The organism is Pseudomonas sp. UBA5706 (assembly GCF_002419965.1).
GTDB lineage: Bacteria > Pseudomonadota > Gammaproteobacteria > Pseudomonadales > Pseudomonadaceae > Aquipseudomonas.
In genome coordinates this window covers 112,113-163,844 of record NZ_DIHC01000031.1, presented here as the reverse complement: position 1 = coordinate 163,844, position 51,732 = coordinate 112,113, and the positions used below count along the sequence as shown (strand labels likewise).

Below are 51,732 nucleotides of genomic sequence, written 5' to 3'. Positions count from 1 at the left end.
GGCAAGCCAGGCTCCTACGCCCTCCGGGCAGAGGCGGGGCTGCGGGGTGTGAGGTTTTGCTTCTGGCCGAAGGCCATAGTCAAAACGGGATACAGGATGTGCGCCACTGCACAATTCGAGGTCCTTGCTGCGACGAGTGCTACCTTGAGCGGTTATGGTGGGTTCCGCGCCGCTTCTAGCTGCATCTTTTGCGTCGGGTGCTATCGGTTGCTACGTACTAACGGATTCGAACGTCCTGCAATCAGCAGTTTCGGATAAAGCTATTAGCAGGCCCAGTGCCATTATCGTTTTTGACGGGCGTTTTCGAACGGCGTCTGTTTCAATGCGGGTTGTTCGCTTCATGAACAGAGGATCACGGTCATGCAAATCTCGCTGAACAACACACTGTACCCAGGCTTGAGTGCTATTCAGGTCGGGCAGGATCGTGTCGACCAGGCTGCCACTCAACTGGCCAGCCCAGCCACCGAGGTCTCGGGTCGCAGCCAGTCTTCGGACTTTCAGCTTGAGCGCCTACGTTCAGTTGACCGCCCTCAGCGTTCCGACATGGCCACCAATGTTGTTGAATTGACCCAAGGTCGGATTCAGGTCCAGTCCGGGGTCAAGGTTGAAAAGGCCGCCGACGAAATGCTCGGTACGTTGATCGATACTTACGCCTGATCTCTGCCCAGTCTGTTCCTCCCTTAACGTGCGCTTCGGCGCACGTTTGCGTTGCGTCTCCCTTCTGAATAACACCCTATCACTGACCCGAATCGCCGCTTTCCGAGGTCTGCGTCGCGACCGCGCGTGTTCATAACGTGCCCTTTGCGTTTCATCCCTTGTGACATTTCTGACAGCGACGATGAAAGGTGCGTGACGCACCCTTGACAACAAATGAGCGTAAACGTATGTTTCAAACACCTGTTTGACCATCGACCAAACCATAAATCCTGGTGGAAGGGGCAAGTCCCGTAGTGACCGAACGGTCATCCAATTCCAGGATTCATCAGCAGAGGTTTATCGCTATGCCTGACTACAAGGCCCCCTTGCGTGATATTCGCTTCGTTCGTGACGAGCTGCTCGGCTACGAAGCGCACTATCAGAGTCTGCCCGCATGCCAGGACGCCACGCCTGACATGGTCGACGCCATTCTCGAGGAAGGCGCCAAGTTTTGTGAGCAGGTACTGGCGCCGCTGAACCGTGTGGGTGACACCGAAGGCTGCACCTGGAGTGAGTCCGGCGTTAAAACGCCGACCGGCTTCAAGGAAGCCTACAAGCAGTTCGTCGAAGGCGGCTGGCCCAGTCTGGCCCATGACGTCGCTCATGGCGGCCAGGGTCTGCCGGAATCGCTGGGCCTGGCTGTCAGTGAAATGGTCGGCGAAGCCAACTGGTCGTGGGGCATGTACCCAGGCCTGTCCCATGGCGCGATGAACACCATCTCCGAGCACGGCACTGCCGAGCAGCAGGACGCTTACCTGACCAAGCTGGTATCGGGTGAGTGGACCGGCACCATGTGCCTGACCGAGCCTCATTGCGGCACCGATCTGGGCATGCTGCGCACCAAGGCCGAACCTCAGGCAGATGGCTCGTACAAGGTCTCCGGCACCAAGATTTTCATCTCCGCTGGCGAACACGACATGGCCGATAACATCGTCCACATCGTGCTCGCCCGCTTGCCCGACGCGCCTGCGGGCACCAAAGGGATTTCGCTGTTCATCGTTCCCAAGTTCCTGCCAGCGGCTGACGGCAGCGTCGGCGAGCGTAATGCGGTGAGCTGCGGTTCGCTGGAACACAAGATGGGCATCCACGGCAACGCTACCTGTGTAATGAACTTCGACAGCGCTACCGGCTTCCTGATCGGGCCGCCGAACAAGGGCCTGAATTGCATGTTCACCTTCATGAACACGGCGCGCCTGGGTACTGCGTTGCAAGGTCTCGCCCACGCTGAAGTCGGTTTCCAGGGTGGCCTGAGATACGCTCGCGAGCGTTTGCAGATGCGCTCGCTGACAGGCCCGAAAGCGCCGGACAAGGCCGCTGACCCGATCATCGTTCACCCTGACGTGCGTCGCATGCTGCTGACCATGAAGGCTTTTGCCGAGGGTACCCGGGCGATGGTTTACTTCACCGCCAAACAGGTCGATATCGTCAAATACAGCGACAACGCTGATGCCAAAAAGCAAGCCGATGGCCTGCTGGCGTTCATGACCCCGATCGCCAAGGCGTTCATGACTGAGGTCGGTTTCGAATCCGCCAACCATGGCGTACAAATCTATGGCGGTCACGGCTTCATTGCTGAATGGGGCATGGAGCAGAACGTTCGCGACAGCCGCATTTCGATGCTGTACGAAGGTACCACCGGAGTTCAGGCCCTCGACCTGCTGGGTCGTAAAGTGCTGATGACTCAAGGCGAAGCGCTGAAGGGCTTCACCAAGATCGTCCACAAATTCTGCCAGTCCCAGGAAGGCAACCAGGCGGTCAGCGAGTTCGTCGCCCCGCTGGCGGCGCTGAACAAGGAATGGGGCGACCTGACCATGAAGGTCGGCATGGCCGCCATGAAAGACCGTGAAGAAGTGGGCGCCGCGTCGGTGGATTACCTGATGTTCTCCGGTTACGTGTGCCTGGCCTACTTCTGGGCTGACATGGCTCGCGTCGCAGCCGAAAAACTGGCAGCCGGTACCGGTGAAGAGGCGTTCTACACCGCCAAGCTGCAGACTGCGCGCTTCTACTTCCAGCGCATCCTGCCGCGGACCCGTACACACGTTGCGGCCATGCTGTCAGGCGCCAATAACCTGATGGACATGAACGAAGAGCATTTCGGCCTGGCTTACTGAGTCACCCGCCGGTTTTACCTCAAAGCCGCTTGTTCTCCGGAACCGGCGGCTTTTTTGTGTCTGCCAGAATCGAAGACTTGACGGCACGGGCCGGCAGTCGCAGGGCTCAACACTGCCACTGTCGCCACTGTGCTACTCCCCCTTCTAAAGCGTCTGGCACGACCTTGCGTAGCGATAAAAGAGTGACCGATCTCACAATTTCTCCTCATCAAATCGGCGAGCGCGCCGATACAGGCACAATGCCATTTGGTTTAAATACGCTCGTCATGGGTAGGAGACGTCCTCTTGCTGGGCCCTTCAGCTGCACGCTTCAGCCATTTTCTACCTTCACTGGCGCTGTTGATCGCCGGACTCGCGGCTGCGTACGTGAAGGACCTCAATGTGTTCTTCACGTCACTGTTCAATGTGCTCCCGACGTTGGTGCTTTTACTCGGTGGAGCGTACTGCGGCGTTTACAAGCGCCAGCGCGAACTGTTCCTGATGATCACCGTGTACATCGCCTATTTTCTGCTCGATACGCAGACCGACTACTACCGCGACAACGGGAAAGTTCGAGAAGATGCCGCAGTGGTGTTCCATCTGTGCTGTCTGCTGCTGCCGGTCATGTTCGGGTTATTCGCTGCCTGGGAGGAACGTACGCATCTGCTTCAGGACCTGGTAGCGCGGCTGGCGGTGCTTGTCGCCGTCGGCAGTGTGGCCCTGGGGCTTGAGCAGAGCTTCCCGCAAAGCCTGCTGGCCTGGCTGGCCGATATTCGCTGGCCTTCACTGCATGGCGAATGGATGAGCCTGATTCAGCTCTCCTATGTGGTCTTTCTTATCGCGTTCGCCGTACTAATCGTCCAGTACCTGCGTAAGCCACGGCCATTGCACGCCGCGCAACTGGTGGGCCTGTTGGGACTATTCTGGGCGTTGCCGAAAACCTTCATCCTGCCATTCACGCTAAACATCATGTGCAGTCAGGTCATGCTGATGATCGCAGCGGCGGTCGCCCACGAGGCCTATCAAATGGCCTTCCGCGATGAGCTGACCGGTTTGCCGGGTCGACGGGCGCTCAACGAGCGTATGCAGCGTCTGGGTCGCAACTATGTGCTGGCCATGAGTGACGTTGATCATTTCAAGAAATTCAACGACACCCACGGCCACGACGTCGGCGATCAGGTGCTGCGTCTGGTGGCCAGCAAATTGTCGAAAATCGCCAACGGCGGTGGTCGCGCCTATCGTTACGGCGGTGAAGAGTTCGCCATCGTCTTCGCGGGCAAAACCGTGGAAGAGTGCATGCCTCATCTGGAGGTTATTCGCGAAACCATCGCGAACTACGCTATCCAGTTACGTAATCAGGACAATCGGCCGCAGGACGATTTGCAAGGTCGTCAGCGTCGCTCCGGTTCACAGGCCTCGGCTGTCTCGGTGACGGTCAGCATCGGGGTTGCCGAGCGTCAGCCGGAGCACCGCAACCCCGACGAAGTGCTCAAGGCGGCAGACCAAGCGCTTTATGCGGCAAAAGGCGCGGGCCGAAACTGCGTGATTGCCTACGGTCAGAGCAACAAGCGCGGTGCGCAAAGAATGGCTGCTGCTGGTTGATAGCTCTCTTTTCGCTTGATTTGAACGACGTTCACCCTCGCTAAAGCGGGTTCGTGTACTCCAGAATTGTGTGACTTTAATTCTTCAAACAGTCACTACTTGACCCTATGTGTCGTAAATGGTGTTCCTGTACACTCGGGTCCACTGACACATTGACGCTGCGCGCTGTCTGCAGGGTCTCATTTCCGGGTATCTGTTGCTGTTTGCGAGGTTTGCCATGGCTGACTACAAAGCGCCTTTGCGCGATATGCGCTTCGTTCTCAATGAAGTATTCGACGTCTCCAGACTCTGGGCCACGCTGCCGGAGTTGTCCGAGGCAGTAGATGCTGAAACCGTCGAGGCGATTCTCGAAGAGGCGGGTAAAGTCACCAGCAAATCCGTGGCACCGCTCAGCCGCGCGGCCGATGAAGAAGGCTGCCACTGGAACGACACCGTGGTGACTACGCCGCAGGGCTTCGTCAAGGCGTATCAAACTTACGCCGAGGGCGGTTGGGTCGGCGTAGGCGGAAATCCCGAATTCGGTGGCATGGGCATGCCCAAGGCCGTTTCTGCGCAAGTCGAAGAGATGGTCAACTCGTCGAGCCTGGCCTTCGGCCTTTATCCGATGCTGACCTCCGGCGCCTGTGTCTCGATCAACACCCACGCCAGCGCCGACCTTAAGGACAGTTACCTGCCGAACATGTATGCCGGCATTTGGGCAGGTTCCATGTGCTTGACCGAAGCGCACGCGGGTACCGACCTGGGCATTATCCGCACCAAGGCCGAACCGCAGACAGACGGCTCCTACAAAATCACCGGTACCAAGATTTTCATCACCGGTGGCGAGCACGATCTGACCGAAAACATCATTCATCTGGTGCTGGCCAAACTGCCGGGTGCACCAGCCGGGCCGAAAGGCATTTCGCTGTTTCTGGTGCCAAAATTTCTGGTCAATGGCGATGGCAGCCTGGGCGCGCGCAACGCGGTGTCGTGCGGCTCCATCGAGCACAAAATGGGTATTCAGGCCTCCGCCACGTGCGTGATGAACTTCGATCAGGCCGAAGGTTACCTGGTCGGCGAGCCGAATAAAGGGCTGGCGGCAATGTTCACGATGATGAACTACGAGCGTCTGGGCGTGGGGATTCAAGGCCTGGCGTCCGGCGAGCGTTCTTACCAGAACGCCATCGAATATGCCCGTGACCGCCTGCAAAGTCGGGCGCCGACCGGTGCGCAGTCCAAGGACTCCGTTGCCGATCCGATCATCGTTCACCCTGATGTGCGGCGCATGTTGCTGACCATGAAAGCCCTCAACGAAGGCGGTCGTGCCTTCTCCACCTACGTTGCACTGCAACTGGACACCGCCAAATACAGCGAAGACGCCGCCGTGCGTGAGCGTGCCGATGGCTTGGTCGCGCTGCTGACGCCGGTGGCCAAGGCTTTCCTCACCGATATGGGACTGGACACAACGGTGCTCGGCCAGCAGGTCTTCGGCGGCCACGGTTATATCCGTGAGTGGGGCCAGGAGCAATTGGTCCGTGACGTTCGCATTACCCAAATTTACGAAGGCACCAACGGCATTCAGGCGCTGGACCTGATGGGTCGCAAGATCGTCGGCAGCGGCGGGGCGCATTACCGGCTGTTTTCTGACGAAGTCCGGGCATTTATCGCAGCGTCTGGCCCTTCGTTGAGCGAATTTACCAAGCCGCTGAGCGCTGCGCTGACGACGCTGGATGAATTGACCAACTGGATACTGGATCGCGCACGGAGCAACCCGAACGAAATAGGCGCAGCTTCCGTCGAGTACCTGCATGTCTTTGGCTACACCGCCTACGCCTACATGTGGGCCATGTCGGCGAAAGCGGCGTTGGGCAAGGAAGCCCAGGAAGACTTCTACGCCAGCAAGCTCGGTACTGCGCGGTTCTATTTCGCGCGTCTGCTGCCACGAATAGAGTCACTTTCGACCTCAATCAGGGCGGGCAGTGAGTCACTGTATCTGCTGGATGCTTCCCAGTTCTAACGATTCCACCGCCATGTAAGCTTTTGCTTACATCACGTACTGACATTTAGCTCTGGCGTATTATAGGATCCAAAGTTAATCTACACACATGGACGTAGCGCAGGATGCGCAAACAGATAACAGGGACACGTAGGGAATGCCTGCCAGGATGGCGGGAAGAAAGGGAAGTCAAAGGGAAACAGTCTGGAAAACCTCGCTTCGGCGGGGTTTTCTTTTATCTGCCCTTTGGAAAATGCCGCGGCGTGTCACAGCGCATCCAGCGAGGCTGGCTTGGGTTTTTCCATCTCATCCAATACCGACTTGAGCAGCTCCAGCGTCGCTTGCTGTCTGTGTGCGTCTCGATACACCAGCCCGATCTGCAGTGGCACACGCGGTTCACTTAGCGGCTTCCAAAGCAACTCCTCGTTCTCCTGAATATCCTGAGCACGCCCTGGCAGTACCGTCGCCAGCTTCATGTGGGCCAGACTGTCGAGAATGCCCGACATATTGTTCAGTTCAGCCTGCACATGAGGACGACGTCCCAAATTGCTCAACTGCGTCTGCCAGATCTGCCGCACCTGGAATTCTTCACCGAGTAACAGCATCGGCAGCTCGGCGGCCTGGCTCATCGAAACTTTCTTGAATTCGCGCAGCGGGTGATTCGCCGCGATGACCAGCTTGAGCTCGTCTTCGTACAGCGCCATGCCGTGCAGCCCTGGCTGGCGCGGGGGCAGATAACTGATACCGATATCCAGCGCGCCATTGAGCAGGCGCCGCTCGATCTCCATCGCGCTCAATTCGTAGATCTGCACCACAAGGTGGGGCTGAGCCTTGCGCACATGTTCCAGCATCTGCGGCACCAGGCTCGAATGCACGGTTTGCATCACACCAATGGCGAGCGTTCTTTGTGAGTGGCCTTTGAAGTTGCGCAGCGCATCGCGAGCGCGTTGCATGCCTTCGAGCAGCGGCACCGCGTGGTTGTACAACGTGTGAGCAGCGAGCGTCGGCAGCAGGCGCTTGCTGCTGCGCTCGAACAGGCTGACATCCAGGCTGTGCTCGAGCAGACGAATCTGCTGCGAGAGCGCCGGTTGAGACAAGCTAAGGCGTTCGGCGGCGCGGCCCACGTGCCCCTCTTCGTAGACCGCGACGAAATAACGCAGTTGGCGGAAATCCATAAGTGATTCTTATCGAAATGGCTGGAAAATCGAAATGGCCGTTTGGGTAGCTGGCGCATAGTCTACGCCCAACTTACAAGGGTTACAGGGCCAGCCAGCGCAATGAACAGTGTCCAGGTCGATGGTGTTTACATAGGTAAAGCGAAAAATCTGGGTCAAGGATTGATCAGCGATATCGACAAGCACCGAGTGGACCGGCGCTTATGGCTTTGGCCGCAAGGACTGGGCAGCGACGAACACGGCGACCCACGTTTCCACACGGGGCCCGAGCGCGCCCTGCATCACTACCCCGCCGAGCACTACGCCTACTGGCACAAGCACTACCCGAGCATTGACTGGGATGCGCCCGCTTTCGGCGAGAACCTGTCTTCTCACGGCCTGACCGAGGAGCATGTTTGTCTGGGCGATCTGTTTCGCTGGGGCGGCGCGCTCTTGCAGGTCAGCCAGCCGCGCTCGCCATGCTATCGGCTGAGCCACCGCTGGGGCATTGAAGGGTTGCCTCAACATGCCCAGGAGGCGGGTCGTTGTGGGTGGTTCTATCGGGTACTCAAACCGGGATTTGTCAGCCCCGAAGATGCCTTTGAACTGATCCAGCGCAGCTATCCCGGATTGACCGTGGCGTGGGCGTTGCGCAGTTTTTATCAGGAACCGCTTGAACACGCTGGCCTGAAAAAACTGGTCGATTGCCCGGCCTTGTCTTCCCGCTGGCGCGACATGGCTATCAAGCGCCTGCGCACCGGACGCGTCGAGGACTGGAGCAATCGCCTGCTGGGCCTGCCGCTGGAAGGGCTGCGGGCATGAGCCTGTTTAATCTGCTGGGTCATTGCGCCATTGAAGACAATCTCATGGAGTCGCCTGCACTGTTGTCGCCTTTGCAGCGCTTGCGCCAGAGAACCGCCAGCGACCAGGTTGCTTTCTTCGGTGCCGAGCAGGATGCATGTGCCGCGGCGATGACCCTGGCGCGCCGCTGGGGCGCGCGACATCGACGTGGCGAGTGCGGCGTGATTGTCGCCAGCGGCGGGCGTTTCGAGGGTTTGATCGAGTCCATGGCCAGCCATTTCTGCCGCGTACCGTTCAACGATCTGGCGGCGATGGATGCGGCCGTTGATGCTCGAACCGTGGCGGTCATCCTGCAGCCCATTCAGGAGGACAGCATTGTGACCCCCGCCTCGCTCGCCTATGTGAAGGGCGTTGAGAAGCTTTGCCGGACGTTGAACATCCTGTTGATCCTCAGCGAGGCGCATGGTGCGATCGGCCAGCAGCGTGGCGTGCTCTGTGAAGATACGTACAGCGTCAGCGCCGATATCGTGGTGCTGGGCGACCACTCCAGCCGCAGCCCGCGTAGCGCCGCCCTGCTTGTTCGCGGGCAGGCTTGCACCGCGCAGATCGAGGACTTGGCGGGCTTTGTCCGAGAGCCCGCCTCGCCCCGGTTCGCGGGCATTGCCGCAAAACCCCAGCGCAGCGCCAGCCGACCCTTGATGGCCTGAATCAAAGCTGCGTGGCCGAATACCGTCTTGCGTGACTTACGCTCGCCCCGCACAGGTAACATGCCTGCGGGGCGTTTTTTATTCGCTCGGTAGAGGCGCAACGAACGCGCGGCGGAACCCCTATGACTGCACAGGGTCGATTAGCTGTATGGCCCAACTAGGCTATTTCCCTTCAGGAGCTTCACCCATGGACATCATCCGCATCATCTTCGCCATCCTCTTGCCACCCCTGGGCGTGTTCCTGCAAGTCGGCTTCGCTGGCGCATTCTGGCTCAACATCCTGCTGACCCTGTTGGGCTACATCCCCGGCATCATTCACGCCGTCTACATCATCGCCAGCCGTAAGTAAGTACGGCGCCCGCTCGGTGATCGCCTTAGCTAAGGCGCAAATGTTAGTCCAGCTTGGCTAGTAGCTGGCGGGACCTGAAAGTCGAAAATGCGCTGGACTGTAGGACGTTTCTGAATTCCAGCCGCTGGGTTGTTCGCCCCTATAGTCCGCGCTGGTCTTCACCGTCGTTGTAATCAACGACCGGATTTAGCGATCCGACCTCTCAAAGCGCATCAGCGTTTGCCTCGTGGCTAGCTCTGTAAAGGCGCGTGTCATGGCGGCTGTGCGTCGGAAACTTTCGGGTCTGCCGGTATCTTTGAGGCTGGTTCGCTAACCCGCATACAGCTGCCACCTTTATCGTTTAGCGACGTCTGGCGCCAGCACCAACTCAAAAGAGGCTACATCGTGCCAGTACGGCGTTCACCGAGACCCCTAGAAAGCATTGTTCCTCCCAGAGCGACTGCTCGGCGGATGACCCCCAGAACGATTTCGCTTCCAGAGAGCAGGGGCCTGCCGATTTAAGCCGTTGCCTTAACCATCAATCACCTTCCTATAAAAAGCCCATTCAGTTTCCAGCGCGTGGGCCTGATTACTGGCTTTGCGGAAGCCGTGGCGTTCTTCAGGGTAGAAGTGGCCTTCGGCGGGGATGCCGTTGTCCAGTAATGCGGCGAGCATGTCGCGGGTCTGGGCGGGAACGACCACGGCGTCGAGTTCGCCTTGGAAGAAAATCACCGGCACCTTGATCTGCTCGGCATGCAACAACGGCGTGCGTTCGCGGTAGCGCATCAGGTCGACGTCCGGGTCGCCGATCAGCCAGTCCAGATAATCGGCCTCGAACTTATGCGTTGCCGCGGCCAACGCCAATGGATCGCTGACGCCGTAGAGACTCGCGCCCGCCCGGAACACATCTTTGAACGCCAGTGCGCACAGGGTCGTGTAGCCACCTGCACTGCCACCGCGAATGAACGCCTTGCTCGGGTCGATAAGGCCCTGATTGCCCAGGTACTCGACCACTGCGCAGGCATCTTCGACATCGACCACGCCCCACTCCAGAAACAACGCCTGCCGATAAGCACGGCCATAACCAGTGCTGCCCCGGTAGTTGAGGTCCGCGACGGCGAAGCCCCGTTGCGTCCAGAACTGAATGCGCGGATCGAGGACCGGGTAGCAGGCCGAAGTGGGGCCGCCATGAATGAACACCACCAAGGGCGGTTTTTCTTCGTCGGTCATGGCCGGGTAGAAATAGCCGTGCGCCTCGCCCGAACCGCTGGGATAGCGCAGGGTCTGCGGGCGGCTGATGCGCTCGGCAGGCAAAGGCGCGACACCCCCGGCGAGCACCTGAACGCTTTTGTCGGAACGACTGATCGCCAGCACTGCAGACGGGCTGGTGGCAGAAGCTGCGATGCAATAAATGTAGTGCTCGTCCAACGCCAGGCTGCGGAAACGGCCGTATTGGCCGCTGAAATCTGCCATCGAACCGTCGCAGGCGCGCACAGCTAACACGCCCATGCCGTCCTCCGACCAACTGGCCAGATAAGCGCCGTCATCGAGCGGCAGGAAACTGGAGCCGCCCAGTTGCCAAGGTGCAGGTGCATGATCGGCTTTGGCGGCGGGTAACGCTTCGAAGCCATCCAGCGTCTCGACCCAAGGCTGCCAGAAACCCGCGCGATCGGTCAGGCAGTACAGGCGGCCTTGTTCATCGAAACGCGGTTGCTGCAACGCTTCAAACCCCAACCCTCCGGCCAGACAATGTGCACGACCCCATGTGGCATCGGGCTGGCGCTCAGCGCTCAGCAGCCTGGTCGACGTCCATGGCTGATGCGGGCGCCACCACTCGATCCACACCAGGCGGTTGCCGTCGGGACTCAACGTCGGGGAAGCATAGAAGTCGGCACCTTCGGCCAGCACGTCACATCGGCCATCCACGAGATTGATCGCTACCAGGCGGTGAACGTCTTTGTCCTCCTCGACCGCCAGAATCTGTCCGCGCGCGAACCGCACGTCGCCATAACGTTTGTCGCCTTGAGTCAGGGCGTGCGCAGTGCTGGCGTCGAAAGGCTGGATGTAGATCTGTTGATCGGTTTCATTGACGAACGCCACCGCATCGTCGGTCAGGCAAAACGAGCCGCCGCCGTATTCATAAACGCGGCTACGAACGCTGAAACCGTCCGGGGTCAGGCATGTGGTTGCACCATTACTCCAGCGCCAGATGCGCGACGCTGCGTCCTGTGGGCGGAATTCGCTCCAGAAAAGGCCGGCGGGGCTGACGTTCAGTTCGGCGAAGTCGGTGCCGGCCGCCACGGCCTGAGCGGCAGAGAACAGGTCAGGATTTGGCGATGAGGCGAGAATTTCGTTCATTGCGGAAGGCCAGTTGCTCGATGGTCTGGCTAGCATACTCGGCTTCGTCGCGCGCCTGGGTGATCAGGCTGTGTTGTGGCGACTTGCTGCACACCGGGTCCGTATTGCTGGCGTCGCCGGTGAGCATAAAGGCCTGACAGCGACAGCCGCCAAAGTCCTTCTCTTTCTCGTCGCAAGACCGACAAGGTTCGGGCATCCATTCGTACCCGCGAAAGCGATTGAAACCGAAGGATTCGTACCAGATGTGCTGCATGCTGTGATCGCGCACGTTGGGAAACTGAATCGGCATTTGCCGGGCCCCATGGCAAGGTAGCGCAGTGCCATCCGGGGTCACGGTCAGGAATAGATTGCCCCAGCCATTCATGCAGGCTTTCGGCCGTTCTTCGTAATAGTCGGGGGTGACGAAGATCAGTTTGACCGGGTGATTTTCGGCCGCCAGTTTGACGCGATATTCGTTGGTAATGCGCTCGGCGCGAACCAATTGATCCTTGGTCGGCAGCAAGCCCACGCGATTAAGGTGCGCCCAGCCGTAGAACTGACAGGTGGCCAGCTCGACGAAATCCGCCTCCAGCGCCACACACAGCTCGATGATCTTGTCGATTCTGTCGATGTTGTGCCGATGGGTCACGAAGTTGAGCACCATTGGATAACCATGCTTTTTCACCGCCCGGGCCATTTCCAGCTTTTGCGCAAAGGCTTTTTTCGAGCCCGCAAGCATGTTGTTTACTTGCTCATCGCTGGCTTGAAAGCTGATCTGAATATGGTCCAGACCTGCTTCCTTGAAATCGATGATTTTCTGCTCGGTCAAGCCGATGCCCGAGGTGATCAGATTGGTGTAGAAGCCCAGCCGGCGCGCTTCAGCGATCAATTGGGCCAGGTCCTGACGCACTAGGGGCTCGCCACCGGAAAAGCCGATCTGCGCCGCGCCCATCTGCCGCGCTTCGGCCATTACCTTGAACCACTGCTCGGTGGTCAGTTCCTGGCCCTGTTTTGCGAAGTCCAGCGGGTTGGAGCAGTACGGGCATTGCAGCGGGCAGCGGTAGGTCAGCTCAGCGAGCAGCCACAGCGGCAGCCCGACGGGAGGCGTCGGCGGAATGTGCACCTTGGACTTTGTGACTGCTGACTCATTTGCCGGCAATAGGGGCAAGTTCGATCCAGTGTTCAGCACGCGCGACCTCCATGAATTGCTCGACATCGGTGCCAAGCTCGGGGAAACCGGGGAATTTCTCGTCAAGCGCGGCGATTATCTCACCCACGCTGCGCTGGCCGTCGATCAAGCCGCCGATCGCGCTTGCGCTTTCGTTGAGCTTGATCATGCCCTCCGGGTACAGCAGCACGTGGCCATTCTGCGCCGGTTCAAACTGGAAGCGATAACCCCGGCGCCAGCTCGGCACCTGTTCACGGTTGAAGCTCATAGGGCGATTCCTTTATGCCAGACGCGTTGGTCGGTGACGCTGTGATAAGGCGGACGTTTCAGCTCGTAGGCCATGCTCATGGCGTCCAGCATGCTCCACAAAATGTCGAGTTTGAACTGCAGGATTTCCAGCATGCGCTGCTGGCCTTCCCAGGTGGTGTAGTGCTGCAGCGTGATGGCCAGACCGTGCTCGACGTCGCGCCGTGCCTGGCCCAGACGGGTGCGGAAATATTCGTAACCCGCCGGGTCGATCCACGGGTAATGCTGCGGCCAGCTGTCCAGACGCGACTGATGGATCTGCGGCGCGAACAATTCGGTCAGCGAGCTGCTGGCCGCTTCCTGCCAGTTGGCGCGCCGGGCGAAATTCACATAGGCATCGACGGCAAATCGTACGCCCGGTAGTACTAATTCCTGCGAACGCAGCTGGTCCGGGTCCAGGCCTACGGCTTGACCCAGACGCAACCAGGCCTCGATCCCGCCGTCTTCACCGGGCGCACCATCGTGATCGAGCAAGCGCTGAATCCATTCGCGACGAATCTCACGGTCCGGGCAGTTAGCCAGGATCGCAGCGTCTTTGAGCGGAATATTCACCTGGTAATAGAACCGGTTGGCGACCCAGCCCTGAATCTGCTCGCGAGTGGCACGGCCTTCATACATCGCCACATGGAAGGGGTGGTAAATGTGGTAGTACGCGCCTTTGGCGCGCAGGGCCTGTTCGAATTCAGCGGGGGAAAGCGGCGTTGGGTCAGTCATGTCAGCACGTTCCTTAATCAGCCGTCGCAGGTTCTGCGGGGTATTCAAACTTGTCTGCACAAGGCACTGGCTTGCAGCCGACGTGTAGCAGTAACGCTCGCCGAGAGTGACTTCTGCAAGATCGCCAGCGCCGGCCAGCCATGCCGCTATAGCTCGATGCTCATGCCATCAAAGGCTACTTCAACGTTACGGCGGGCCAGTTCGGCGCGCTCGGCGGAGTCTTCATCGAGAATCGGATTGGTGTTGTTGATGTGGATAAGCACTTTGCGCTGTTCAGGCAGCTTTTCCAGCACTTCCAACATGCCGCCCGGGCCCTTCTGCGCCAGATGCCCCATCTCTGTTCCAGTGCGAGTGCCCACCCCACGACGTTTCATCTCGTCGTCATCCCACATCGTGCCATCTACCAGCAGACAGTCGGCAGCGCTCATTTTTTTCAGGAGGGCGTCATCGACCTTGCCAAGGCCGGGGGCGTAAAACAGCTTGCCGCCGGTTCGCAGGTCTTCGACCATCAGCCCGATGTTGTCTCCAGGATGTGGGTCGAATCGGTGCGGCGAGTAGGGCGGTGCCGCGCTACGTAGCGGAAAAGGCGTAAAGCGAAGGTTCGGACAGGCCGGGATCACGAAGCTGCCTTCCAGATCGATGCGATTCCAGACCAGACCGCCGTTCCAATGCTTGAGCATGTTGAACAGAGGAAACCCGGTGCTCAGGTCTTCGTGGACCATGTCAGTGCACCAGACCTGATGCGGGCAACCTTCGCGCAGGCTCAGCAGGCCCGTGGTGTGATCAATCTGGCTGTCCATCAGGATGACCGCGCCGATCCCCGTGTCGCGCAGCCCGCGATTGGGCTGCATCGGCGCGAAGCCTTGCAGTTGGGCGCGGATGTCCGGCGAGGCATTGCACAGGACCCAATTCACGCCGTCATCCGACAGGGCAATGGACGACTGAGTGCGAGCGTGGGCCCGCAGGCTGCCGTCACGAAAGCCTGCGCAATTGACGCAGTTGCAGTTCCATTGCGGAAAGCCGCCGCCCGCCGCCGAGCCAAGAATCTGGATGTGCATGTCTTCTCCGTACCAATTGGGCATCGACGCCCTGTTTCGCGTCAGAACGCCGCGCTTTGAAATCTTTGACCCTGTCACAAAAAAGCCCCGGCGAACCGAGGCTTTTCACCGCGCAGAAATCAACGGCTTGCGAAGTACATGGTGACTTCAAAGCCGATACGCAGATCGGTGTAAGCAGGTTTGGTCCACGACATAGGAGACTCCTTCCGGGTTAGTGCAGCGGTGGGTGGTACATCTTTTAGTACACCTGCAAGAGGAGACGTTCAAAATGCTTAGGGGCCTATGCTACTAAAAATGTCGCGCGCCCAACGATGACAAATTGGATAAAGCGTTTTGCATGTGCAGCAATGATCATGGGGACGCAAGGGTCGACCCGTTGGGGCTCGGGCGGTTTGAAAGGCAAAAGGCCCAGGCTTGGGATTGCGCTATTCGGTTGGCAGCGGCGCGCAGCCCTGCAACATGAAGATGTGCAGTTAAATATCGCAGGCGCGCACTGTAATCCGCCGAGTGGCCTGCAAGATGAGCCTGCCAAAGCATTTCAGCGCCTTGCGAGAGGTCCATGGTGGCCGGCTCCAGCTGACTTTGCAGAACCTTGAGCACCGACCGCGTATCGGCTTCCTCGATCAGCACTGGCAGCGTTTTCATGAATGCTTCGATGTGTTCGATCAACTGGCCCGCCGTTGTGCTGGGCGATTGCACGCCGAACAGTACCCCGCCATGCCCGGCGATCTGTCGGAAACCGCTGAATACCGCGTAGCCCAATTGCAGCTCCACTCGAAGACGCTGGTAGAACGGCGCTTGAACCACATGTGCGAAGCATCGCCATATGGCCTCGTCCTCGATGCTGTTCGAGGGCACAGGGTAGAACAGCAGCACAGCATTCTCGGAAGACTCTGACGGTTCGATTGCCCAACGCTGTGCAGTTGTTGGCGCCAGGAGCAGTTTGCGAGTTTCGCCAGGCACGCCGGGCGTATCGCGAAGGGCGTGAAGCAGCGCGGGTTGACTGGCGCTGTGCACGCCCGTCGCAAAGCCGATCCAACGCGCGGTTGCCCAGACGCTCTTCAGGTCATGCGTGTCTGCGGCACTGGTACTGTTCAGAAAATGATCAGCAAATGTCTTTAGCAACTGGCGAATCGGGATAGGCGCAGGCTCGTTGCTTGACTGCCCGTAGCGCCTCAGCGCCTGGCGATCAGGACAACTGAGCCGGTTCAGTGCCTGCTCAAGAACGGCAGGAATCGTCTCTGCAAGACCGCTCGCTTTTAGCTGCCAATGGTTACCGTAAGCTGTGAACGTCAGTGTCACCCCGGCTTGCTGGGCATCGGCGCTCAGTGTTTTGAGGCTGTCGCAGAGCATCGAATGCAGTGTTGGCTGCGGGCTTTGAAGCGCCCAGGCCAGGTAGATTGCGGCCTCGCCAGTGGCTGGGAGGCTGTCGCTGAACGTCAGCGAGGGCGGCATTGGCGCCCGCATGGCGAGCGCTTGGGGAGGGCGCAAAAACGGGTTTGGCCGGGGCAAGCACCAGTTGGTGTCGGTGAGTACCGGTTTCGTTGGCGTAGGCGATGGCTGTAACTGCGATTGCCGCACCAGCGTATCGAGCAGGGCGTCCAGTGCCTGAATCACCGGATCCGAAAGGCCCGGCATGCCGGACTCATCATTGTAGTGGCGAGCTAGGGGCAGGGCGCTCAGGACTGCCAGTCGGCGCTTCTCAAGCAAGGTGTATTCATCGAGCAACTGGCGGTAGTGGGCTTTGAAGAAGGTTAGCCAGCTGAAGATCAGGTTTTGGATATCTGCCGTTTGCGCAAGTCCCTGAGGGAGTGCAGCGTCGATTTCAAACAACACCTGCCCGGCAAACTCATACCGTACCTGCGCCTTGAACGACTCAATCAGTCCGCGATCACGCAGCTGCGCGACTAACCCCCCTGCCTGCGCGTTGTTGATCCAGACGCAGAGGAATGCAGCGGCTTGCTGATGCCCGGAGGGCAGCCCTTCGCACGCAACCATCAAATGCACCCCGTGCAGGTCGGTTTGCACATGGATGTTCGTTTGGTTGCCCATAAGCGCCGGTGGGGACGATTGTTCGACCTTCTGGCCCTTGGCGAAATACCTGCCATGTGCAGTCGCCAAGGCCTGCAGTTCGTCCAGCGTCTGGGGGCCGGCCAGGCTCAAGATCATCTGACCTGCCTGATAGAAGGTCCGGTAAAAAGCCTGCAGCGCCTGCTGAAATGCAGGACGCGGAACTGGCAGGCTGAACCGGTTGCCCGCGTGAAACCAGCGCAAAGGGTGTAACGCCGACAGTGGTTGAAGGCGTTTTAGCCGTTCACGCGAAGCATTATCCCGTGACCAGGCGATGAATTCGGCGTGCAGCACTTCACGCTCGCGCAGTTGATCGGGCTGAGTCATGCGTGGATGGGCGAGCATTTCGCACAAACGCTCCAGACCTCCCGCAAATGCAGGCGGAGCCAGTTCGAAAAAGAAATCCGTAGTGCGTTCGCCAGTGCTGGCATTGACCTGTCCGCCGTGGCGCTGGACGTAGGTCATCAGGTTTTGGTCGGTAGCAAAGCGCTCAGTGCCTAAGAAAAAAAGGTGTTCGAGAAAGTGCGCCAGTCCTGGCCACTGTGCAGGCACATCATGACTGCCCACCGCCACCCGCAGCGCCGCCGCGCAACGCTTGAGCCTCGGCGCCGAGCACAGCGTCACGCACAAGCCGTTAGGCAGGGTCAGGGTACGGTGAGTGGTCGAGTCGGGCATGGGCATGACGATTTCCGCAAGGGAGTAGGAAAGTGCGGGTCATGCTAGCGGATTACGCCGCTGCCGTACTGGTTGTGGCCGGGCCTGTAACCGTCAGCCACGGACGGTTTGTGTGGCAACACGGGTTAACGGCGGCAGGGATCTAAATACGTCACCGCGGCCGTGCCGTGCTGCACATGGCCAAGCCAAGGATCAAACCAATCCTGTATAGAACTTCGGTCTGCGATCCTTGAAATAGGTATTGATCGCCTGCGACTCGCTCATGGCCTGGCGATCCAGATCCGCCACCACCAACGCTTGCTCCTGACCGGCAAGCGCGATCTGCTTGCCGTCCGGTGCGCAGATGCTGCTGAGCCCGCAGTAATGAATGTCGCCCTCATGCCCGCAATAGTTGGCGTAAACCAGGTAGCACTGATTTTCGAAGGCCCTGGCGCGAACGGTCACTTCGCAGATGAAGTCGTAGGGCGCCATGTTGGCAGTGGGTACCAGAATCAGATCGGCGCCCGCCAAGGCGAGCCGGCGAGTGTTTTCGGGAAATTCCACGTCATAGCAGATGAGCAATCCCAGCTTCCAACCGCCGAGTTCCACCACCGGAAAATGCTCGTCGCCTGCACTGAACATGGATTTGTCCAGCTCGCCATACAGATGCGTCTTTCGATAATTGCAGCATCGTGAACCTTGCGCGTCGATCAACTGCACGGCGTTGTAAACCTGATCGTCGGCGCTCAGTTCAGGGTAGCCGTACACGATCGCAATGCCGCTCGCTTTCGCAATCTCGGCAATTTCGCGCGCTGCCGGCCCATCGCTGGGTTGCGCCAATTCCCGTGCGGCCTTGGCGCCGATGTTGTAACCGCTCAGGAACATCTCCGGGAACACCACCACCCCGGCGCCCTGCTTCGCGGCTGCGGCTGCCTGCGCCTTAAGGCGTGCAAGGTTGCTGCCGATTTCCAGCGGCAGCGGCGGACATTGGTACAGGGCAACGCGCATGAGGGCTTCCTTATTCAGGCAAAACGATCGGGCCGATTTCGTGGAACACGTCACCAGGCCCCGGGTTTTCAGCATGAGTCTTGCCGCCGAAGTGGGTCATGATGCCCCACACCGCATTGAGCGAGGTCTGCACCGCGCCCTCGACCCAGGCCGGTGTCCAGGAAACGTCGTCACCGGCGATGAAAATGCCGCGCTGCTCGTCAGGCATATCCTTTTGCATGAAGTGCGCATACATGCGCTGGTTGTAGCGGTAGTGACCCGGCAGCGCGCCCTTGAAGGCACCGAGGAAGTGCGGATCGGATTCCCACGACACGGTGATCGGATCTCCGATGATCCGCGCGGCGATATCCACTTTCGGATAGATCTTTTTCAGCGCACCTAACGCCAGGCTGACGCGTTTTTCCACCGGATGCGGCAGCATTTTCAGTGCATCACTCATCCACGAGTACGACAGACAAATCACGCCCGGTTTTTCAACGCCATTGGAGTAGGTGCCGTTATCGAACAGGTAAGTGCCCCGGGTCAGGCGGTCGGTGAGTGTCATGCTCATCAGGTCGCGGCCGGTTTCCGGGTCTTTGTCTTTCCAGAAGGGGCGGTCGACCATCACGAAGGTTTTCGAGGACTGCATGTAGCGCGTACGGTCGAGCGCCATCCACATTTTCTGTGAGAACAGCGACTCTTCGCACTCGATCTGGGTGGTCAGCAACCAGCTCTGGCAAGTTGCCAGGACCGCGTCGTAATGCCGGGTATCCCCCAGATTATCAGTGACCGCAAATTGCCCATCGGCGGCACGCGCAATGCGTTTCACACCGGTTCGCGGCGCGCCACGATGCAGGCTGGACAGGGTAGTGCCTTGCGGCCAGTGCGCGCAGCGTTCGGGTGCATGGCGCCAGATACCCAATGGAACCTGGCCCACGCCGCCGACGATCAGGTGCTGGTGGTCGTCGCAATTGGTCATGACGACCCGGAAAATTTCCAGCATTGAGTTGGGAAAATCAGAATCCCAGCCGCCGGTACCAAAGCCGACCTGGCCGAACACTTCACGGTGATAGAACGACAGCTTGGCGAACGCCTTGGAAGTGGCGACGAAGTCATAGAACGTGCGGTCGTCCCACAACGGCACCAGCTTGTCCCACAGTTCCTTGAGGCGAGGAACGTCACGATCGCGGATGGCCTGCTGAATCTCGGCGAACTGCGCGCCATCTTCCAGCGCGTCAGCCCAGGCGTCAGCGACTTCCTGAAACAGCGCGGGCAAGTCCGACAGCTTTTGTGCGTAATGCGTGCTGCCTTCCAGGTCGATCACGGTACTGCCGGACGCGGCGGTCAGCGGATTGGGGAAGGGCTTGGATTCCAGCCCGAGTTTATCCACGTAGTGATAAAAGGCCGTGGACGACACCGGGAAGCGCATACCGCCCAGCTCGGCGATGACGCCTTCGGCCCCCTCGAACGACTGCGAACGCAGTCGGCCGCCCATTTTCGAGGCCTCATAGACCACAGGCTTCAGACCCAGCTTCATCAATTCATAGGCGGCAACCAAGCCGGCAATGCCTGCGCCCACAATCGCCACCTCTTTGCCCAGGTTGTCGCTCGGGATACTGCCCAGGCCTGCGGGATGCTCGATCCAGTCGTCGAAGGCAAACGGGAAGTCCGGGCCAAAAATCGTGATCGGTTTTTTGCCGTCGGCGGGGTGGCGATTGTTGTTCATGACTGACCTTGTTCGACTGAGGCGCGAAAAAGGGAAGTCTAGATAACTGTGAAGACAGTAATAAGGAGCAGAGTGTCGTCGTTATGTAGAGATTTTAAGCAAAATGACGAACCGAGCCATCGCTTTGACGTGTTCTGCTTCCGTGCCGATGCACATAGCCCTGTAGCATCCCGGCTTGCCTGATAGGCGTCCTAATAAATGTCGCCCTCAGCAATCCAGAGTGCTACGAGGGTTGGCGGCATCCAGAGAAGCGCATGTTGTCTTTGACACTCGGTTAGACCGGCTGCCCACGATCGATCTTGCTGCTGAGGATGATCGACGTGGTGGTCTTTTCGACGCCATCCACGCTGCCGATCAGATCCAGCAGTTGATCCAGCTGTTCCGGCGAATCGGTGCGCAGCCACGCCACGTAATCGAACTCCCCACTGACCGCACACAACTGCTGCACCTGCGCCAGAGCAGTCAGGCGGCGCAATACTTCCTTGCCCGAACGCGGTTGCACGGTAATCCCGACATAGGCTTGCAATCCGCCGTCGACCACGCGCTGACTCAACCGCACGCCGTATCCGGTGATGATCTTGCTCTTTTCCAGGCGCGCCAGGCGGGAGGTGACAGTGGTGCGGGCGATGCCCAGTTGACGGGCGAGATTGGCCACCGGCTCACGCGCATTGATTTGCAGCGCGGCGACCAGTTGTCGATCGATGTCATCGAGGGCGGGTGGGCGTGTGTCGGACAAGGGGCATCTCCTTCGGCAAGCGGGTGATGTTACCCGCTACCGAGGATTGATGCAGGCACCCGGTTCATGTCATGTAGACCCTTGCCGAGCACGCGGCTAGTCGGCGCATATTTGAAGTTTGCGCTCGTCGGCCAACCGCGCACGTCTACAGATGATGACGCATCAGTTTTTGTAATCCGGTGCCACACGGTCCAGCATCCGCAGCAATGCCGCCCAAGCGAAATCCGTGGCATCCGCGTCGCTTAGCTCACCTTCGGCAACCGCTTGCCCCGGCGCGTTGAACTGCCTTTCAGTGCGCAGGCACACCTGCTCCGGCGGCAAGTGCAGACTGCCACCTGCCTGAGCAGCGATCTGGATTTCGCAGGCTTTTTCCAGGTAGTACATGCGCAAGAACGCCTGTTTCACGCTGCTGCCCACCGTTAGCAATCCGTGATTGCGCAGGATCATCACCGAGTTCTCGCCCAGATCCGCGACCAAACGCTGCTGTTCACTGAAGTCCAAGGCAATGCCTTCGTAGTCGTGATAGCCGACGCGGCCGTAGAACTCCATCGAGATCTGGTTCACCGGCAACAGCCCGCCTGCCTGCGCGGCCACCGCACAACCGGCCCTGGTGTGGGTGTGCAACACGCACTGGGCATCTTCCCGGGCACGGTGGATCGCGCTGTGAATCACAAAACCCGCCGGATTGACCGGGTACTGCGAAGCCTCCACTTTGTTGCCGTCCAGGTCGATTTTCACCAGGTTCGATGCGCTGATTTCCTCGAACATCAGCCCATATGGGTTGATCAGGAAATGGTGCTCCGGCCCCGGTATCCGCAGGGACAGGTGAGTGAAAATCAGATCGGTCATCCGGTAGTGTGCGATCAGGCGATAGCAGGCTGCCAATTCCTGCCGCAGTTGCCATTCCTGCGGGCTGTACGCGTGTGTCATTTGTCCTCCGATAATGTCGGCCTTGGTCAGCTCAATGGGCCAACCAGGCATTCAGACGTTCTTCCAGTTCTTCACCATGGTCGACCCAGAACGCGATGTTCAATGGCATCGCCACAGCCATGTTCTGGGGCGAGGTGGGAATCCAGGGCGCCTTGCTCGGGTCCAGTTTGTCGCTCAACGCCTTGTTGGTCACGCCGTACGCGATGGCTTGGGAAAAGGCCTGCTGCGGGGCCGTTTCGTTGGCATAGGCGATAAATGTGTTCGCTGCATCCTTGTGCTGCGAGCCTTTGACGATGGTCCAGTAATCCATGCTGTACAGCGAGCCTTTCCAGATCGGCGCGACTTTCAGGCCCTCGCTGGCAGCCACCGCGCCACGACCGCTGAAGGTGGTGGTCATGACGATGTCTCCCGAGGCAAGCCACTGCATCGGTTGCGACCCCGCTTCCCACCACTGAATGTACGGCTTGAGCTTGTCCAGCTTGGCGAACGCACGATCGACCCCGGATTTGGTGTTGAGCTCTTTATAGATGTCCGCGGCAGGCACACCATCGGCCAGCAACGCATATTCGAGGGTGTACATGGCACCTTTGCGCAGCCCACGTTTGCCGGGGTATTTATCGGTGTCCCAGAAGTCCGCCCAACCGGTCGGCGCGGTTTTAACCTTATCGGTGGCGTACACCAGCGGCATCCCCCAGACCAGCGCCGCCGAGCCACATTCCTGCTGAGCACCTTCGATCAACTGCTGGCCGCCCGCCAGCTTGGGCCACGCAAGCTTCTCGAACAGTCCCTCCGCACAGCCGCGCTCAAGGTCTGGCGCCTCGACCTGCACCACGTCCCAGTCAGCGTGGCCGGTTTCGGCCATGACCTTGATCTTGGCCATTTCGCCGTTGTATTCGGTCTGCACCACGCTGACGCCGGCCTGTTTGGCGAAGGGTTGGAAGAGGGTGGTGTTCTGGATTTTTTGCGCCGCGCCGCCGAAGCCGACGATGACCAGGTTCTCTGCGGCAACTGCCGACAAAGGAGAAAGCATCAACACTGCACACGCAATTTTCAGGTTCTTACTGTTCATCGACATCTTCCTTACGGCCGTAGGGCTCTTTTTCGTAGCAAAGGCGCACGCGAGCACGCCCTGGCTGGATAGGGGTAATGGGATAGAAACAGGCAATGATTTGAAAAACGGGGAAGCTGGCGCTGTAGATCCGCGATGGCTGCTGGGGCATCCGGCGGCATGGTTTTTTATTATTTTCGCCGACAGTATCGAGTGTGGGCGTTCGCCAGAGCCTAATCCAGGCTCGATGAAAAAAGAAGAGACCGATGACTATTTTGTGAAAAAAAGACTCAAATTTTCACTGAGGGTAAAGATACGCTTCACTTGCTAACGCCGCATCGACTAATTGTCGCCATTGCCGCTTAAACTGCGCCACGTTTCGCGCACCCAGCAAACAGGCACCGAGGTCATCATGAGTGAAGGAAAGATCAGTGATAACGCCAGGAAGGCGAATTCGGTAGGCAATGACCTGAGCGCTGGCGAGAGCTTTCTCGGAGAGCGCATTCGTGGCCTGCGCAAGCGGCAGGGCCTGACACTTGCGCAACTGGCCCGTCTGAGCGAGTTGTCGGTGGGTTACATCAGCCAGTTGGAGCGCGACCTGTCGCGGCCCTCCGTGGACACCCTGTTGAGAATCGGTCGTTGCCTGGGCGTGAATATCCAATGGTTTTTTTCCACCAGGTCCGAGGTCAGCGAAGCCGATGCAGGTTATGTGGTGCGCAAGGGTGCCCGCCAGAACATCCATTACGACGACGGCATCTACGATCAATTGCTTACCCCAAGTCCCAGCGGGCAGATCGAGATGGTTCACTCGCGTTTCCCACCCGGTGCCTACAACCGCACCAGTTATACCCATGAGGGCGAAGAAGTTGGCTACGTGCTGAGCGGTGCTTTCGAGCTCTGGGTAGGCGATAAGCACTTCCTGCTCGGTGAGGGCGATAGTTTCCGCTTCGCCAGCAACGAGCCCCATCGTTACGGAAACCCCGGTGAGACCGACGCCGTAGTGCTGTGGGTCATTACCCCGCCGACTTACTGATCTCAGTAGTCCAGCTACTTGTAAAAAATGCTCGAAACGATCATTTTTATGATTGGTTTGCGCGGTTTGTTAGGATCGAATAAGCTGTTTTGCGTAATCTGATCAAAAAAATGATCGTTTTGCTCATATTCAGACATCCAGCACTTCGTCGTACCCATAAAAACAAGGAGCGCTCACCGTGGCCCAGATTCCTATCAAGCGCAGTATCGAACGTGTACCCGGGGGCATGATGATTGTGCCGCTGCTGATTGGCTCGCTCGTCGCGACCTTCCTGCCCGACATGCCGAAATTCTTCGGTTCCTTCACCAATGCGTTGTTCACCGGTTCGCTGCCGATCCTGGCGGTGTTTTACGTGTGCATGGGTGCAAGCATCGACATCAAGGCCACGCCGTATTTGCTGAAAAAAGGTGGGGTGTTGTTTGGCACCAAGGTCGGCACCGCGATTCTCATCGGCGTAATCATGGGCCACTTCCTGGGGGAGCAGCCAATTACATCGGGCATCTTCGCCGGGCTTTCGACCCTCGCCGTCGTCGCTGCAATGAACGACACCAATGGCGGTCTGTACATGGCGCTAATGGGCCAATACGGGCGTTCCGAAGACGTCGGTGCCTATTCGGTGATGTCGCTGGAATCGGGGCCGTTCCTGACCATGGTGACGTTGGGGGTTGCAGGCTTGGCAGCGTTTCCCTGGCCGACGCTGGTGGGTGCGATTCTGCCATTGCTGCTGGGCATGTTGCTGGGCAATCTGGATCGCGAAATGCGCGATTTTCTGGCCAAGGCCGTGCCGGTGATGATCCCATTCTTTGCGCTGGCACTGGGCGCAAGCCTGGATCTGCACAAGGTCTGGCAAGCAGGCTTGCTGGGTATTGGCCTCGGCCTGGCGGTCGTCGTGTTGACCGGCATCCCGTTGTACTTTGCCGATCGCGTTTCGGGCGGTACCGGCGTCGCGGGGGTGGCGGCTGCAAACACCGCGGGTAATGCAGCAGCCGTTCCTGCGCTCGTGGCCGCAGCCAACCCGGTGTACACCGAAGCAGCCAGCTCTGCGACGTTGCTGGTCGCGGCTTGCGTGGTGGTCACCGCTGTACTGTCGCCGATTCTTACGGCGTCAGTCGCCAAACGCTACAAAGAGCGTCACCCTGAAAAACAGGTGAGCGTCAGCGTGGAGCGGGAGGTGATTCGATGACGATGCTGATCATCGCGGACGATCTCTCGGGGGCGGCCGATTGCGCGATTGCCTTTGCCAGCGCCGGTCTGAGCACGGTGGTGACCCTCGACGCAGCCCACGATATCGGTGATGCCAGCGTGGTTGCCATCGACACCGATACACGTCGACTGTCGCAGACTCAAGCCGGCGCGCGCACCTTAACGGCCTTTCAAACCCTGCTCAAACCTGGGCAGCGCCTCTACAAGAAAATTGATTCCACACTGCGTGGCAATTGGGCCGTGGAGGTCGCGGCACTCGCGCCGTATGCGGGTCTTGCGATCATCGCGCCAGCCTTCCCCGCCACGGGCCGTACCACGTTGCAGGGCAAGGTGCTGGTCAATGGTCAGCCGCTGGAGAGCACGGACACCTGGAAGCTCGAACATGCCGACCGTTCAGCCGATATCGCTTCAATGCTCCAAGAGGTCGGCCTGTGCGTGGCCACGCTGACCCTGAAGACCCTGCGCGGTGATCCTGCCGTGTTGGCGCAGCACATCTCCTCGGTCGCAAACAGCGAGGTTCGCGCGCTGATCATCGACGCGCAAATCTCCGAGGATCTGCAGACCCTGGCGAGAGTGACTGCAGCGATGGCCGAACCGCTTTTCTGGGTGGGTTCAGGTGGTTTGGCTCGGGAACTGGCGGCGCTGCCGGAACTCGCCTGCGCGTCTGGTCAGGCGCCGATTGCAGCCCGTGAGAAACACGCACCCACGCTGGTGCTGGTTGGCAGCTTGTCCAGCGTGTCCGAACGTCAATGCGCGATGCTTAAGGAACGCACATCCATCGGCGAGCTGATCGTACCGCCCGCCGTGTTACGCCAGGGCATCTCCCACGGCGACTGGGCGGGTTGGGGCATGCGTATCGGCCAATACCTGCGTCGTGGTGACGATCTGCTGTTGCGCATCGGCCGTGATGAAGCGTTTGACCCTGCGGAAGGTGCGCGTCTGTCGACGTTGCTGGCCGCCATGGTGCGTCCGCACTTCGCCCATGTCGGCGGTCTGGTCGCCACTGGCGGCGAAACGGCCCGCGCCATGTTGGGCGCAGTCGGCATCGGCAGCCTGCAACTGCTTTGTGAAATCGAAGCGGGCGTTGCGTTCGGACACCCGATTACAGGCCGCGACGGCCATCGTCCAGGTGTGGTGACCAAAGCCGGTGCGTTCGGCACCGACCACGCGCTGTACGCCGCCTGGCTGTACATGAATAACGCCGTAGAGCCTGCGCAATACACCGCAGGCTCCGACTTGAATCCCGCGCTACAAGGTAAACAATCATGAACAACTATTTGCCCATCATTGGCATCACCATGGGCGACGCCACTGGCGTTGGTCCTGAAATCATCGTCAAGAGCCTGACCCACGACGTGGTTTATCAGCAATGCCGCCCGTTAGTGATCGGCGATGCCGCACGGCTGGAGCTGGCTAACGAAATCGTCAAAGGCAGCGCCAGGATTCGTCGTATCAAAGAGGCGTCCGAGGCTCAGTACCAGCCAGGGATCATCGATTGTATCGACCTGAACCTGATCCCTGCCGACCTGCCTTTCGGCCAACTGTCGCCAATTGCCGGTGACGGCGCCTACCAGTACATCGCCCGCGCCGTGCAACTGGCCGAAGCCGGCCAGATCGATGCGATCTGCACCGCGCCACTGAACAAGGAAGCGCTGCATGCCGGCGGCCATAAATACCCGGGTCATACCGAGATGCTCGCGCACCTGACCCATGTCGATGAGGTCTCGATGATGCTAGTGGCGCCGCAATTGCGGGTCATTCACGTCACCACCCACATCGGTATCATCGATGCGATTCGCAAGATCGAGCCCGGTCTGGTCCAGCGCACCATCGAGCGCGGTAACGCGACATTGATCAAGGCCGGCATCGCCAGGCCGCGCATCGGAGTTTGCGGCATCAACCCGCATGCCGGTGAAAACGGTCTGTTCGGCTACGGTGAGGAAGAGGAAAAGATCATTCCGGCGGTGAAGCTGTTGCAGGAGCAAGGTTTGGATGTGACCGGCCCACTGCCAGCCGATACCTTGTTTTTCCGGGCGGGCCGCGGGGATTTCGATCTGGTGGTGGCGATGTACCACGACCAGGGCCACGGCCCGGTGAAGGTCCTCGGCCTGGAAGCTGGCGTGAACGTGACAGTCGGTCTGGAAGTGATTCGGACGTCGGTGGACCACGGCACTGCATTCGACATCGCGGGCAAGGGGATCGCCGACGAGCGCAGTCTGCTCGAAGCGCTGCGTCAAGGGGCGGAGCTCGCTACGCGTCGGGGGTAACGTGCTGCGGCAGGCGGGAGGTGAGCAGGTGCGGCCTGGTCGTGTAAGATCATCGGCCTTTGCTCCACGAGGCCGTCCATGAAAGCCACTGACCGTCATCGCGCCATTCTCGAATTGGTGCGCGCCCGCGACACCAACGTCGAGCAGCTGAGCGCCGCGCTTGGCGTGTCGGAGGCCACCGTGCGGCGCGACCTGACCATGCTCGCCAAGCAGCGGCACCTGGTGCGCACCCATGGTGGCGCCACGGCGCTGATTGGTGTGCATGAACCGGAAGCGTCGCTGGAAGAACGCAAGGCTGCACAACGCGACCAGAAAGACGCAATCGCCAAGGCCGCTGCGCTGCACGTCGTCGATGGCGACACCGTACTGCTCGACGGTGGCACCACCTGCGCGGCACTGGCATTGCATTTGTGTTCAAGGCAAAACGTGCACGTCGTTACCAACAATCTGCTGGCGGTGATGACCTTGGCCAACGCCCCGGGTATTCGCTTGACCCTGATTGGCGGTGACCTGCGTGGGTCCAGCATGAGCACGCTCGGCCCGCTCGCGGAACTCACGCTCAGCCGTTTGAGCGTCGACAAAGCGTTTATGGGGGCCGACGGTGTGGTGGCCGAGTTCGGTTTGTGCGAGGCGAGCGATCAGCAGGCTTACCTTAAGGAGTGCATCATCAAGCGCGCCGCGCAGGTCTTCGTCCTGGCCGATGCCGACAAGCTCGGCCGCGCCCGGCAGCAACACTGGACGCCCCTTGAGCGCGAGTGGACGTTGATCACTTCATCCGACGCAGATGAAGCGCGCCTTGCGCCATTCCGTATGGTGCAGCAGATTGTGGTCCAGACTGTCAGCGCCTGAGCGTGGTTGTTGCGGGGCGTGATCCATTCCGCGTTTCACGTGAAGGCGCGCTCACACAGTCCGGCGGATACCCGCGAAGCCCAGTTGGGTGGTTAATAACTCAAATCTTCCACTTCTTCGAAGTCTTCGCCAGCCGTTGCTGCAACCCTTCGATGTTCAGCGCCAATTGATGATTCATCAACTGATAACCCAGCAGTTCCGCTGAACAGGCCGGCGTTTCCGGGCCCATCGCCAGGGATTCGGTCGGCCGCCCCAGACGCTCCGTGGCTCCGCTTTGAAGAGCGCGCGCCATGCCGACCAGCATGCGCCGAATCCGACGCTGCTCTGCGTTCATGCCCGCATTGCCCATATCTGCAGGACGCAGATTGGAAAGGATTTCCAGCGTGCTCAGGCACATGCGGAAATGCCCCTGAATGGCGTCCAGTTCGACCAGTGAAATCTTCACCTCCTTGGACACCGAAGGGATAAGCGAACGCAGTTGCAGCATCGTCCCGTTCAGCCGGGCGGTCAGCTTGCGATGCTCGTCAGCAGTAATCGACTGTCCGCTGCTGATACGTTCGTAAACCTTCGCACAGTCACGCAAGCCGGAGGCCAGGTTATAGCGCCAGGAATACACCGCATACAGCGGCAGCGCGAAGGAAAACGCCAGCGCGAGCGCAATACCGATCAGAATATCCACCGTGCGCCACAGCCCATCGGTGATCGGATTGTCGCCATGACCGGCCACGATAAACAGCGTAATCGCCGACAGCAATGCCGTATAACCGCCCTTGCCGATGGCGTGATAAGCGAAGAAACCGCAGATCAACGACATGATCACGTACGTCAGCAACGGCATGCCCAGATAACTCTCCTGCGCCACCACCACCAAACCCAACGCCGCACCAATCAACGTCCCGTAAGCACGCTCTACCGACTTCTTGCCGATATTGCCGTGATGCTGCAACCCGCCGATCACGATCAGCATCGTCACCGACGCCCACTCGCCGTGGGGCAGATTGATGCCGGTGGTCAGCAGTATCGAAACCAACAGACCGACCACAATGCGCCCGGCGTGGATATAACGCGCGTGACGGTAGCGGCGGTAAGGGTCCAGAAGAGGGCGCAGCAGGCGGCGGAATAAGAGCATGGGTGTGTTCATGGGGTTACAGACCGTCGAACGGGTGAATATATCCTGCAGAAACACAAAAGCCGCGCAATGCGCGGCTTTTGAAGGTGGTGGGCCCACACGGACTCGAACCGTGGACCAAAGGATTATGAGTGTGTAAGCAAAGCCAAGTATCTACAGAAATTGTACATAAGCTAGCGTAGGTACAACGTAAGCGCTCCATAAACCCCACATTCAAAGCCGCTGCTTGATCCCGGATGCTGTGCTCCCGATTTCTTTTTGGAGCCCGCCAACCATGATGCGTCCCGATGCAAAAGTCGAAAAAGTGTACCTGTACCCCAAGCCCGTCGACTTCCGAAAATCCATTTACGGCCTGGCTGCCCTGGTCGAGCTGGACATCAAGGTCGCGGTCTTCGACCCAGTGCTTTTTGTCTTCCTCAACAAGCCTCGCAACCGCGTGAAGATCTTGTACTGGGAGCGCAACGGCTTCTGCCTTTGGCTCAAACGCCTGGAGTCCGAGCGCTTCAAAACGTCGCCCGACGTGACGGACGAAGCGATTGTCCTGACTGTCCAGGAACTCAACTGGATGCTCGACGGTTTTGACCTCTGGCGTAACCGTCCTCATCAGGTTTTGACGCCGCGATTCGTGGCCTGATTCTGTATAATCCAGGGCATGAATTCTGTGCCCGAAAACCTCCCTGACGATCTTCAACTTCTCAAGCAGATGCTTGCGAAGATGCAGTCGCGGGTCGGTTTTCTTGAAGAGGAAAACGCGCTGCTGCGTCAGCGCTTGTTCGGGCGCAAGTCCGAGCAGACAGCCGATCCTGCTACCCCACAGCTTGCCCTTTTCAATGACGCAGAAAACATCGCCGACGTTGCCGACGAAGATGCAGAAGAAGAGGTCGTCGCTCCCACCAAGCGCCGAGGTAAACGCAAGCCGCTACCTGCCGATCTGCCGCGCGTCGAGGTCATCCACGAACTGCCCGAGCACGAACTGACCTGTGTCTGCGGCTGCCGCAAGCACGCCATCGGCGAGGAGATCAGCGAGCAGCTTGAAATCGTCCCGATGCAGATCCGTGTCATCAAACACATCCGTAAAGTCTACGGTTGCCGCGACTGCGAGGCCGCTCCGGTCACTGCGGACAAGCCAGCTCAGTTGATTGAAAAAAGCATGGCCAGCCCGAGCGTTCTGGCGATGTTGCTGACCACCAAATATGTGGACGGTTTGCCGCTTCACCGCTTTGAAAAAGTACTGGGTCGCCACGGCATCGATATCCCGCGCCAAACCTTGGCTCGCTGGGTTATCCAGTGCGGTGCGCACTTCCAGCCGCTGCTGAATCTAATGCGCGATAGCCTGTTGGCCAGCCGCGTCATCCACTGCGATGAAACGCGGGTGCAGGTATTGAAAGAGCCTGATCGCGAGCCGAGCAGCCAATCATGGATGTGGGTGCAAACCGGCGGCCCACCGGATAAGCCGGTCATCCTTTTTGATTACTCCACCAGCCGAGCGCAGGAGGTGCCCACGCGCCTGCTCGATGGCTATCGTGGCTACGTCATGACCGATGATTATGCCGGTTACAACGCACTGGGCGCCCAAGCTGGAGTTGAGCGTTTAGGATGCTGGGCCCATGCGCGTCGTAAATTCGTTGAAGCACAGAAAGTGCAGCCCAAAGGGAAAACGGGGCGCGCGGATATCGCGCTGAATCTGATCAACAAGCTTTACGGCATCGAGCGCGATCTGAAGGCTTGCAGCGACGCTGAACGCAAAATCGGTCGTCACGAACAAAGCCTGCCGGTACTGGCTCAGTTGAAAAGCTGGATCGAAAAGACGCAGCCACAGGTCACCGCTCAGAATGCCCTGGGCAAAGCCATCAGTTACCTCGCAAGCAATTGGAGCAAGCTGGAACGATACGTCGAGGAAGGCTACCTGCCGATCGACAATAACGCCGCAGAGCGCGCGATCCGCCCCTTCGTGATTGGAAGGAAGAACTGGTTGTTCAGCGATACGCCCAAAGGCGCAACGGCCAGTGCTCAACTGTACAGCCTGGTCGAGACTGCCAAAGCCAACGGCCAGGAGCCTTATGTGTGGCTGCGCCACGCACTGGAACGCCTGCCGGCGGCCTCATCAGTTGAAGACTACGAAGCGCTGCTACCGTGGAACTGCTCGCCGGTATCACCTAGCTAAGCGCACCACCCATCATGAAGCTGGTGGGGCTTATGGAGCGCTTACGGTACAACAAGCCCAAAGCAACGGAGATAAAGGAGTTTACCGAAGGTTAACGAAATGTATCAGAACTGCTCTGTGTACTGATATTGTACCTCTTGGTAAGGACGCTGGAGAGGTCGTCATCCGACAGAGGGGCGCCTTTATGCGGTATTGACATGGAGAATTAGCAATGGATCAGACGGTAACTGTCAAGAATCTCAAGCGATTGTTTGATGAAGACCAGAAAAAAGGCGGCAGCCTTGAGCAGAAATTTTTTCCCGATGCCTTCGCTTTAAAGCGAAAGATCGCTTTTATAAAAAGATACTATAAATTCCTAAGGTCGAGACTTAAAAAAGCATTAATCACTGAAGAAAACTTTTTGGCACGGCATAGCCGTCTGCGTATGGCTTTAGACGCTAGGCGGGGAAAATATGATGTGGTTATAACTGATTTGTTGTCTTCAATTGCTGAGCTAATTAATAAAAAAGATTTTAGGCTTGCTGTTCATGCTCTTCCTGAATTGGTAAATGGTAAGCAGGTGTATAGTGTTGGCAGCACTATCGAGAGTATATTAGCCGCTAGGCATCTTCAAAAAATTCTTAAAGAGTTATACGGTATACGGTTGGCAGGTAGAGATCTGATAGTGAATCAGATTAAAAGCCTCGTTTTTGATGGGTTTCCAAAGTATGTAATTAAGGCAGATATAAGCTCCTTCTACGAGTCGGTCGATCATAAGTTGCTTCTGGAGCAGTTGCACGGATCTACAAAACTGTCGGTTTTGGTTAAGCGGCTTATTACTCGGGCAGTTAAAGATTACGTTTCTCTGTCTGGTTCTGAAAAAGGATTACCTCGAGGTATCGGAATTAGCGCGTACTTAGCTGAAATATACCTAGCGAAGGTTGATCAGGACCTAAGGCGGTCTAGCGATCTTGTGTACTACTCAAGATACGTCGATGATATGTTTCTTGTATATGCCCCGAGAAGGGCAGAGTGCACTGTTAGTTATCTTTCGGAATTGAAGGGTATTCTTGGTAGGAAGGGATTAGTTGTTAATAGTAAAACCGATGAGATTTCGTTTCTAACCGAGCAAAAAGGTAGCTTTGAGTATCTTGGATATGCATTCAAAGTCGACGGTGCCAGTAAAAAGGTGATGCTAAGTCATAAGAAGTGTGAAAAATATCGCGCGAGAGTCAAGAAAAGCTTTGATGAGTATAAAGCTAAGCAAGCGTGGATGAGGGATAAATCTTCAAAAGATCTGATTGCTAGAATTGGATTTTTAACATCCAACACCAGGCTGTTTAATCGCAAGAGTAATGCTTTTATTGGCGTATATTTCGGGAATAAATTTATAAATGATACAAAGCAACTCGTTGGTTTAGATCATTTTTTGAAACATCAGATTGGAATGCTCGATGATGAGCGTTTAAAGAGACGGCTCAGCCGCTACTCATTTGAGCTCGGCTTTAATAACAAGATTTTTAGAGAGTTTGATCCTAAAACTTTATCCGAGATGTCTCGAGGGTGGCTACATGGCTAAGAAAGCATTATCAATAAACTTCCCTGTAGAGCGAGCTGTCTTGTCCGATGTTTTGCCCTTTGAGGTTCCAATAGTATTTTCGAATCGGCATTTCTATAAGTTTCTCTGTGAGCACGGTGTTAGGTATAGTGATTTTACGTTCAGTTGGTTTGCTAAAGATGATGCGTTGGATGACCTGGTTAAACTAGTTGTCGGTGTCCCTGTTGGAAAAGAGGTTTCCCGAGTAGATAGGTCGGGCGTGCTATATTCCACCATGGTGTTAGAAAAGAGAGAGATTTCCTCTGTACCGTTTGCATTTTCCATTTCGCATAAGGAAGATCAGCTCAGGCATTTATCGTTAATACATCCTCGTGCCCAAATGTTAGTGGTCGATTTTTATGATGAGTTCAAAGACCTAATAATATATTTTTCGGGTAGGAGCGAATACAGCTTGCGCATGCCAAGGCGTGTGGCGGGCTGCACTTACATTGATGCTAGAGCGTTAATTGAAAAAAGAGAAACTAGCGATTCGGTTGTTGAGCTTGAAGGTGATGACTATGAAAATTTAAAATCTTTTTTTGTGTATGAGCGATTCAGTAATGTTTTTAAATTTTATGAATCTATAGAGCATTTAGAAGGTGAGAGAGAGTTTAGAAATCTGGCTAAGCTGGATGTTGCATCGTGCTTTGATCGAATATATACGCACTCAATTGCTTGGGCAATTTATAAAAAAGAATACGCAAAAAATAATCTTGGGGCGTTACCCGAAACGTTTCCAGGCCGATTTGACTGGTTGATGCAGAAACTAAACTACAACGAGACTAACGGTATAGTCATTGGGCCGGAGGTTTCTAGGGTTTTTGCTGAAGTGATTTTTCAAGCTGTCGATGTTGACGTGTCCAGAGCTCTTGAAGGAAAAGGATACTTCAATGGTAAACAATATCGCATATATAGATATGTTGACGATTTCTTTGTTTTTTATAATGATGAAAATGTTTTTGTTGATATCAAGTCGTGCCTTCAGGAATCGCTGAAGCTATATAAGCTCTCGTTAAATAAAAGCAAAGAGGAAGTTTTAGTAAGGCCAATTATAACGTCAATATCTATCGCGAAAAAAAGAATATCAGACCTGTTTAATGAGAAGCTTTGCTATGATCTTGAGCGTTTCGACAAGGATGGTGTTGAATCCTTTAAAGGCTCGATAAATATCAACCAGTTCGGTCTGATAACTGATTTCAAGTCAATTCTATCAATCTCTTCGGTTGAATATAAAGATGTTTTGAATTATTCGCTGTCGATCGTTGATAAGAAAGTGTCACGGATTATTTTTGATTACGAGCGGTTAGATCCTGATCATGCCTCTCCTAAACAATTGGCGGGCTCTGTAGAAGCTATCATCGGTTTTCTATTTTTTATTTATTCGGTTTCTCCTAAGGTTAATACTACCATTAAGCTTTGTCGGATAATGCAAAGGATTATTACTTTCGTAAGTAAGCATGAAGTAGGTAGGGAGCATTGTGCGTCTATATATCGACAGATTTTCGATTGTTGCTGTAGTGTGCTCGATCAGGCAGCTAGCACTAAGAATGTGCCCATTGAAACGCTTTATCTGCTTGTGTTGATGCGGCAGTTGGGTACTTCATATTGGTTGGATGAAAAAACTCTTGGTAAGTACTTTAATGTAGTGACTGTCGGTGATAGAAGAGAATTCGGTGCCGAGTTGAGTTACTTTTCGATTACTACTATGTTTTTCTATATGTCAGATAAGGTGAGATATTCTAACTTGAAGAAATTATTGATTCTTCATGTTCAGAATAAATTTGATGATCGCAAAAATAATTTGCCTGGTGATACAGAAATGTTGCACTTAGCCCTAGATATACTGTCTTGTCCATTCGTTGAGAATGATTTAAAGCGAAAAATTTTGGCTCTCTATGGGGTATCTGGCCAGAATTTCAGAAAGATCGCCGACTTTAACGATTTTTGGTTTACTAAATGGAAGGATTTCGATTTTTCCAGAGAGCTGGACGCTAAGATTAGTCAAGAGGTATACTGACGTCGATGCCTCATGCGCCTTAAAGGCTGTTTGCAGTCGCACACACCAGCATCATTGGCGGTCCGTCCTACGCATGGAGGTCTGCCATCGGACGGTCCGCATGAGCCGCTCGGTCAAGGTCCCTCTGCTCCTGAAAGCGTAAGGCCGCTCGGGAGTGGAGAGATTAAGATTTTTGTGCTAAAGCTCTCCTGTTCATCTTCGATTTACGACCTATCTAAGATCATTCATGACGCCGCTGATGGCACCTATGTAAGTTTTTATGCCGTTTTCTTCCAGGAACTGTGCGCATTGGGCGTAGGTGTAGCCCTCTTGACGCAGCCGCGTAAGTTCGGGAATGAATGGCAGTAATCTGTCTCGAAGTGTTGCTTTTCGCTCAGGTGGCTTTACATTTTGCATGAACTGCTCAGCAGTGATTCGAAGAGTTTCTTCCCCTTTACTATCATTCTCGCTTTCTATGTTTGCTTGGTAGATAGAGTAGTGTTGTTGAAAAATATAAGGCTGCACATCGAATAATGCGTTCACCTGTTGCGCCAGATGGCGGACTGCTGATGCTACAGAGTCGAGCGCATCTCTTTCTCCGTCTTCCAAATCATATGAAGCTCTAATGCTCGCTACCACATCTGCTACGCCTGTCAACAGTTCGCTTTGAAGAGTTTGACCTATTTTGTCTATATCGCTACAAACTTCCATGCAGACGCTATTGATTAGTTCTGTTCCAGCTATATCTGATGGGCTTTTCTCAATTTTGCTATCGGATAAAGAAAGTCCTAAAGCAACTCTCAACGCCTCCGAGTCACCGTCAGCTACTAGCATTTCATGCCCGAACATCTTGCAGGCAATGAGAAAACGTCCAATAAGCTGTCGTTGGGTGGGATTGAATTCTTTGCGTGTGATATCTAATAAACTAACGGCTGCATCGAGCTCTTCAAACACCGTGGCGCACATGCCGGTTGACGCCTTGGTTGGAAATTTTATTTCTGGGAAAAATTTGCCCACTGCATCACCTCTAATCATGACATGCGTTTTTGAGCCAGTTTCCAGCGGCTGAGGCTGGAATCCTGGAGCTCGGAAACTATTTCGGTATGTTTATATATATAGGTTGATAGCTGAGCTATCTCACGCTGCGTGATGCTTTCGCTACCACGCGCATTCAGGTTTTTCACGATCTGATTCAGGTTTCTTCCAATGGCTCGAAGCTGCCCCGACGATTCCCAGAGCGCCTTTGTGGCCTCCATCGTGAATTGGGGCTGGTTGGTCAAACTGGCTCGAACGCAATTGATGACCCACCGCTGAGGCGAGCATCCCTCGGCTTCTGAGCGCTCCACGATCTCATGGTGCTCACTCGGTGTGAATCGAACCTCAAGCCTTTGTTTTGGACCTTCATCTGGCTCGCCTGCGATTTGCCCTGATATCCAGTCCTTCACGTCAGGGGGTATTTCATCTTGGATGACGTAGCGCATTAGCGCTCGGATCACGCCGTGTTGGGAGCTACCTTTTTTCTCGCAGTGTGCTTCCCACTCTGATTTCAACTCGGCCGGTATGCGTACCCGGTAAACGGCGCTATCTCTTGTGGCGCCGATGGTCGCTTTGCGCGGCATGTGCATTCCTCGCTGGGTATCGACAGTTCAATATTTTCGTAGTGAACCACATTTTACCGGCGAACGCCTATCCTGCACTAGATCTTCATCGCGCTCCATCCTTGTTCATGAACAAGCTTTCGTGGAGAAAAGAGGGCAACGGTGGGTTCAAGTCGATGCGCTTGTTGTTCGTGGTTTTGCCACGAATTAATGCGGGAGTACTCAGCGAGTACGTAAACCTGCATTAGATCTCCATTCATTCCATTCCTTGTTCATGAACAAGTTTTTCGCACAGCTCATTGCGTTCCGGATGGCTGAGAATCGTCGCTGTCAGGAAGCATCTGCTGCGAGAGCACCACAAATTCGCTCAGGTCAATTTCGCCGGTGATGTAACGCCGACCAAGGTGTTTCATTTCTTCTGAGGTTTCGAATCCAGAAAGGCCGATGGATGCTGTAGCAAATGCGACAGCTTTCTTGCGCTCGCTCTGCTCAGCCTCAGAAATCTGATGCTCCGGTCCCTTCGTATCAACGGCTTCAATTTCGTTGCTTCCTTGGTGCTGCGTTGGCTCTTGGTTGTTTGAGGTCATGCGGATTTCTCGCTGTTTGGTTGAACGCGGGAACGCGTTAGCGCTATGTCCGTGGTGCGTAGCAAAGTAGCAAGGTTTTTGCTGGATGTGGTGTCAAGGGCGGCACCGGAAGCCGCATGCGGAGCGGAGCCGAAGGCGAGCACCGAACGGGTGAGGATGTCGGGCGTAGCCGGACCCTTGATGCCACAGTAAGCACTGAGCCTATGGCAAGGGGGAGGTCAAGGGCTCTGCCCGCCGTACCTGCCCCCGCAGCCAGTCCGGCAAGTTCGGACACGGGATGCAACCGAAGGGGTTGCCCAAGCAACGCGCGGAGTTTTCGTAGTCGTGTTGCATTCGTTTTCAGTGGGTTGTGTGTCCGGGGCGGGTTCAATACGCCTTATGACTGAACATGAATCAGAGGCGCGCTGAAACTGTCTTGTTTTTGGTATTAGTCGTTCATTTACAATCGGTTAGCGGGTTTGATAATTGCCCATCCCCCCGCCCTTCCCGCGAGCGGGAAGGGAGCGAGTCGCCCTCTGTCGTCAAGGGTGCAGGGGAGGCCTACGGCCTTGATCCCCTGCGCCCATGACTTGAGCGTTGGTCGCTTCTGCCGCGTCAAGGGGCCGAGTCCTTGTCGCTTCGCTCCTGCGGGCCGCACCAACCCCTTGACCCGTCATACGCTTGTTGGGGGGGCTCAGAAAAAGACCCCGCCGAAGCGAGGTCTGATGAGTCAACGTCAGGGCTACTGATTTACTTTGCCCCCAGTAGCACTCCCCCAGTTTTTGCCCATGTTCTGCATGACGTGCTGTCGGTAGGCTGGATTCCAGGCTGTATTACCAGCCGCCAGGTGGTTCAAGCGACCGGCCGTGACCATCTGGCCCGACTGCATGTCACGGCGCGTTGACTGTCTGTTGAGGCCCTTTGTGATTGGTGCCATGGCACCGTTTGCGATTCCGCGTAAGGTCAGCGCCGCGCTAGATATACCTCCTGCAAGGCCTCCAGCAACGCCATGAGCTTGGTACATCATGTAAAGCACGACAATGGTAGTAACCAGTAGCTCTAGGAACGTAGCGATTGGGTAGTCGCCCGGGTTTGCCAAAATACTGGAAGTGAGGAGGGAAAAATATTTGATCCCAAAGCTAAGAACCGTACTAACCAGTGCGGTCTGCATGATGTACGTGATGACCTGGGCAAACCAGCTATCGAACCATTTGGACGTGAACTGTCCGAACAGCAACATCATGATGAAGACTGGCCCGATTCCGAGCATGATCGCCAGCATTCCTTTTGCTACAACGATCATGGCCCCTGCTGGAACCGCGATTAGCAGCGTAGCGGTGTAGACGACGAGGGCGTTCAGGGCATCCCAAATAATCATCCCGATTTCGTAGGAGTGGCGTTGTCCCATTTTCGACAACATATCTGCACCGATCTGCCAGCCGTCCGACATTGCCTTGTCGATGACCTGAAAAACCGAGTCTGAGGTTGATGGATCACTCGTCGCTGTGAAGGCGGCCGTTACTCCTGTTTCAAGCCCCCTCAATGCCTCTACTACCCATGACATGTACGTGTCGGCGTTCATGGCCAGGCCACTGATAAGCAGGAACTTTCCGCAGGTTTTGAGAAAGTGAGAGGCCGACTGCTCAATTGTTCCGGTGATCATCATGTAGCCGACCATCGTCAAATATAGCGTCCCGCCTATCGTCACGGTGAGCGTGAAATCCTCAATCACTCGGCTCGAGGTAATGCTGATGAACGTATGGAGGGTTTGATCCATTGACCCTCCGATCCATTCAAATATTCCTGTTTTGGTCGCCATTCTATTTCCCCTGAGAAGAGAAATTTATCGGCTCACGCTGCTTGTACTCCCGGTTCTCAAGCACCAATGCGTTTGCCGCGGTTTTCGCGTTGACGCAGTTCGGTGTCAGAGCAAGCTCGCCGGGATTGGCGTTACACCTTTCCAAAACCTTCAGTCGCTCAGGCGAGTTTGCTTTGTACCAATCAACCGTCTGCACGGGCTCATCTCTGCCGCAGCCTGAAAGAGACGCGATGACGATCATAAGAAACGCAGGGATAGTAAGGTGGGATTTCATTTTTCTTCCTTGGATTGAATGATCATTGAGGGCCGTCCAGCGCTCTCTTGTTTTACGATGTTGATTTTTTCGGAGTGCATAGAAAAGGCTAGCTCAGTTGCATCGATGATTTGCATTGCTGCAAGGGTGCGCAGCACGCTTTCCTTGGTGCCTGCCCAGTTACCCGCCAGTCGGTGAAGGGAATTGTTCAAAATGGTGAGTGATGCTCCAAGGCTACCGGCTGCCATGAAAGCGCCGAACAAGGGAGGAATTGGAGCTGATTGGCGGGGGAGAGTGATGCCAAACCAGTCGATAAATGCCATCGCGAACGGCACCAGCGCGAGAACCGCAGCCATGATGTCCCGATGGAGTAGTTTAGGTGCGCGCCGTGAGAGCTCCAGCATTAACCCCATACGGGCAGTGCATATCCAAAATCTGCGGATGGAGATAATTAGGAACGTGCTCAGAACAAGCATTGGTAAGTATGCATATGAAATCATTGTTGTGCTCCAGTGGTTACTTGGAAGTGCAGGTCTGTGTCTGCGGCGCTTTAGTCGAATTATTTACTTCGCTTTTCTGATGTGAGCGAGGTTTGAATATCGGTATTGGATTGCTAAGTCGGGTGTGCTTTGCTTGTGCTCTGGTGGGTTATGGTTAAGACCAAGATTTTCGGTCAACCACGATTTGATCGGATAAATAGGGGATGTTGGCAAGTTCGTCTAAGGCCATTTCGACGGTCCTGAAGAAGAAAGGTCGATTCTCGTCGTCCGTTACAGTATGGCCAATGGTCCCATCTGATACGCTCAGTGCAAAGCCATGCTTGTAGTGAGCTTTTAAGATTACTTGGATGTCTCCTGTTCTGTCTAAGCTATCGCAATAGTTTTCAAGCTGTTTGAAATGTAATGGCATTGAGATGCTTCCTTTCAGATTGCAAGAATATTTCTGTGAGAGTGCTAACGTACAAGTTTGCTGGAAGTGAATTTTTTCATGCTTTCAAGTGCTTGGTTACGTGCCTCCTTGTTACGAGTATTTGGTTTGGCGTGAGTTTCAACTAGTGTTTCGTTAAACAAAGGATTTGGTTTGCTCGGCCGGGCCATTGGACAGAAAAGTCCCTTTCTATAATTTAGAATGAGCCCGTTAAACCATTTTGAGGCTCGGCCTCTGATCCTCCCTGCTTTCAGTGCGGCTGCCAGTTCGTCCAAAAGCTGCTGAGCATCCTGGCTAGGTACGTCCTGTAGAATATTGCTGATCCACATGCGATCACTGGCCTCTAATTTTTCCGGGTATCGGAGGCCAGTCTCAGTTAGTTGTTGTATTCCTTTTTTTGGTTCTGTTGGTAGTTCTTGGGGTGTCACTGCTGTGTCATCCCCTCCGCGACACTCTGCTGTGTGGGGCTGGGGTGACATGGGTGACACCCCCCCAGTGACAGCTCTGTCACAGGGGAGCATTGACTGTACTGTTGGGAGGGTTATGACATACCTATTTGAGGTTTGGCCTCCATCCGGTCGATATTCTTCTTGGATGGCTAACAGACCTGCCTGCTCAAATTTCTTAAGTTGACGTTGAACTGTTCGTGGGCCGATGCCGCATAGTCCAGCGATAGTTTTCACTTTTGGCCAACTTTTCCCACCTTCGTCTGCGTGCTTAGCTATCGCAAGCATCACGAGCTTCTCGGTAGGTGAGTCAAAGTTGTGTGCCCAGACTACATCATAGGATTTGTAGCTCATTGCAAGCTACTCTTAGGGGGTACCTCAATGTCTAGGTTCAATGCGTCATTGATTTGCATTGTCCTAAAATATACGCGGCGGCCGATCCGAATCATTGCCGGTTTCAGTTTTCGGGAAATGTCGGTGTCTGAATATAGAGAAACCCTTACTCCATCAGGCGAGCGCCCTAGTAGAATGGCAATGTCCGGGATGCTCATCAAAGGGCCAAAACGGTTCAGTAAATACTCTTCAGTTGTCATGTGTAAGTTCGCCATGGTGGGAGAAGTTGAGCGAAGTTTTACGCGATGATTTGCTGGTGTCAAACTAAGTGGTGACACGGATCGACCAAAAAGTATTACTTTGGTAGTTATGCTGTCGCCATATTGCTACCAGGATTATATATGTTGGTTTTCTTGATTTTGGCTAAATCCTTGTAATTCAAGGGCTTGTATCGATGTCTAGATTATTTTTGAAATGAATATAAATATTTGTGTTTTTTTGGATGCTTTAGCTTCAAGGGTTACTGTTTTTTTGAGATTTTATCCAGCTTCTCAACTAGGTCTTCAGCACGAACGTGGCATATCGCTTGAGCATCTGCATCGACTTGTGACCACTGATGGCCGGAACCTCTTGATCAGATAACCAGCCTTCGATAAGCCTACTCACTGCCTCATCATGCAAGTCGTAAAACCTGAAGTCAGGTAGGTTGAGCTCCTTCTTCAACTGACCCCTTTGGCGAAGGTCTACCGCCGACGCTTCCCGTCCTTTCCAGGCTTACCGAAACACCAGATTGCAGTCGAATGGTCGCACCGGGTTATCCATAGCAACCTTGAATACTCCGGTGGTCCGCTTGCTCAGTGGAACGGTTCGGGAGCCGTCGTTCTTCGTGTCTGAGAGACGTATGACACGCCTTGCCAAGTCCATCTGAGGTCGTCCAGGGATGAGATCTCAGACGAGTACCTACTTGCTTTCAAGGCTCGGTGTCGAACTTGGTGGTGACACGAAGCGTCCGGGATGTGTAAGTTCTAATTCTGGTTGCAGCGAGGAGTGTCCAAGTGAACGAAATAGCTGACAAAGTAGGGGTTCTGCCCCTTGAGGTCTCTGATCGGATGATGGGAGCCTCGAGGGCGTTATGCACTATCAAATTCTCCATGGATATGAACTCCCGTCATTATTTTGAGCAGGAGTATCAAAACGACTGGATGGACAGTGGTGGTACCTGCGCATTTTGGGGACATTCATTTTTACGCATGGTGGTGCCTTTTCTCGACTGGGAGGAATCCCAGTCGGAGCGATTCAAAGCCCTTGTTGATCCTCGACATGTCCTTGGTGCAAGCATCAAGGGGAAGCCTAAAGACGTTCCTGAAAAAGAGATAGCGGAGAAGATTGAGAGCTACTCGACTAACTTCACATGGTCCAACAAAGCTCTTTATACCTGGTACAAGCCCTTGGCCATATTGACTGCGCATGAAGGTAAGCATCGTGTTGCATTCATGCGTACGCATGGTAATAAACCCATTGCTGCCTGGATTGATGAGCAGAATTATCCTGCTCCCGAACGAATTCAGCTCATAGAGCCAGCAAATCGGCAGGATGAGTGGTTTGCTCTGCTAGACGGGCGATACCTACAAGTACTCCAGCGACCCTATACTTCGGAGGCGCTTTTGCGAGAGTACGGTGTGGCATCCTTCCGATGGCATCAACTCACGGCCCTTCCGTCTGAAAACTTGGTGAGAGACACCGTTTACCAAAGACGACTGCACAAAACACAGAAGACGATTAGAGAGGTTGATCGAACACTGGATTTACGTGAGCTTACTGATGCGATTCTGGCACCTATACCTGAGAGTAAAAGCGTCCGTCTGAACCTGTTGATGCTGGAGAATCTGAGGTTCGAAGCGCTCCGATATGCTCGATGGCCGATTGGTCTGTTGGCCCTGAGTTTGGCTGCCAAGCTAGTCGACGGTGTGTTTGAGCTTCCCGCGTTTGCTGATGCTGGAAACGGTTTATTTTGCGCAGCGTTCTCTATGGCAATCGCGCCCATGCTGATGGAGTGGAGGCGACGGTAATCGACTTAGCCAGCTATCTTTCCGTGACAGCACAGCCTGGTATTACCTATAAGCAATAACCAAGCGTTGCTTTGATGCGGCCAAGTCGCAGTCATATCATTGCCGGTTTCATGGCGGATTTACCAATCCCTCAAGATTTTGTCGTTAACGGATTTTAATGCGTATTAAAGGAGCTTTGTCGATGGTTCTCTCATTTAAAAAAACATTCATTTCTACGTTAGTTGGTTGGATCGCGTTGGTTGCGGTTTCTCTGATTTACAGAAATATTGTGATAGTGGGGTTAGCAATATTATACACAGGGTTGTTGCCATTCATGTTGGGGGTGTTTTGGGTTTCGCTGTCCAAAACAGGAGCCATACTTAGGGAGCACTTTAAGGCTTGGCATTGGGTGGTTATAACGTCTTGGTTGGTTTTTTCTTACTCTCTATATGCTAGAAAGTGGACGGCTACTACTTTAAATGGAATTTTTCATGTGGACCCTGAAAAATTCACCATAACCTACGACTTTTTAGCATTTGTCTACGCGCCAGTATCTATTCTCTATCAGCCCAGCTTTGTAAGCGGCTTGCTAAATATATTCGTTGCATTGGCAGTCGGGCTTGCACCGTTATTCGTGTTTGCCTTGCTTGCTGAGGTTAAAGCCAAATTGATTTTTAAGTGGTCGGCGCTTTTCATGGGTTTCATATGTTTGGTTTCGTTTTTTTTGACGATGGCAGGTAATATTTCAGAAGGTGTTAATGAAGTAGCTTTAAATTTCGCTCTATGGGCGGACTTTAATGAATTTCATACATGTTCTGATGACTGGACGTCTAGTGCTAAGAGCGTGATTTTTTTGGATGCGGAGAAGGTTTTGGCTTATTTTCCGTCTAGTGAGGATGGTAAAAATTTCCAAGTGAAGAGTTGTAATTCGCTCAAGGCGTTTTGATGGGCGCGATTGCGACGTTTTAAAAATTGGGGCCAGGCCATCATTATTCAAAATTTGGTCTGCCCCTTATATTCCCTGCTGGCCGATTCCTGTCTGTTGCGAAAGGCTCCAATCAACCCGAAGCAGACGCTTAGGACAGAGGAGCCCTGCGGCTTTCAGCAGTGAGAGACGTTGGATGTGAATTGCGATCATCGAGCCCACAAAGTTTTTGTAGTTGCCCTTCCCACACAATAGCGACCGAAGTGTCCGGCCTCCATCTCTGTCTGCGTATTCAAGAAGCACACGTGGAGACGGTCGCCAGTTCGCTTTATCGAGTAGTCATATCCGACTCGAAAGAAGCCTCGATCCGCTCCAGTCGACGTGTTAAGTGCGACCTCAATCCTGTGACTTTTCTGCGCATCGTAATGAACGATCCCTTCATGGTCTGGAAGCCATACGCACACGACCTCGGTCGCATCCGGAGTCGAAAAACTTTCAAAATAAAAACATTGCAGTGCTTTCAGATCGTCTAAATTCAGGCTTTGCGCATCAAGACAGGAAGAGTTCACCGCGATAGATTTTGCAGGATGCTCGTCTCGGATCGATTGAAAGCGGCTTCTCAATATTGCATTATTTATCACGCCGTTAATCCAGGCTCGGCGCGCATCCACTGCAAAGTGTCTAATGTTTGCAGATGACGGTTTCTCGCCCGCAGCCAGACTTAGCTCATGGAGTTCGAATAGCAGAGATACAGCAAAATCAGTGGCCGTAGGTACGGAGCGATCAGATTTGAAAGTATTGATCATGAGCCGTGTGAGAGAGGGAGACTTTCCCAAAACGAGTGCTAATTTCGGATCGACGTTAGCGCTAATAGCTGCGCGTTTAAAGCAGCTCGTCCATAAAAGTCTAGGAGCGAAGTACCCCACTAGGATTCGCCAAATCGGCCCCAAGGACACCTTGAGTATAGGGCTGAGTAATTTCGCCCAAGCGGTTTCCATGCCTTGCCCTCTATGGTTTTATGCACTGATGTTATTGGGCACGGAGCCATTTATCAATCGTCACAATCGTACACACAAGCGTCTATCATTTTTCAGGGGTTGGCCATTTTCAAAGCATCTAGCTCGACAGACGCTTCTGGCCGACTGCTGCCGATCACGGCCGACAGCAATGCGCAGCTCTCTGCCGATCATGGTCACGAAGCGTGCTGGTCAAAATGCAATCGGGTGGTCAAGTGGAGGGCGATTTCGCACACAAAAAAACTCCGAAGGTGCGCGGAGTGGCAAAAAAAACCGTCATCAAACTAATGAACCTAAGTGGCAGATCTCGTTATTTTGTCCAGTTTACCGACAAGGTCTTCGGCTCGCAGGTGTGTGTAACGCTTAAGCATCTGCATCGACTTATGACCACTGATGGCCGAAACCTCCTGGTCGGACAGTCCAGCTTCCACAAGCCGACTCACCGCCTCATGACGCAGGTCGTGAAACCTGAAGTCAGGTAGGTCGAGCTTCTTCTTCAGCTGACCCCAAATTTTCGTGAAGGTATACGGCCGACGCTTCCCGTCCTTTCCAGGCTCGCCGAAGAACACCAGATTGCAGTCGATTGGTCGCACCGGGTTATCCATCGCGGCTTTGAATACTTCGGTGGCACGCTTGCTTAGAGGCACAGTGCGCGAGCCGTCGTTCTTTGTGTCTGAGAGACGTATGACGCGCTTTGCCAGATCGACTTGAGGTCTACGTAGGGATGAGATCTCTGAGGAGCGCATGCCCGTTTCCAAAGCGATGCAAACAATCCAGCCCAACATAGGATTGCTATGTCGATTCACGGCCGCGAGCAGAAGACGTTCTTCCTCCGGCGATAGCCTCCGATCACGACCATCCCCAGGGCTAGGCTTACGGATATTCAGCACTGGGTTGAAAGTCAGGCCCAAACCCCACTCCTGAATCGCTACGGTGTACAGGTGGCTCAACAGGGCCAGTTCGAGGCGCACAGTGTTGTTGCTAATGGTCCCACCACGGCTGGGCTCGTTCAGGCGCTTGTCGCGATAGCCGGCGATGATGTCAGCGGAGAGCGCAGCCAGTGAGTATTTGCCAAGATGCTCGATGAGCTTCTTGGCTTTCGAGGTTTCGCCACGCTGAGTGGTGGGCTTCTTGGTGGGGGTGATGTCGTTGAGGTAGCGCTTGAGAGCCACTTCTAGCGTCATGCGCTCAGAGCCGCTGCGCTGGATGTATACGCCACGCACCATTTCGTCTTCGGTGCGACGTGACCAGTCCTCCGCATCGCGTTTGGTGCGGAAGGTTTTAGCCACAGTCGGCCAGCCGGTTTTGCGGATCAAAGCCTTCCAGGTGCCGGAAGGAGTTTTGACTAGGGTTGCCATCTGAAAGGACTCCAAAGGTGTACTGGCGCACCAGCACTGTACCGATTTTGTACCTTCGGACCATAGGACTGTATTTGTGGAGAACCACCCAGAAACACGAAAGCCGCGTAATACGCGGCTTTGAGTTTGGTGGGCCCACACGGACTCGAACCGTGGACCAAAGGATTATGAGTCCTCTGCTCTAACCAACTGAGCTATAGGCCCTCAGTCAGGCGGCGGATTATAACGACGGTTTCCGCACTGTGCTATCCGAAAAGTCTGAAACAGCCATACGAAGAAACCTTGAGCAAAATTCTTCAGGGCGTAGGGGGAGACTGACGAGGTAGCCTTGGATCTGTTCGCAGCCTTCATCAGCGAGGAATTGCTGTTGTTCGAGGGTTTCTACGCCTTCTGCAATGACGGTCAATTGCATACTGCGGCCAAGGGCGATAATGGCGCGCACGATGGCGGCGTCGTGCTGGTCGTCAGGCAAGCCGCGCACGAATGACTGGTCAATCTTGAGGATGTCCAGGGGCAGGCGCTTGAGATAGCTGAGCGATGAATAGCCGGTACCGAAGTCGTCGATGGCCAACTGCACGCCAAGTGTTTTGAGACGGTGCAGCACGGAAAGCGCTTCTTCGGTCTGGGACATGATGAAGTTTTCGGTGATTTCCAGCTGCAGGCGGCCAGGCGCCAGGTCGTATTGGTGGAGCAACTGCTCGATGCGGTTCAGCAGGTTGGGTTGGCGCAGTTGGGCGCCTGCCAGGTTTACCGAAAGCGAGCCAAACTGATCGCAGGCCTGGTTCCACTGGTAGAGTTGCTGGCAGGCTTTCTCAAGTACCCATTCGCCGATTTGCAGGATCATGCCATTTTCCTCTGCCAGAGGGATGAATCGCTCGGGTGGGACTTCCCCGAAAGTTGGATGAGTCCAGCGGATAAGCGCTTCGGCTCCGACCAGATGCTGTGTCAGCAGACTGATCTTGGGTTGGTAGGAAAGGGTGAATTCATTGCGTTCGATGGCACGCCGCAGTTCGTGTTCCAACGCTACTCGCTCGCTGGCCTGGGCGGTCAGATCGCGGGTATAGCTTTCTACACGGTTGCGCCCTTTGGCCTTGGACCGATACATCGCGGCATCAGCGTTCTTGATGAGGGTGGCGACGTCTGCTCCGTCGGTAGGAAACAGCGCAGTGCCAATGCTGGTACTGATGAAGAACTCATGCTCGCCTGCCTGGAAGGGAGCAGAGAAGCTGTTCAGCAGCTTGGTGGCGATCGTCTCGGCGTCGCTCCCGGTTTGCAGGCCGGGAAGCAGGATAATGAATTCATCGCCACCCAGGCGGGCGACTGTGTCGATGTCGCGCAGGGTTTCCTTCAGGCGCTGGGCGATGCCCTTGAGCAGCAGGTCGCCGACCGGGTGTCCGAGGCTGTCGTTGATGTGCTTGAAGCGGTCCAGATCGAGAAACAGCACCGCGCCGAGGCTATAGGTCTCCGTGCTGTGAACAAGGGCGGCGTGCAACCGGCTTTCGAACAGCGTGCGGTTGGGCAGGCCTGTCAGCGGGTCGTGGTGCGCTTGATAATCGAGCCGCGCCTGAGCCTGCTTGATGCTCGATATATCGGCAAAGACGGCAACAAAGTGGGTAATGAACCGGTCATGGTTACGCACCGCGCTGATCGTCAGCCAACTGGGATAGATCTCGCCATTCTTGCGCCGATTGCTGATTTCTCCCTGCCAATGGCCTTCGGCGGTCAGTTGATACCACATGGCTGCATAAAAGGCGCCGTCGTGCAGCCCGGACGCCAGAAGACGGGGCGTTTCACCGATGGCTTCGTCCTCGCTGTAGCCGGTAATTTCACTGAAAGCGCGATTGACCGCGTTGATGCGCTGTCGTGTGTCGGTGATCAGTACACCTTCGGCCGTGCTTTCAAACACGGTCGCGGCCAGTTGCAGTTTTTCCTGCATCTGGTGGCGGTCGGTGATGTCACGGGCGATGGTCAGCATGCAGTCTTCATCGCCGATCGGCAGCGGACGTGATGAGATCTCGCACAGCCTTATCTGGCCGTCCCTGCGTCGTATGTGACTGGTGAAGTCTTTGACAAAGCCATCGCGGTTCAACTGCTCAAGCAGTTGGCGGCGCTCGTTCAGGTCTACCCATATCCCAAGATCGAGCGTCGTGCGCTCCAGCGATAGCGAACTGTGGTAGCCGGTGATGCGACTGAACCCATCGTTGATTTCCACCAGCAATCCGTCGCTTTGCCGTGAGATGAGCAGACCATCGGGCGATGAGTGGAAGGCCTTGGCGAATTTCTCTTCGGATAACTGCAACTGCTGCTGGGCTTGCTTGAGCGGCGTGATGTCGCGCACCACCACTACCACTGCGGGGATTGAGTCAAGTTCGAAAGGCTCAGCGGATAACAGGCCCGTGAAAATTCTTCCGTTACTGCGGCGAAATGGCATTTCCAGATTGCGGATGCTGCCCTTTTGCAGGCGCTGCAACAGGGTGCGACCGACATCCGGGATGCCCCAGATATCCAGCTCACTTGGGGTGCGACCTATGATGTCGCGAACGTTTATTCCCATCTGCTCGACGAATGCCTGGTTCGCTTCCAGAAGACAGCCATCGGACAGCCTGGCGATGACCAGTATGTCCGGGCATTGCGCGAATACCGACGCGAATTTTTCTTCGGATTGGCGCAGTGCCTCTTCGGTTTGCTTGGCCTCGGTAATGTCGATCATGATTCCACGCATCACCGGTTCGTGGCCGTAGCTGATTAACGTAACGATGTCGCGTACCCATAACGTTCGGCCATCGGCATGGTTGACCCGGTAATCTACGCTGTGGTCGTTACGCAGTTTGGTTTGCTGGTCGCGATAGCTTTCGGTGGCCTCCAGATCCGTAGGGTCAACGATGCCGCGCCAGAAACCGGGTTTGAGCCATTGCTGGAGCGGATAGCCGAGCAGGTTTTCGGCGTGCGGGGAGACGTAGTTGTACGAATAGTCGTGAGTGTTGGCTTCCCACGCGATGGCCGAGAGACTTTCGATCATGCCCCGGTAATGGTACTCGCTGCTGCGCAGTTCTTGCTCCAGCGCCACCCGACGGGAGATTTCCGAGCTGAGGCGACGATTGATCCGTACCAATATCAGCAGAACCATGCAAAGCAGAAAGAGCCCTGGAAGCCCGTATAGCAGGAAGTCATGCCAGAGAGCGGCCGGTTCGGAGCGGCGATTTTGCCGCGCCGGGTTTACGGACTCTGCCTGGGGTCGATCGGCGCAGGCAACGGTCGAATACGAACCCTCATCGGTCCCCGGACGTAGGCCACTTGTGTAGCTGATGCTGTTTGGCGGTTCGATCTTAAGCAATGCAACATCCGTAACGTGCATCGATCGGGCGTGCATGCGTTCCCAGTTACCCGTCCCTTGAGAAAGAGACTGGGCGTCGACTGTCGTCGACCCCATCAAGCACAACAGAGCAATGGCCGGCATCCGAAACATGGCAGCCTCATGAGTTGCATCGTTAGGAGTGAGTCGAGTGTAGCTGTGCTCGCGGACGGTGGCACACATGCCAAACATGTCCTTGAAACGCAAAAAACCCCAGCATGGCTGGGGTCTTTTGTTAATACGCGATTGGCTTACTCGTCCAGGAACGAACGCAGGTGTTCGCTTCTGGTCGGGTGGCGCAGCTTGCGCAGCGCCTTGGCTTCGATCTGACGAATACGCTCACGGGTTACATCGAACTGCTTACCGACTTCCTCAAGGGTGTGGTCAGTATTCATGTCGATACCGAAGCGCATACGCAGCACCTTGGCTTCGCGGGCGGTGAGGCCCGAGAGCACTTCACGCGTTGCTTCTTTCAGGCTCTCAACGGTAGCGACATCGATTGGCGACTGCATGGTCGAGTCTTCGATGAAGTCACCCAGATGCGAATCTTCGTCGTCACCGATCGGGGTTTCCATGGAGATCGGCTCTTTAGCGATCTTCAATACCTTACGGATCTTGTCCTCAGGCATTTCCATGCGTTCGCCCAGCTCTTCCGGAGTCGGTTCGCGACCCATTTCCTGCAGCATCTGCCGGGAAATACGGTTGAGCTTGTTGATCGTCTCGATCATGTGCACCGGAATACGGATGGTGCGCGCCTGGTCTGCGATCGAGCGAGTGATCGCCTGACGGATCCACCAAGTGGCATACGTCGAGAACTTGTAACCGCGACGGTATTCGAACTTGTCCACTGCCTTCATGAGACCGATGTTGCCTTCCTGGATCAGATCGAGGAATTGCAGGCCGCGGTTGGTGTATTTCTTGGCGATCGAGATCACCAAGCGCAAGTTCGCTTCAACCATTTCTTTCTTCGCGCGGCGGGCCTTGGCCTCACCGATCGACATGCGACGGTTGATGTCCTTGATTTCCACCACGGTCAGGCCGGTTTCTTCTTCCAGCGCAGTCAGCTTCTGCTGGCAACGTTGGATGTCGGCTTGCAAGCGCCCGATGGCTTCGGCGTATTTGCTCTTGCCCTTGGCCAGTGCATCGGTCCAGCTCTGATCGACTTCGTTGCCCGGGAACTGGCGCAGGAAGTCGGCACGTGGCATGCGTGCATCACGCACACATAGCTGCATGATGGCGCGTTCCTGTGCACGCAGACGTTCCAGGGCGCCGCGAACGCGTTCCACCAGACCTTCAAACTGTTTAGGAACCAGTTTGATCGGCATGAACAGCTCAGCCAGGCCCAGCAGCTCTTCGTTAGCCTGCTTGCTGCCACGACCATGCTTTTTCAGGGCTTTGAGGGCGATTGCCATCTGATCGGAGACCGCACCGAAACGCTGGGCGGCCACGACTGGATCAGGACCGCTTTCGGCCTCTTCCTCATCGTCGCTGTCAGACTCTTCGTCGTCATCGTCAGCAGCTTCCGCCTTGTCGGCTTTCGGATCGATCGGCGGCGGTACCTCGGCGGGCGGGGCAATGCCGTCGTCCGGGTCGATGTAACCGCTCAGAACGTCGGACAAGCGACCACCTTCGGTGGTAACGCGAGTGTATTCGGAGAGAATATGCTCGACCGTGCCAGGGAAGTGCGCAATTGCACCCATCACCTCACGGATGCCTTCTTCGATGCGCTTGGCGATTTCAATTTCGCCTTCGCGCGTCAGAAGCTCGACCGTACCCATTTCGCGCAT

44 protein-coding genes, 1 tRNA gene and 2 pseudogenes (1 of these 47 cut by a window edge) are annotated in these 51,732 nt (G+C 55.7%); 18 read left to right on the top strand and 29 right to left on the bottom strand.

The window, feature by feature from the left end:
• The first annotated feature begins 360 nt into the window (after nucleotides 1-360).
• From B3I26_RS14905 to B3I26_RS14890, 4 genes are all read left to right on the top strand, one after another.
• Nucleotides 361-657 (top strand): pyrroloquinoline quinone biosynthesis protein PqqE, encoded by a 297-nt coding sequence (locus tag B3I26_RS14905; protein ID WP_296258641.1) that lies wholly within the window; start codon nucleotides 361-363, stop codon nucleotides 655-657.
• 344 nt (nucleotides 658-1,001) lie between these two features.
• Entirely contained in the window at nucleotides 1,002-2,807 is a 1,806-nt protein-coding gene (locus B3I26_RS14900) for a phenylacyl-CoA dehydrogenase (protein ID WP_296258639.1), read from the top strand.
• A 285-nt stretch (nucleotides 2,808-3,092) separates the two neighbouring features.
• Entirely contained in the window at nucleotides 3,093-4,388 is a 1,296-nt protein-coding gene (locus B3I26_RS14895; RefSeq protein ID WP_296258637.1) for a GGDEF domain-containing protein, read from the top strand.
• 217 nt (nucleotides 4,389-4,605) lie between these two features.
• Nucleotides 4,606-6,384: an acyl-CoA dehydrogenase C-terminal domain-containing protein gene (locus B3I26_RS14890; protein ID WP_296258635.1), complete on the top strand. Its 1,779-nt coding sequence runs from the start codon at nucleotides 4,606-4,608 to the stop codon at nucleotides 6,382-6,384.
• 245 nt (nucleotides 6,385-6,629) lie between these two features.
• Here B3I26_RS14890 and B3I26_RS14885 read toward each other — a convergent pair whose 3' ends face one another.
• Nucleotides 6,630-7,538, bottom strand: coding sequence for a LysR family transcriptional regulator (locus B3I26_RS14885; protein ID WP_296258633.1), 909 nt, complete (start codon nucleotides 7,536-7,538; stop codon nucleotides 6,630-6,632).
• 102 nt (nucleotides 7,539-7,640) lie between these two features.
• On the opposite strand from B3I26_RS14885, the gene B3I26_RS14880 reads away from it, so the two are divergent.
• The 3 genes from B3I26_RS14880 (at nucleotide 7,641) to B3I26_RS14870 (ending at nucleotide 9,374) form a co-directional block, all read left to right on the top strand.
• Nucleotides 7,641-8,339 carry an MOSC domain-containing protein gene (locus tag B3I26_RS14880; RefSeq protein ID WP_296258631.1) on the top strand — a complete coding sequence of 233 codons (699 nt, stop codon included), beginning with the start codon at nucleotides 7,641-7,643 and terminating at the stop codon, nucleotides 8,337-8,339.
• Nucleotides 8,336-9,025, top strand: a complete 690-nt coding sequence (locus tag B3I26_RS14875) for an aminotransferase class III-fold pyridoxal phosphate-dependent enzyme (protein WP_296258629.1) — start codon at nucleotides 8,336-8,338, stop codon at nucleotides 9,023-9,025. Before B3I26_RS14880 ends, B3I26_RS14875 begins: the two co-directional genes overlap by 4 nt.
• Nucleotides 9,026-9,212: 187 nt before the next feature.
• Nucleotides 9,213-9,374, top strand: a complete 162-nt coding sequence (locus B3I26_RS14870) for a YqaE/Pmp3 family membrane protein (protein WP_092410636.1) — start codon at nucleotides 9,213-9,215, stop codon at nucleotides 9,372-9,374.
• A 510-nt stretch (nucleotides 9,375-9,884) separates the two neighbouring features.
• On the opposite strand, the gene B3I26_RS14865 is transcribed toward B3I26_RS14870, so the two are convergent.
• The 12 genes from B3I26_RS14865 to B3I26_RS14810 all read right to left on the bottom strand — a co-directional run bounded on the left by B3I26_RS14865 (nucleotide 9,885) and on the right by B3I26_RS14810 (nucleotide 23,108).
• On the bottom strand, nucleotides 9,885-11,711 hold the full coding sequence (locus tag B3I26_RS14865) for a S9 family peptidase (protein WP_296258626.1): 1,827 nt from the start codon (nucleotides 11,709-11,711) through the stop codon (nucleotides 9,885-9,887).
• A complete protein-coding gene (gene pqqE, locus B3I26_RS14860) occupies nucleotides 11,677-12,879 on the bottom strand; it encodes a pyrroloquinoline quinone biosynthesis protein PqqE (protein ID WP_296258625.1) in 1,203 nt (400 codons plus the stop codon). The genes B3I26_RS14865 and pqqE overlap by 35 nt, the downstream gene beginning before the upstream one ends.
• The gene (gene pqqD, locus B3I26_RS14855) at nucleotides 12,836-13,126 is read right to left on the bottom strand and encodes a pyrroloquinoline quinone biosynthesis peptide chaperone PqqD (protein WP_296258624.1); all 291 of its coding nucleotides are present in this window, start codon (nucleotides 13,124-13,126) and stop codon (nucleotides 12,836-12,838) included. The genes pqqE and pqqD overlap by 44 nt, the downstream gene beginning before the upstream one ends.
• Nucleotides 13,123-13,878 (bottom strand): pyrroloquinoline-quinone synthase PqqC, encoded by a 756-nt coding sequence (gene pqqC, locus B3I26_RS14850; protein WP_296258621.1) that lies wholly within the window; start codon nucleotides 13,876-13,878, stop codon nucleotides 13,123-13,125. The genes pqqD and pqqC overlap by 4 nt, the downstream gene beginning before the upstream one ends.
• Before the next feature lie 146 nt (nucleotides 13,879-14,024).
• Entirely contained in the window at nucleotides 14,025-14,936 is a 912-nt protein-coding gene (gene pqqB / locus B3I26_RS14845) for a pyrroloquinoline quinone biosynthesis protein PqqB (protein ID WP_296258620.1), read from the bottom strand.
• A 119-nt stretch (nucleotides 14,937-15,055) separates the two neighbouring features.
• Nucleotides 15,056-15,130: a pyrroloquinoline quinone precursor peptide PqqA gene (gene pqqA / locus B3I26_RS14840; RefSeq protein ID WP_003422658.1), complete on the bottom strand. Its 75-nt coding sequence runs from the start codon at nucleotides 15,128-15,130 to the stop codon at nucleotides 15,056-15,058.
• A gap of 157 nt (nucleotides 15,131-15,287) precedes the next feature.
• A complete protein-coding gene (gene pqqF / locus B3I26_RS14835; protein ID WP_296258619.1) occupies nucleotides 15,288-17,687 on the bottom strand; it encodes a pyrroloquinoline quinone biosynthesis protein PqqF in 2,400 nt (799 codons plus the stop codon).
• Between the two features lie 186 nt (nucleotides 17,688-17,873).
• On the bottom strand, nucleotides 17,874-18,668 hold the full coding sequence (locus tag B3I26_RS14830; protein ID WP_296258618.1) for a carbon-nitrogen hydrolase family protein: 795 nt from the start codon (nucleotides 18,666-18,668) through the stop codon (nucleotides 17,874-17,876).
• 10 nt (nucleotides 18,669-18,678) lie between these two features.
• Entirely contained in the window at nucleotides 18,679-20,373 is a 1,695-nt protein-coding gene (locus B3I26_RS14825; protein WP_296258617.1) for a flavin monoamine oxidase family protein, read from the bottom strand.
• A gap of 274 nt (nucleotides 20,374-20,647) precedes the next feature.
• On the bottom strand, nucleotides 20,648-21,109 hold the full coding sequence (locus B3I26_RS14820; RefSeq protein ID WP_296258616.1) for an Lrp/AsnC family transcriptional regulator: 462 nt from the start codon (nucleotides 21,107-21,109) through the stop codon (nucleotides 20,648-20,650).
• Nucleotides 21,110-21,271: 162 nt separating this feature from the next.
• Entirely contained in the window at nucleotides 21,272-22,039 is a 768-nt protein-coding gene (locus tag B3I26_RS14815) for a class II aldolase/adducin family protein (protein ID WP_296258614.1), read from the bottom strand.
• 31 nt (nucleotides 22,040-22,070) lie between these two features.
• Nucleotides 22,071-23,108, bottom strand: a complete 1,038-nt coding sequence (locus tag B3I26_RS14810; protein ID WP_296258613.1) for an ABC transporter substrate-binding protein — start codon at nucleotides 23,106-23,108, stop codon at nucleotides 22,071-22,073.
• Nucleotides 23,109-23,499: 391 nt separating this feature from the next.
• Between B3I26_RS14810 and B3I26_RS14805 the strand changes: the two genes are divergently transcribed.
• From B3I26_RS14805 to B3I26_RS14785, 5 genes are all read left to right on the top strand, one after another.
• Nucleotides 23,500-24,120, top strand: coding sequence for a helix-turn-helix domain-containing protein (locus B3I26_RS14805; protein WP_296258612.1), 621 nt, complete (start codon nucleotides 23,500-23,502; stop codon nucleotides 24,118-24,120).
• A 178-nt stretch (nucleotides 24,121-24,298) separates the two neighbouring features.
• Nucleotides 24,299-25,303, top strand: a complete 1,005-nt coding sequence (locus B3I26_RS14800; RefSeq protein WP_296258610.1) for a 2-keto-3-deoxygluconate permease — start codon at nucleotides 24,299-24,301, stop codon at nucleotides 25,301-25,303.
• A complete protein-coding gene (locus B3I26_RS14795; protein WP_296258609.1) occupies nucleotides 25,300-26,592 on the top strand; it encodes a four-carbon acid sugar kinase family protein in 1,293 nt (430 codons plus the stop codon). The genes B3I26_RS14800 and B3I26_RS14795 overlap by 4 nt, the downstream gene beginning before the upstream one ends.
• Complete coding sequence (gene pdxA / locus B3I26_RS14790; RefSeq protein WP_296258607.1) at nucleotides 26,589-27,590, top strand: 4-hydroxythreonine-4-phosphate dehydrogenase PdxA; 1,002 nt, start codon at nucleotides 26,589-26,591, stop codon at nucleotides 27,588-27,590. Before B3I26_RS14795 ends, pdxA begins: the two co-directional genes overlap by 4 nt.
• Nucleotides 27,591-27,668: 78 nt before the next feature.
• Nucleotides 27,669-28,439, top strand: coding sequence for a DeoR/GlpR family DNA-binding transcription regulator (locus B3I26_RS14785; protein ID WP_296258606.1), 771 nt, complete (start codon nucleotides 27,669-27,671; stop codon nucleotides 28,437-28,439).
• 100 nt (nucleotides 28,440-28,539) lie between these two features.
• Here B3I26_RS14785 and B3I26_RS14780 read toward each other — a convergent pair whose 3' ends face one another.
• Nucleotides 28,540-29,568, bottom strand: a complete 1,029-nt coding sequence (locus B3I26_RS14780) for an FUSC family protein (RefSeq protein ID WP_296258604.1) — start codon at nucleotides 29,566-29,568, stop codon at nucleotides 28,540-28,542.
• A 274-nt stretch (nucleotides 29,569-29,842) separates the two neighbouring features.
• Here B3I26_RS14780 and tnpB point away from each other — a divergent pair, with 274 nt between their 5' ends.
• The 4 genes from tnpB to drt3b all read left to right on the top strand — a co-directional run bounded on the left by tnpB (nucleotide 29,843) and on the right by drt3b (nucleotide 35,325).
• Nucleotides 29,843-30,202 carry an IS66 family insertion sequence element accessory protein TnpB gene (gene tnpB, locus B3I26_RS14775; protein WP_296258602.1) on the top strand — a complete coding sequence of 120 codons (360 nt, stop codon included), beginning with the start codon at nucleotides 29,843-29,845 and terminating at the stop codon, nucleotides 30,200-30,202.
• A gap of 18 nt (nucleotides 30,203-30,220) precedes the next feature.
• Nucleotides 30,221-31,732 (top strand): IS66 family transposase, encoded by a 1,512-nt coding sequence (tnpC, locus tag B3I26_RS14770; RefSeq protein WP_296258601.1) that lies wholly within the window; start codon nucleotides 30,221-30,223, stop codon nucleotides 31,730-31,732.
• Between the two features lie 211 nt (nucleotides 31,733-31,943).
• Nucleotides 31,944-33,290 carry an antiviral reverse transcriptase Drt3a gene (gene drt3a, locus B3I26_RS14765; protein ID WP_296258600.1) on the top strand — a complete coding sequence of 449 codons (1,347 nt, stop codon included), beginning with the start codon at nucleotides 31,944-31,946 and terminating at the stop codon, nucleotides 33,288-33,290.
• Nucleotides 33,283-35,325, top strand: a complete 2,043-nt coding sequence (gene drt3b, locus B3I26_RS14760) for an antiviral reverse transcriptase Drt3b (RefSeq protein WP_296258599.1) — start codon at nucleotides 33,283-33,285, stop codon at nucleotides 35,323-35,325. The genes drt3a and drt3b overlap by 8 nt, the downstream gene beginning before the upstream one ends.
• Nucleotides 35,326-35,535: 210 nt before the next feature.
• Here the strand turns inward: drt3b and B3I26_RS14755 are convergent, their stop codons facing one another.
• The 11 genes and pseudogenes from B3I26_RS14755 to B3I26_RS14710 all read right to left on the bottom strand — a co-directional run.
• Nucleotides 35,536-36,321, bottom strand: coding sequence for a hypothetical protein (locus B3I26_RS14755; RefSeq protein WP_296258598.1), 786 nt, complete (start codon nucleotides 36,319-36,321; stop codon nucleotides 35,536-35,538).
• Between the two features lie 14 nt (nucleotides 36,322-36,335).
• Nucleotides 36,336-36,923 (bottom strand): plasmid mobilization protein, encoded by a 588-nt coding sequence (locus tag B3I26_RS14750; RefSeq protein WP_296258596.1) that lies wholly within the window; start codon nucleotides 36,921-36,923, stop codon nucleotides 36,336-36,338.
• Between the two features lie 275 nt (nucleotides 36,924-37,198).
• A complete protein-coding gene (locus tag B3I26_RS14745) occupies nucleotides 37,199-37,489 on the bottom strand; it encodes an antitoxin VbhA family protein (RefSeq protein ID WP_296258594.1) in 291 nt (96 codons plus the stop codon).
• 721 nt (nucleotides 37,490-38,210) lie between these two features.
• On the bottom strand, nucleotides 38,211-39,245 hold the full coding sequence (locus B3I26_RS14740) for a type IV secretion system protein (RefSeq protein WP_296258593.1): 1,035 nt from the start codon (nucleotides 39,243-39,245) through the stop codon (nucleotides 38,211-38,213).
• Between the two features lie 43 nt (nucleotides 39,246-39,288).
• Nucleotides 39,289-39,561: an EexN family lipoprotein gene (locus tag B3I26_RS14735; protein ID WP_296258591.1), complete on the bottom strand. Its 273-nt coding sequence runs from the start codon at nucleotides 39,559-39,561 to the stop codon at nucleotides 39,289-39,291.
• Nucleotides 39,558-39,896 carry a hypothetical protein gene (locus tag B3I26_RS14730; RefSeq protein WP_296258590.1) on the bottom strand — a complete coding sequence of 113 codons (339 nt, stop codon included), beginning with the start codon at nucleotides 39,894-39,896 and terminating at the stop codon, nucleotides 39,558-39,560. The genes B3I26_RS14735 and B3I26_RS14730 overlap by 4 nt, the downstream gene beginning before the upstream one ends.
• Before the next feature lie 298 nt (nucleotides 39,897-40,194).
• Nucleotides 40,195-40,449 carry a hypothetical protein gene (locus B3I26_RS14725; RefSeq protein ID WP_296258589.1) on the bottom strand — a complete coding sequence of 85 codons (255 nt, stop codon included), beginning with the start codon at nucleotides 40,447-40,449 and terminating at the stop codon, nucleotides 40,195-40,197.
• A gap of 44 nt (nucleotides 40,450-40,493) precedes the next feature.
• Nucleotides 40,494-40,895 carry a hypothetical protein gene (locus B3I26_RS14720; RefSeq protein WP_296258588.1) on the bottom strand — a complete coding sequence of 134 codons (402 nt, stop codon included), beginning with the start codon at nucleotides 40,893-40,895 and terminating at the stop codon, nucleotides 40,494-40,496.
• Nucleotides 40,896-41,078: 183 nt separating this feature from the next.
• A pseudogene (locus tag B3I26_RS28895) lies at nucleotides 41,079-41,267 on the bottom strand (helix-turn-helix domain-containing protein); the annotation flags it as partial.
• Nucleotides 41,264-41,506 carry a plasmid-related protein gene (locus B3I26_RS14715; protein ID WP_083356468.1) on the bottom strand — a complete coding sequence of 81 codons (243 nt, stop codon included), beginning with the start codon at nucleotides 41,504-41,506 and terminating at the stop codon, nucleotides 41,264-41,266. The gene B3I26_RS14715 and the pseudogene B3I26_RS28895, both read right to left, overlap by 4 nt.
• A 260-nt stretch (nucleotides 41,507-41,766) precedes the next feature.
• Nucleotides 41,767-42,205: pseudogene (locus tag B3I26_RS14710) on the bottom strand (tyrosine-type recombinase/integrase); the annotation flags it as partial.
• A gap of 96 nt (nucleotides 42,206-42,301) precedes the next feature.
• Between B3I26_RS14710 and B3I26_RS14705 the strand changes: the two are divergent.
• Together B3I26_RS14705 and B3I26_RS14700 are read left to right on the top strand one after the other, a co-directional pair.
• Entirely contained in the window at nucleotides 42,302-43,315 is a 1,014-nt protein-coding gene (locus tag B3I26_RS14705) for a hypothetical protein (protein ID WP_296258584.1), read from the top strand.
• Between the two features lie 181 nt (nucleotides 43,316-43,496).
• Nucleotides 43,497-44,240, top strand: coding sequence for a hypothetical protein (locus B3I26_RS14700; RefSeq protein WP_296258582.1), 744 nt, complete (start codon nucleotides 43,497-43,499; stop codon nucleotides 44,238-44,240).
• 1,288 nt (nucleotides 44,241-45,528) lie between these two features.
• Here B3I26_RS14700 and B3I26_RS14695 read toward each other — a convergent pair.
• The 4 genes from B3I26_RS14695 to rpoD all read right to left on the bottom strand — a co-directional run.
• The gene (locus tag B3I26_RS14695; RefSeq protein ID WP_296258580.1) at nucleotides 45,529-46,593 is read right to left on the bottom strand and encodes a site-specific integrase; all 1,065 of its coding nucleotides are present in this window, start codon (nucleotides 46,591-46,593) and stop codon (nucleotides 45,529-45,531) included.
• A gap of 127 nt (nucleotides 46,594-46,720) precedes the next feature.
• Nucleotides 46,721-46,797 (bottom strand) — tRNA-Ile (locus tag B3I26_RS14690).
• Between the two features lie 16 nt (nucleotides 46,798-46,813).
• Entirely contained in the window at nucleotides 46,814-50,137 is a 3,324-nt protein-coding gene (locus B3I26_RS14685) for an EAL domain-containing protein (RefSeq protein WP_409522033.1), read from the bottom strand.
• A gap of 59 nt (nucleotides 50,138-50,196) precedes the next feature.
• Nucleotides 50,197-51,732 carry the 3' portion of an RNA polymerase sigma factor RpoD gene (rpoD, locus tag B3I26_RS14680; RefSeq protein WP_296258578.1) on the bottom strand. Its footprint extends 309 nt past the window's final position, so 1,536 of the gene's 1,845 nt are visible here — the last part of the coding sequence; its start codon lies beyond the right edge, outside the window; its stop codon occupies nucleotides 50,197-50,199.

What these genes read in the sequence shown, in the direction of transcription:
- B3I26_RS14905 (WP_296258641.1), top strand. Translation starts at nt 361, where the DNA reads ATGCAAATCTCGCTGAACAACACACTGTACCCAGGCTTGAGTGCTATT.
- B3I26_RS14900 (WP_296258639.1), top strand. Translation starts at nt 1,002, where the DNA reads ATGCCTGACTACAAGGCCCCCTTGCGTGATATTCGCTTCGTTCGTGAC.
- B3I26_RS14890 (WP_296258635.1), top strand. Translation starts at nt 4,606, where the DNA reads ATGGCTGACTACAAAGCGCCTTTGCGCGATATGCGCTTCGTTCTCAAT.
- B3I26_RS14885 (WP_296258633.1), bottom strand. Translation starts at nt 7,538, where the DNA reads ATGGATTTCCGCCAACTGCGTTATTTCGTCGCGGTCTACGAAGAGGGG.
- B3I26_RS14880 (WP_296258631.1), top strand. Translation starts at nt 7,641, where the DNA reads ATGAACAGTGTCCAGGTCGATGGTGTTTACATAGGTAAAGCGAAAAAT.
- B3I26_RS14875 (WP_296258629.1), top strand. Translation starts at nt 8,336, where the DNA reads ATGAGCCTGTTTAATCTGCTGGGTCATTGCGCCATTGAAGACAATCTC.
- B3I26_RS14870 (WP_092410636.1), top strand. Translation starts at nt 9,213, where the DNA reads ATGGACATCATCCGCATCATCTTCGCCATCCTCTTGCCACCCCTGGGC.
- B3I26_RS14865 (WP_296258626.1), bottom strand. Translation starts at nt 11,711, where the DNA reads ATGAACGAAATTCTCGCCTCATCGCCAAATCCTGACCTGTTCTCTGCC.
- pqqD (WP_296258624.1), bottom strand. Translation starts at nt 13,126, where the DNA reads ATGAGCTTCAACCGTGAACAGGTGCCGAGCTGGCGCCGGGGTTATCGC.
- pqqC (WP_296258621.1), bottom strand. Translation starts at nt 13,878, where the DNA reads ATGACTGACCCAACGCCGCTTTCCCCCGCTGAATTCGAACAGGCCCTG.
- pqqB (WP_296258620.1), bottom strand. Translation starts at nt 14,936, where the DNA reads ATGCACATCCAGATTCTTGGCTCGGCGGCGGGCGGCGGCTTTCCGCAA.
- pqqF (WP_296258619.1), bottom strand. Translation starts at nt 17,687, where the DNA reads ATGCCCATGCCCGACTCGACCACTCACCGTACCCTGACCCTGCCTAAC.
- B3I26_RS14830 (WP_296258618.1), bottom strand. Translation starts at nt 18,668, where the DNA reads ATGCGCGTTGCCCTGTACCAATGTCCGCCGCTGCCGCTGGAAATCGGC.
- B3I26_RS14825 (WP_296258617.1), bottom strand. Translation starts at nt 20,373, where the DNA reads ATGAACAACAATCGCCACCCCGCCGACGGCAAAAAACCGATCACGATT.
- B3I26_RS14815 (WP_296258614.1), bottom strand. Translation starts at nt 22,039, where the DNA reads ATGACACACGCGTACAGCCCGCAGGAATGGCAACTGCGGCAGGAATTG.
- B3I26_RS14810 (WP_296258613.1), bottom strand. Translation starts at nt 23,108, where the DNA reads ATGAACAGTAAGAACCTGAAAATTGCGTGTGCAGTGTTGATGCTTTCT.
- B3I26_RS14805 (WP_296258612.1), top strand. Translation starts at nt 23,500, where the DNA reads ATGAGTGAAGGAAAGATCAGTGATAACGCCAGGAAGGCGAATTCGGTA.
- B3I26_RS14795 (WP_296258609.1), top strand. Translation starts at nt 25,300, where the DNA reads ATGACGATGCTGATCATCGCGGACGATCTCTCGGGGGCGGCCGATTGC.
- pdxA (WP_296258607.1), top strand. Translation starts at nt 26,589, where the DNA reads ATGAACAACTATTTGCCCATCATTGGCATCACCATGGGCGACGCCACT.
- B3I26_RS14785 (WP_296258606.1), top strand. Translation starts at nt 27,669, where the DNA reads ATGAAAGCCACTGACCGTCATCGCGCCATTCTCGAATTGGTGCGCGCC.
- B3I26_RS14780 (WP_296258604.1), bottom strand. Translation starts at nt 29,568, where the DNA reads ATGCTCTTATTCCGCCGCCTGCTGCGCCCTCTTCTGGACCCTTACCGC.
- tnpB (WP_296258602.1), top strand. Translation starts at nt 29,843, where the DNA reads ATGATGCGTCCCGATGCAAAAGTCGAAAAAGTGTACCTGTACCCCAAG.
- tnpC (WP_296258601.1), top strand. Translation starts at nt 30,221, where the DNA reads ATGAATTCTGTGCCCGAAAACCTCCCTGACGATCTTCAACTTCTCAAG.
- drt3a (WP_296258600.1), top strand. Translation starts at nt 31,944, where the DNA reads ATGGATCAGACGGTAACTGTCAAGAATCTCAAGCGATTGTTTGATGAA.
- drt3b (WP_296258599.1), top strand. Translation starts at nt 33,283, where the DNA reads ATGGCTAAGAAAGCATTATCAATAAACTTCCCTGTAGAGCGAGCTGTC.
- B3I26_RS14750 (WP_296258596.1), bottom strand. Translation starts at nt 36,923, where the DNA reads ATGCCGCGCAAAGCGACCATCGGCGCCACAAGAGATAGCGCCGTTTAC.
- B3I26_RS14745 (WP_296258594.1), bottom strand. Translation starts at nt 37,489, where the DNA reads ATGACCTCAAACAACCAAGAGCCAACGCAGCACCAAGGAAGCAACGAA.
- B3I26_RS14740 (WP_296258593.1), bottom strand. Translation starts at nt 39,245, where the DNA reads ATGGATCAAACCCTCCATACGTTCATCAGCATTACCTCGAGCCGAGTG.
- B3I26_RS14735 (WP_296258591.1), bottom strand. Translation starts at nt 39,561, where the DNA reads ATGAAATCCCACCTTACTATCCCTGCGTTTCTTATGATCGTCATCGCG.
- B3I26_RS14730 (WP_296258590.1), bottom strand. Translation starts at nt 39,896, where the DNA reads ATGGCTGCGGTTCTCGCGCTGGTGCCGTTCGCGATGGCATTTATCGAC.
- B3I26_RS14725 (WP_296258589.1), bottom strand. Translation starts at nt 40,449, where the DNA reads ATGCCATTACATTTCAAACAGCTTGAAAACTATTGCGATAGCTTAGAC.
- B3I26_RS14715 (WP_083356468.1), bottom strand. Translation starts at nt 41,506, where the DNA reads ATGACAACTGAAGAGTATTTACTGAACCGTTTTGGCCCTTTGATGAGC.
- B3I26_RS14700 (WP_296258582.1), top strand. Translation starts at nt 43,497, where the DNA reads ATGGTTCTCTCATTTAAAAAAACATTCATTTCTACGTTAGTTGGTTGG.
- B3I26_RS14695 (WP_296258580.1), bottom strand. Translation starts at nt 46,593, where the DNA reads ATGGCAACCCTAGTCAAAACTCCTTCCGGCACCTGGAAGGCTTTGATC.
- B3I26_RS14685 (WP_409522033.1), bottom strand. Translation starts at nt 50,137, where the DNA reads ATGTTTGGCATGTGTGCCACCGTCCGCGAGCACAGCTACACTCGACTC.